The organism is Stenotrophomonas sp. STEN031 (genome assembly GCF_056759975.1).
In genome coordinates this window covers 1-57671 of sequence record NZ_JBRREA010000023.1, presented here as the reverse complement: position 1 = coordinate 57671, position 57671 = coordinate 1, and the positions used below count along the sequence as shown (strand labels likewise).

Here is a 57671-nt window from a genome sequence, read left to right as displayed (position 1 = left end):
CCGCGGGTCGGTCACCCATTGCAGCGGCGATGAAGGAGCGGCGGCGGTGACCACCAAGGTATCGAGGGTTCGGGTCGGATCATGCTCGGCGGCGCCTGCGAGATCAGCAAACAGCACCATGCAGACACAGACGGACAGGCACGCGGGAGTACCCGGCGTGCGGGAAAGGAATTTCATTTGGTTCTCCAATACGACACAGCCACGTACTACCCATCGGCAGCGCGCGGCAAACAGGAAAGGTGGCGTTATCTGGAGAGTGCCGGCGGACCGCGGGGCGGATGCGCAGGCCAGCGCAGGCTGGCGGCGCGGAGCGTCCTGCGGGGAGATTGGGGCACAAGCCGATACAGCAACGGCGCCAGTATCAGGATTACCGCAAGCCATGGCAGCAGGCGCGAGGCCATGGTGCAGTAGTCGCAGGCTTCGCCGTGGGCCGCGTGTGGATCGACGGGTGCCGGTATCGGCTTTTTCGGTTCTGCTGCCGCTCGTGCGGGCGCCTCATGCGACATGGGGGCCATGCCGTGATGCCCCGCGTGCGGGTCGACAGGCATCGGCATCACGACGTCATGCGCCGCATGATGCATGGCCGCCATCGGCAGCTGCTGCGATTGCAGCCAGCGGCTGACCACCGGCGCCACCGCCATCAACAAGGCAGCGGCAAATGCCAGCAGGAGCACAAAGGATTGGAAACGAACCGAGCGCATGACCCACGCATTTTATCGACCCGGCAAATACCGGAGTTGCCGCGCAAGGTGCGACCGTTTGCCGCACATCGCATTCACAGGCGTGACCGTAGTGCCGAGCCATGCTCGGCAGGGGTTTTCCCGGCAATGCATCACCCACGCAGCTTTTGTAGGAGCGGCGTAAGCCGCGAAGCTGACTTCAATGAAATCGCCACATCATCTGCAACCCGTCTGACCACCAGCTTCACGGCTTACGCCGCTCCTGCAAGACTGGTCACGCTCCACGGGTAAAGCCTCAACGGAGTCTGGCCGACTGCAGGCCTTCAGCGAAATCGCGCACAGCCCGCGCCGCCGCCGAAGGACATGCCTGCAGAAGGAGATGGGGCCCCCCAATATCCCTGACCGTCGCATGCTTGATCGCCGACAGAATGAGTTCAGCGGCGCCAGGCATGATCAAGCGATCACCTGTTGCCCGCAGATACAGCACAGGCAGGGTGACGCGTTCCAGCAATGTCGATACATCCGCCTGCATTGCCAGCGCCGCACGTTGCCGCAACACAGCTGGATGCACTTCAAGCAGGGCCCGTTCGAGCGCAACATTCAATGCCGGGGTTGCCCAGCGGCCCAGCAACCACCAGGACAGCAAGGTCGGCGGCAACGCGCGAACCGGCGCAAAACGCGTCAGCGGTGCCAACGGCGATACCAATGGCAGCGGCGTACGCGCGAAGGTTGTGGACAGCACCAGGCCAACAAGATTGGCCGGTGGGTCAGCTGCGATCGACAACGCGATCGGGCCGGAAAAGGATTCGCCCAGCAGCACGAAAGGAACATCGCCGGGCAACGCAGCCCTGGCCAGCAGTTCCAGCGCCGCATAGTCCAACGCCTTGTGCGGCGGGTAATGCAGCACGGTCACCGGCCCGAACACGTCACCCAGGCAGGCGACAAACCGCGCATGCAGTGTCGCCGTGCCATCAAGGCCGGGCAGGATCACCAACGCGGTCATCCCACCCATCCAATCTAGACCGTGATCGTCTGCGTCAACGATTCCCAGGTTGGCGGCACCGGCCAATCGGCCTGCTGGTTGCCATCCAGCACGCGGCGCAGATCACGTTTGTCGATCTGCGGTGCCAGCACATGCACCAGCTCCAGGGCGTAATCGCGCAATACGCGATCACGCGGCAGTACCGCCCAGGCGATGCATTCGGGGATCGATGCCGGCGCCGGCCAGGCACGCAGGTCGGTGTCGTTGGCGCTTACCGCCATTTCCGCCAGCAGGCCCACGCCCAGCCCGGTGCGCACATAGGTCTTGATCAGGTCCGCGTCGAGTGCGGTCAAGGTCAGGTCCGGTTCCAGGTCCAGCGCGGCAAACGCACGCCGCAACGAAGAACTGGTTCGCGTGGAGGATTCATAGCTGATCAGCGGATGACTGGCCAACGCGGCCATGTCGGGCGCTGCCCCGGCACGGTCCAGCGGATGCCCCTTGGGCACCAGTACCAAGCGGCGCCAGCGGTACAACGGCACGGCGATACCGGTGCTCGGTTCACCACCTGCAGTACTGATGATGGCGATATCCGCATCACCCTGGCTGAGCAGATCCAGCGCATCACTTTCCGCAGCCTGTTGCAGGTGCACGCTCACTTGCGGATACGCCAGCTTGATGCGCGCCACCGCCGGCGGCAGTACGAAGCGCGCCTGCGTGTGGGTGGTGGTCAGGATCAGCTGGCCATGGCTTTCGCGGCGCTGGTTGGCAGCATAGGTACGAATGTTGTTGGCTTCGGCCAACACACTGCGGGCACGATTGATTACTTCTTCGCCTGCAGGCGTTACCGATTCAAGACTTCTTCCCTTTCTGACGAACAACAGAAAACCCAACTCGTCTTCAAGCTGTTTGAGCTGTTTCGACAACCCCGGCTGGGTGGCATGCACCCGTGTCGCGGCGAGCGTGATGTTCAGCTCGGCATCGGCAATAGCAACGAGGTAACGCAGTTGGGTAAGTGTCATCGCAGTGTTGGAAAGAGATCTTCAGTAAGGAACTGTGAAGAATGTAGGCCAAAACGCTCGCGATACTTATAACCTAAAGTTATCTGAGGTGGGCCGCTTTTCATTTCCGGCCCTGCAGGGCCGGCGCTACGGTCACGGTCCCTACTCCTACTACCTCCGTCACCGCCTTGGACAGCCCCTTGTTCCCCCTGTTTGCCGACCTCAAGGGTCGGGCCGTACTGGTCGTTGGCGGGGGTGCGGTGGCCGAGCGTAAAACCGAGGCCCTGCTGCGCGCGGGCGCCCTGCCCCGACTCGGTGCCCCGGCCTTGAGCCCGGTACTGCAGCAGTTGGCCGATGCCGGGCGCATCCAGTGGTTGAACGGCGATTTCGAACCTGCATGGCTTGATCAGGCCATCTGGCTGGTGATCGCTGCCACCAACAACATCCACATCAACCGCGCCGTCGCCGAAGCTGCCGAGGCACGCCGGTTGTTCGTCAACGTGGTCGATGACGCGGCCCTGTCCGGCTTCCATGTACCGGCCGTGGTCGAACGCGGGCCGCTGCAGATCGCCATCTCCAGTGGCGGTGGCGCGCCGATGGTGGCGCGTCATGTGCGCCGCCAGATCGAGGAACTGTTTGACCAGGCCTGGGGACAGTTGGCACAGCTGGTCAGCCGCAAGCGCGGGCTGATACGCGAGCGCTTCCCCGAGCTGGCCGCGCGCCGCCGTTTCTTCGACAGGCTGATCGAAGGCCCGTTGCTTGGCCTGCTGCGCGCACGCCAATCCATCGCTGCCGAAACCCAGCTGCTGCTGGACATGGGCGCCGAAGCCCCGGTCCATGCCGGCTCGGTGGTACTGGTGGGAGCCGGTTCTGGCGACCCCGGCCTGCTTACCCTGAACGCCCTGCGCGCACTCAACCAGGCCGATGTGATCCTGCACGATCGCCTGGTCAGCGCCGAGGTATTGCAGTTGGCCCGCCGCGATGCCGACTTCATCGAGGTCGGCAAATCCGCACAGGGTCACAGCACCGCGCAGGAGCATATCCATGCGTTGATGCTGGAACACGCCCGCGCCGGCAAGCGCGTGGTACGGCTCAAGGGCGGCGATGCCTTCGTGTTCGGCCGCGGCGGGGAGGAGCTGCAGTTCCTGCGCGCCCATGGCATCGCCTTTGAGGTCGTTCCAGGAATCACCGCAGCGCTGGCCTGCGCCGCCTATGCCGGTATTCCGCTGACCCACCGTGACCATGCCCAGCAACTGCGGCTGGTGACGGCCCACTGCAAGGATTCGCTGGATACGCTGGACTGGCCCGCGCTGGCACAGCCGCGGCAGACCCTGGTGTTCTATATGGGGGTCGCCGCGCTGGCACAGATCCGCAGCCACCTGCTCGGCGCCGGGCTGGCGGCCAGCACCCCATTCGCCCTGATCGAAAACGGCTCGCGCGCCAACCAGCGCGTGGTCAGCGGGCAGCTGCGCCAGCTCCCCGATGCAGCCACCCAGCACCAAGTGCAATCACCGGCGTTGCTGATCCTGGGTGACGTAGCCGCGCTGGCCGACGAACTGCACTGGTTCGGCGCTGCGCCACTGCACGCAACGCCTACTGTTTCCTCACTTTCCGCAAAGACGGCGCAGCCCACACTGGCCGACGCCGCCTGACCACCTCCCCGGAGATTTCAATGGCCCTGTACAACAGCATCCTGGACACCATCGGCAATACCCCGGTGGTCAAGCTCAACCGCCTGGCCCCGGCCGGCGTGGACATCTACGTCAAGGTCGAGTCGTTCAACCCTGGTGGTTCGGTCAAGGACCGCCTGGCGCTTGCCATCATCCTCGACGCCGAAAAGAAGGGCCTGCTCAAGCCCGGCGACACCATTGTCGAGGCCACTTCCGGCAATACCGGCGTGGCGCTGGCGATGGTGGCTGCTGCACGCGGCTACAAGTTCGTCGCCACGATGGTGGAAACCTTCTCCATCGAACGCCGCAAACTGATGCGCGCCTATGGTGCCAAGGTGATCCTGACCCCGGCCGCAGAACGCGGCTCCGGCATGGTGCGCAAGGCCAAGGAGCTGGCGCAGCAGCACGGCTGGTTCCTGGCCAGCCAGTTTGCCAACCCGGCCAACCCCGCCTATCACCGCCAGACCACCGCCGCCGAAATCCTGCGCGACTTCGCCGGCAAGCGGCTGGACTACTTCGTCAGCGGCTGGGGCACCGGCGGCACCCTCACCGGCGTCGGCGAGGTGCTCAAGCTGGCCCGCCCGGACACCCGCATCATCGCCACCGAACCGGCCGGTGCCGCCCTGCTGGCGGGCAAGGAATTCAGCCCGCACAAGATCCAGGGCTGGACCCCGGACTTCGTGCCAGAAGTACTCAACCGCGAGGTCTACGACCAGCTGCTGTCGGTCCAGGACGAACGCGCGATTGAAACCTCGCGCCGGCTGGCCGCCGAGGAGGGTATCTTCGTCGGCATCTCCGCCGGCGCCACCGTCGCCAGCGCGCTGGATGTGGCCGCCAAGGCCGAGGCCGGCGCGGTGATCCTGGCGATGCTGCCGGATACCGGCGAGCGCTACTTCTCCACCCCGTTGTTCGCCGATATCAACGAGGGATCGGACGACGACTGGCTGGCCGGCCTGCCGTAACCGCGGTTACTTAACCCGTCAGCAACGCGAAGGCCGCCTATGCGGCCTTCGTGCTTTTCTGTGTCCGCGAATCGCGCCGGATGAGACGGCAAGAGCGCAGACTGCAGCTGTGTCCGGCGCGGCGGTAGCCATCACATTTTTCTCATACATCGCAATGGAAGATCACGGCCATGAACATTGAAGTCTGGCAGGGCGACATTACCGAACTGGCGGTTGACGTCATCGTCAACGCAGCCAATGAAACCCTGCTTGGCGGCGGCGGCGTGGACGGTGCAATCCATCGGGCCGCAGGCCCCGGCCTGCTGCGCGAATGCGAGCAGCTACCCGAGCTGCGTGCAGGCGTGCGCTGCCCCACGGGGGAGGTGCGTGCAACGGCCGGGTACAACCTGCCTGCCCGGCACGTATTCCATACCGTCGGCCCGGTGTGGCGCGATGGCCGCCATGATGAAGCGGCGTTATTGGCCAACTGCTATTGGCAATCGCTGCGACTGGCCGAGCAGATGGGGCTGGAATCGATCGCGTTCCCGGCAATCAGTTGCGGTGTGTACGGCTACCCGCTGCACCAGGCGGCGGTCATTGCCGCCACCGAGACCATGACCTGGCAAAAGAGCCACACGCGGCCTTCGCGGATCGTGCTGGTGGCCTACAACGCAGCGGCGTTCAAGATCTATCAGCAGGCCTTGGCCAGTGCTGCGCCGACGCAGGAGCAGGCGGGCTCTGTACTGGCGTCGTTTGCGGGTGGGTTTGCGCCTGCGCATTGAGGTTTTGGCTGCTCAACGGCCAAGCAAAAGCAAAAACTACCCCTCCCCAGCCCTCCCCTTCGCCTGCGGCAAAGGGAGGGGGCAAAAGCGGCTACCTGCGATCTGCCCGACCTGCACAAACGGCCCCCCCCCTTTGCCGCCGGCGAAGGGGAGGGCTGGGGAGGGGTAGCTCTTGGCAGCGGGCCCATCACCCCAACTCACCACCCACCCCATAAACCCAGGCATCGAAGAACCCCTGCAGTGAGCGCCCGGCAGCACGCTCCATCGCCTGCTGGAAATCCGCCGTCACCACCGAGCGCCCATCATTGGCCTGCGTGTATTCGCGCAGTCCGCGCCAGAACAGCTCCTCGCCCAATTCCATGCGCAAACGGTGCAGCACATACGCACCCTTCCTGTAGACCACCGCACGATCATCGGCGCTGGGTTTGTTCCAATCCGGATACACCAACGGCCGATCAGCGCCCTTCTCACGCAGCGCCAACACCCGTTGCTCCCAGCCCTGCACCATCGCCTGATAGGCGGCTTCGCCCTGCGCCTGCTGTAACCACGCAGCCGTCATGAAGTTGGCGAAACCTTCGTTGAGCCAGAAATGCTCCCAGCTCGCACAGGTCACGCGTACGCCCCACCATTGATGCGCGGCTTCGTGGGCCATCAAGCCGGTCTGGGTGGGATCATCCAGCACGCTTTTGCCATAGGCCTCCGACATCACCGACAGACCAGCCATTTCCTGGCCGATGGTGTTGGCGACCAGCGCCTGCCGATAGTCGCCTTCATAGGCCAGGCCCGCGCGTGCAGCGAAGAAGTCGAGCATGTCGTTGGTGGCGGCGAACAGCTGCTGCAGTTCGGCCTCGGAACGGTCCTTCGAATAGAACTGCAGGCGCCCCTGCTGTGCGTGCTGGTAGGGGCCGGCAACAAAGCCATAGACAAACGCGGGCGTTGGTTTGCGCAGCTGCCAACGGTGTTCGATGCGACCATCACCAAGCAGGCGCGATGGCAGCTCATCGCCAACCGCCGTCGCATGCAGGTTGCGAGGAAGCCGTAGTGCCAACTGCAACGTAGCGCGCTCATCCGGCGCGTCCACCGACGGCATCCATTGGCTGGTGGAGAATATCGTGTAGACCTCGTTGCGCTCGGCGGCGAACTCCAGGCCAAAACGCGGTTTTCCGCGGAAATGCACACGTACGCTGCCTTGCTGGCCCGCGGTCAACGTCGCTGCAAGGCTGATGGTCAGCGTTCCATCGGCCTGCTGGAAGCTGAGCGGCTTGTCATTCTGTGTGACCAAATCGACGATCAGCCCACCACTGTCCAGGACCAACTGATGCAGTGGGGCGGTGGCGTCGAAGCGCACCAGGGTTTCACCCTGCAGCTGACCGGCTGCGATATCCAGATCCAGGCTGGTTGTATAGTGCTGGATATCGAAATCACGTGGCTCCGCAGCGAAGGCGGATGCGGTCAGGGCCGATGCCAACAATCCCAGCGCGATTCTGCGGTGCATCGGATCATCCCTGAGGAAAAAACCGATTGTAGGGCTGTACTGAGGGAATTGTGGGAGCGGCATAAGCGGCGAAGCTGGCAAGGCAACAGCCGCCAAGATGTTTGCAATTGCGGCCATCGCGGCAGTTTGTTATGCATCAGCTTCGCGGCTTATGCCGCTCCCACAAAAAAACAAAAACAGAGCAAAACAAAACGCCGGCTTCTGGCCGGCGTTCTGTTCAACTCACGCAGCTTGGCTTATCAGCCTTCCCACTTGCCCTGTGCAGCCAGGCCGTTTTCCTTGGCACGCTCGAACACGGTCTTCTGTGCGGCAGCGTAGTTGCCCTTCATGTCCTTTGCCCACAGCTTCAGTGCAGCCTGCTGCATGGCGCGGCCGTAGGAGAAGCTCAGCGGCCACGGCAAGGTGCCGACCTGGTTCATGGCATTGAGGTGAGCGGTGGACTGCTCGTCGCTCTGGCCACCGGACAGGAACACCACGCCCGGCAGGATCGCCGGCACGGTCGACTTCAGGCACATCACGGTGGACTCGGCCACTTCCTCGACATCCACCTGCTCGTCGCAGGTCTTGCCCGGGATGACCATCGAGGCCTTCAGGATGGTGCCTTCCAGCACCACGTTTTGCTGGTACAGGGCGTCGAACAGCGAACGCAGGGTGGCTTCGGTGACTTCGTAGCAGGTCTCGATGTCGTGGTCGCCGTCCATGATCACTTCCGGCTCGACCATCGGCACCAGGCCGCATTCCTGGCACAGCGCCGCATAGCGGGCCAGCGCATGGGCGTTGGACTCGATGCAGGTGCCCGACGGCATGCTTTCACCGATATTGATCACCGCACGCCACTTGGCAAAACGCGCGCCCAGCTTGTAGTACTCCTGCAGGCGCTCGCGCAGGCCGTCCAGGCCTTCGGTCACCAGCTCACCGGGGCAGCCGGCCAGCGGGTGCGCACCCTTGTCGACCTTGATGCCCGGGATCATGCCGTTGTCGGCCATGTACTTGGCGAACGGCACGCCGTCCTTGGTCGACTGGCGGATGGTTTCGTCGTACAGGATGGCGCCGGAGATGTGCTCGTTGAGCTTCGGCGTGGTCAGCAGCAGTTCGCGGTAGGCACGACGGTTTTCTTCCGTGTTCTCGATGCCGACGCTTGCGAAGCGCTTGGCAATCGTACCGGTGGATTCGTCAATGGCGATGATGCCCTTGCCCGGGGCAACCATGGCCTGGGCGGTTTCAGCCAGCAGTTCGATGCTCATGAGGTTCCTGTGACAGCGTGCGGGAAAACCCGGATTATAGCCCGGCACGCTCACCGGCTGGCTGCCCGCAAGGTCTGGAACCGGTTTCAGCTTGTCATGTCAGGACAAAACCTGTCCGCTCCGATCAACTTGTGACCGGAGCGGTGGCGTGTTGCTGGCCTCGCTTACAGGTCGCCCAGACCGCTGGCGCGGCCGTCGTTACCCACTTCCAGCAGGCGCAAGGTGTTGGTGGCGCCATGGGTTTCCATGTGCTCGCCACTGGTGAACACCACGCGATCACCCGCCTGCAGCAGGTTGGACTCGACCAGCAGGCGGATGCTGCCGCGCGCGGCTTCGCGCGGGGTGAAGCCACGGCTGTCGAAGTTGATCGGGAACACGTCACGCATCAACGCCATCTGCCGGCGCGCACCGTCATGGCGGGTAACCGCGTAGATCGGCGACTTGGCGCGGAAGCGCGACAGGTAACGCGCGGTACCACCGGATTCGGTCATCGCCACGATGGCGCGCACGCCCACGTGCTGGGACAGGAACATGGTGGCCATGGCGATCGCCTGGTCGGCGCGTTCCAGGTTGCGCGGCGAGGCATTGAAGTCGGTCTCGGTCTGGAACTGGCGCTCTGCACCCAGGCAGATGCGGGCCATCGCCTCGACCGCCTTGACCGGGTAGGCACCGGCCGCGGTTTCGGCCGACAGCATCACCGCGTCGGTGCCGTCGATGACCGAGTTGGCCACGTCCAGCACTTCGGCGCGGGTCGGGATCGGGCTTTCGACCATCGACTGCAGCATCTGCGTGGCAGTGATGACCACCTTGTTCTGCGCCAGCGAGGCCTTGATGATCTTCTTCTGCAGGCCCGGCAGCTCGGCGTCGCCGATCTCCACGCCCAGGTCACCGCGCGCCACCATCACCACATCGCTGGCGTCGACGATCTCTTCCAGGTTCTCGATGGCTTCGGTGCGCTCGATCTTGGACACCAGCGCCGCGTCGCAGCCGTGCTGCTGGGCGATGGCACGGGCATCGTTCATGTCCTGCGCGTTGCGGCAGAACGAGACGGCGATGAAGTCCACGCCGATCTTGGCAACGATGCCGATCAGTTCCTTGTCGCGCTCGGTGAGTGCGCCCAGCGACAGACCACCGCCCTGCTTGTTCAGGCCCTTGCGGTCGGACAGCACGCCGTCGTTGAGCACGGTGTTGATGATGCGCTCGCCCTGCACTTCCACCACCTGCAGCTGCATCAGGCCGTCGTCGAGCAACAGCACGTCACCCGGGCCCACGTCCTGCGGCAGGCCGAGGTAGCTCACGCCCACCTGGCTGGCGTCGCCGGCCGGCGCATTGGCGCTGGCGATCAGATCAAAGCGGTCACCGGCCTTGAGCATGACCTTGCCTTCGGCAAAGCGCTCGATGCGGATCTTCGGGCCCGGCAGGTCGGCCAGGATGCCCACTTCCACGCCCACGCGCTGGGCAGCGGCACGCACATCGGCAGCACGCTTGGCCTGACCGGACGGATCACCGTGGGAGAAGTTCAGGCGCACCACGTTGACGCCGGCGCGGAACAGATCGTCCAGCACACCCGGCGCGTCAGTTGCCGGCCCGAGGGTGGCGAGGATCTTGGTGCGGCGCTGACGTTCAATCATTGTGCGTGGTCTCCCTGGTAGACCGCCGAAAGTAGCACATCCATTGCATGACAACGATGTCGCATACGATTTCATACGACACTTTCTGCACTGTCCCAAAGACAGGCCAGACAGGCTGTCTGGACATACCGTACGGTATGACAACGCGAGACCTATCACTGGCTTGCATAGGTCAATAAGCGCTGGGCATAGCTCAGCACGTGAAGGTTGCTGTTGCGTGTTGGCCCGAGGGCAAGTCGTGCTGCTTTGCAGCAGAAAACATTGGCAGCAGAGACATGCCGAGGACATCGGATGACAAGCGGGCGCGCGACTGCTGCGAAAGGGGCTTCCCCCTGAAACCTCCCAGATCGTCATTCCCGCGCAGGCGGGAATCGCTCTTGGCTCTTGGCTCTTGGCTCTTGGCTCTTGGCTCTTGGCTCTTGGCTCTTGGCTCTTGGCTCTTGGCTCTCGCCACACACAACAACATCCAAAGCAAAGTCAAAAGCCAAGAGCGATTCCCGCCTGCGCGGGAATGACGGATCAATTTTTCTGTGCAGTGAAAGCATGGAGGCTCCGGTTACCAAAGCCTCAAAACACCCGCCCCAACAATCAACCGCGCAATACCGCTGCCAACTCATCGGGCGTAGCCACCACCGCTCCAGCCCCGGCAGCCTGCAATTCCTCACGACCACCAAAGCCCCACAGCACACCCACATTGCGCATGCCGTGGTGACGCGCACCTTCGATATCCATGCGCCGGTCGCCGATCATCCAGCACGCTGCCGGCTGCAGTTGCAGGCGCTGCAGGGCCTCGGCGATCAGTTCCGGTTTGTGGCTGCGCGAGCCGTCCGGAGTGGCGCCGATGATGTCCTCGAAACAGCTGCCGAACGGCAGGTGCTCGACGATGCGGCGGGCATGCGGCTCATTCTTGGCGGTGACCACCGCCAGCCGATGGCCGGCCGCATGCAGGCCCTGCACGACCTCGCCGATACCGGCGTAGATCGCATGCTCCTGCCAGCCCAGCACGTCAAAGCGCTCGCGGTACAGCTCAACGGCCCGCTCCACCCGTTCGGCGTCGCCGAATACCGGGGTGAAGCTGGTACGCAGCGCAGGGCCGATCCACTTGCGCAGTTCGGCGTCAGCCGGCACCGGCTGGTCCATCTTCTCCAGCGCATAGGCCACGCAGCGGGTGATGCCGACGGCCGAATCAATCAGCGTGCCGTCGAGATCGAAGAAGAACACATCGCGGCTCACGCGCCGCGGGCCTCCAGCGCTGCCACCGCCGGCAAGGTCTTGCCCTCCAGGAACTCCAGGAACGCGCCACCACCGGTGGAGATATAGCTCACTTCCTTGGCGATGCCGTACTTGTCCACAGCTGCCAGGGTGTCACCACCGCCGGCAATCGAGAACGCCTTGGAGCTGGCGATGGCCTTGGCCAGCGCTTCAGTACCCTTGCCGAAGGCGTCGAACTCGAACACGCCAACCGGGCCGTTCCAGACCACGGTGCCGGCCTTGGCGATCAGCTCGGCGTACTGTGCGGCGGTCTGCGGGCCGATATCCAGGATCATGTCGTCGGCACCCACGGCGTCCACGGCCTTGATCGTGGCCGGGGCGTCAGCGGCAAATGCCGGCGCCACCACCACGTCGGTCGGCAGCGGGATTTCGGCGCCGCGGGCCTTGGCATCGGCATCGATCTTGCGCGCGGTGTCGAGCAGATCGTTCTCGACCAGCGACTTGCCCACGCCATGGCCTTCGGCCGCGATGAAGGTGTTGGCGATGCCGCCACCGACGATCAGCTGATCCACCTTGCCGACCAGGCTGGACAGCAGCTCCAGCTTGGTCGAGACCTTGGAGCCGGCCACGATCGCCAGCAACGGGCGCGCCGGCTTGGCCAGCGCCTTGTCCAGCGCGTCCAGCTCGGCCATCAGCAGCGGACCGCCGGCCGCGACCGGGGCGAAACGGATCACGCCATGGGTCGAGGCCTGGGCGCGGTGGGCGGTACCAAAGGCATCCATCACGAACACATCGCACAGCGCGGCGTACTTCTGCGACAGCGCCTCATCGTCCTTGCCCTCGCCCACGTTCATGCGGCAGTTTTCCAGCAGCACGATCTGGCCCGGGGCCACGTCCACGCCGTCCACCCAGTCCTTGACCAGCGGCACGTCCACGCCCAGCAGCTCGGACAGGCGCTTGGCCACCGGCGCCAGCGAATCGGCTTCACTCCACACGCCTTCCTTGGGACGGCCCAGGTGCGAGGTCACCAGTACAGCGGCGCCCTTCTCCAGTGCCAGCTTCAGGGTCGGCAGCGAGGCGGTGATGCGCTGCTCGGAGGTGATCCGGCCGTTCTCGTCGATCGGCACGTTCAGATCCTGGCGGATCAGTACGCGCTTGCCGGAAAGGTCGAGGTCGGTCATGCGAACGATGGACATGGCAGGATCAGCTCCGCAGAGTGTGGGGAAACCGCAATTCTCGCCCGCCCTGCCTGCAGGGGCAAACCCAAGGTGCACCGGATGTCGCCACGCCTGCCGCAACCCGAGCTGTCCAGCCCCCGCCTGCGCCTGCGCGAGGTCCGGGATGGCGACACTGCAGCGCTGTTCGCCATCCATAGCGATGCCCGGGTGATGCGCTACTGGAGCTACCCGGCCTGGACCGAACTGGCACAGGCCGAGCAGAAGATCGCCGACATCCAACGCCAGCGCCGAGAGGAGGACATCCTGATATGGGCGATCGCGGATGCCACCAGTGATCTTTTGATCGGCAGTAGCGCGGTGTTCTACCTGAACCTGGAACAAGGCCGCGCCGAGATCGGCTACAGCCTGCATCCCGACTGGCAGGGCCGCGGCCTGGCCAGCGAAGCGCTGCAACTCGTGTTGGGCTACGCGTTCGACAACTTGGGGCTACGCCGCATCGAGGCCGACATCGACCCACGCAACCTGCCCTCCTGTCGCCTCGTCGAAAGACTCGGTTTCGTCCGCGAAGGCCTGCTCCGCGAACGCTGGCACGTAAACGGCGAAATCTGCGACAGCGCCATCTACGGCCTGCTGAGCAAGGATTTCCGGCTATAGAGCCGTGTCGCCTGCCCGTAAACTTGATCCAGGCATTCTTAGAGGCCTCCGGGCAAACTAGCCCCAAGGAAACCACTGATGCGCAAGAGCAAATTCACCGAGAGTCAACCGTTGCGACGTTGAAACAGGTTGAGGCTGGAAGGCAGGTCAAGGATGTCTGCCGTGAGCTTGGCAGTTCCGATGCGACTTACTACGTCTGGAAGTCCAAGCACGGCGGTATGGAAGCTTCGGACGTGCAGCGGTTGCGGGACGTTGGAGCCGAACACGCAAAGCTCAAGCGGATGTACGCCGAACTGGCGATGGAAAATCATGCGTTGAAGGATCCGATTGCAAAAAATGTATGGTCCGCCCCCGGTCTGCAAGGACCGTAGCTGAATGACCCGAACCGTTTGCACAAATGTATCCGGCCTCTTGCAAGTCGGCAGCTTTTGGCCACCAGGCCATGATGAGGTTCGCACGCGCCGTTTCCATCAAGCTTTCTCGGGCTGATAGCCCGCTTTTTTCGTCGGATTTACGGCACGTCGATCGACGGTGGTGTCATCTCCCTACGGGCATCGCAAACGCAGTGAAGGTAAATTGGGAAATTAGGGTGGGGTTTGTCAGGCAGCGAATCGAGGGTCCTGTCGTTGATAGGTGGCTCCGGGTTTGGTCAGAACAACCCAGGCCATTCGCGCAATCTTGTTAGCGAGTGCGACCGTGAGTTTGTTGACGTGGACCCGCCCAGCCAAGGCGTCGAGCCAAGTGCCCCACCGATGGCGGCTACGGTCGGTATGCATAACGCAAGAACGTGCGCCATGAATCAACAGTCGCCGGATATACGCATTGCCTCGCTTGCTGATGCCGAGCAATTTGGATTTCCCACCAGTGGAATATTGAGCGGGGACCAGCCCGAGCCATGCGGATAGATCTCGTCCTCGCTTGAATTGATGCGCATCACCAGTAGCGGCTAGAAGCGCGGTTGCCGCCAAAGGACCGAAGCCCGGTATCGTCATCAGCCTTCGCGCAGTGTCATCCCTATCGGCGAACGCTTCAATCTCCTGATTGAACTGTTCGATGTGATCTTCTAGCTCCGACAGAAGGGTGCGCAAACACGCCAGCAATTGTCTGAATGCTGGAGTTAAGTCGTTCTCGGCATCTCCAAGTGCATCGGCCAAGTCCAACTTGAAAGCACCAATGCCGGTGCGACAAGCGATACCGTATTCAAGCAGGAAGCCGCGCATCTGATTTACCAGAGCGGTACGCTGAGAGACTAGCCCGTCACGCGCACGGTGAAGTGCCTGTAGATCGACCTGGTCGGGGCGCTTCATCGCGACAAAACGCATGCTGGGCCGCGAAGCTGCCTCCGCAATGGCTTCGGCATCGACCGTGTCGTTCTTGTTGGACTTGACGTAAGGTTTGACGAATTGAGCTGGCACTATCTTACTGGAGTGACCGTAACGGGCAAGCTTGCGTGCCAACCACTGCGAGCCCGGGCAAGCTTCCATAGCGACTGTCGCAACCGGGACATTGGAGAAGAACTGCAACAGCGCGCTGCGGCGGAATTTAGTGCGTAGTACCAGATGGCCGGCGATGTCCAAACCGGCGACATGAAACAGACTTTTGCCGATATCGATGCCATACAACACGGCAGTTTTGGCTTGGGTGGAATGTCGCATGGTCGATCCTCCGGTGGGTGACGTGGCGAGTATCTCGCAGGAGAGGAGGGGGGCGGACCATCTCATTAGCTTTAGACCCGGCGCACTAGCGCCCGCTCTTGGCCTGGCTGCAGGACCGCCATGGCTGGAGCGAACGCCGGGCCTGTGCGGCGATTGGGATGCCTCGGTCAACGGCACGCTACCGCCATCGGCCGGATCGGGACGAAGAGGTGATCGCGCTCCTGGCCGAGCTCTCTGAGCGTTTTCCGGAGCGCGGCTTCGGCAAGCTGTTTCAACTGATTCGTCGCCGCGGTTTGGTTTGGAATCACAAGCGTGTCTGGCGTGTGTACTGTCTGATGAAGCTCAATCAGCGTCGGCGAGGGAAGAAGCGTCTTCCGAACCGGCACCCGATGCCATTGGTGGCCGGCGAGCAGATCAACGGCAGCTGGTCGATCGACTTCATGTCCGACGCGCTTTGGGATGGGCGAAGGTTCCGGACGTTCAACGTGATCGACGATTTCAGCCGCGAGGCCCTGGCCATCGAAGTTGATCTGAATTTGCCGGCTACACGGGTCATTCGCACTTTGGAACGAATTGCAGCGTGGCGCGGCTATCCCGCAAAGCTTCGCCTGGACAACGGCCCCGAGTTCATCGCCTTAGCGTTGGCGGAATGGGCCGAGCGCAAGAACATCGCGCTGGATTTCATCGAGCCAGGACGGCCAATGCAGAACGGCTTTATCGAACGCTTCAATGGCAGCTTCCGACGTGGCGTGCTGGATATGCACGTCTTCCGCAATCTTGGAGAAGTACGCGAACAAGCAGAGCAGTGGTTGGCCGATTACAACACCGAGATACCTCACGACAGCCTCGGCGGGCTGACGCCCGCCGAATTCCGCCAGTACTGTGAACCGGAAACGCCTAATTTAGCTTGGCATTGAAATACAGGAAGTCGACAGAGGGAATTGCCCAAACACGGATGGGTTGTGGCTACCAACGCATTCAAATCCCGCTGCGTCGCGAAGGCTGCCCAATCAATCGCAAGCGCGGGCATCGGCTGTACAAGCTGGCAGGGCTGAACCTGCGCTCACCGCGCCGACTTCGGGCCGTCGCGAACCGCTTGGATCGACAACCACTCACTGCGCCTTAACAGAGCTGGAGCATGAACTTCGTCAACGATAGCCTCTTCGATGGGCGCCGCTTTCGCTCGCTGACCGCGGCCAACAACTTCAGTCGCGAATGCTTGGCCATTGTCTTGGGGCAAAGCCTGCGCGGCGCAGATGTTGTCAAAACGTTTGAAGGAACGCGCTTCACCGCGTCGTATTCAGACCGATAATGAGCCTGATTTCATAAATATCGTGCTGGTAGAAGGGCTTACGATCACGGTGTTGCGATCGAATTTTTCGCCCCCCTGGCAAACCAACCGATAACGCCTTCGTCGAATCCTTCAATGGGTCATTCCGCGGCGAATGTCTGAACGTGCGCTGGGTCCTATCCCTTGGCGACGCCCGCCAGAAGATAGAAAACTCGAGAACCTACTACAATCAATTTAGTGCGCATTCGCCCTTGGGAGATGCCGCGCCAGCCCAGTTCGCCGTGGCATTTCGGGCAACCCTAAATACGCTGAATTCTCTGCCGTTGGGCAGCTCAAGAGGTGGCAGGCCGTCAAGAACCGGAAACCTCTAAATCGGCCTGGCATTGAAGCACAGGGAGTCAACAGTAGTTAGAGCAAGCAATGCCGCGCTTGAACATTCCAACGGGTTGACCGCTGATCCGATGTGGTGCTAGGTTCCGCCTATCGATCTAATTTCGCTTTCTGCGAATAAGATCGTCGATATCGCTACAGTTTTCCGCCAAGGAGTTGGTTGTGAACGACTTGTATCGTAAGGAAGCGGTTGCGAAATTAGGTTCAAGCTGGCTGGGATCTCCGTCAGTTGCTCAGCCACTGTCTAGCTGGATCTATGCGATCGTGTTCGCCTTGATAGCGATATCAATCGTTGCCTTCTTGTGTCTAGGGTCCTACACGCGGCGTCATACCGTCTCCGGGGTGCTTGCACCGATAAATGGCCTCTCATCAGCATCTAGTCCTGTAGCGGGAAATATAGAAAAGCTAGAAGTTCGAGAAGGTGAGTACGTTAAAGCCGGACAAAGGGTCGCGCTAATCAGGCCGATCGCCCAAGTGTCCGCGAAGCACGGAGATATACAGACACAACTTTCTCAACTATATGATGAGAAAATTGATCTTCTTGCAAAAGAAGTTCAAGAAAAAAAAAGCCTGCTAGAGGCTCAAGCTAGTGCGGCAGGGTCGCGCCTTGAATCTATAAACAGCGAGCTTGTCAATCTGCAAAATGAGCGCTCAATTCGTGATGATCAATACAAGATTGCACTGGGAGCGTTGCAAAGGATAAAAACCCTGGATGGTACTGGCTACATTTCCGACATCCAGCTTCAGCAGTATCAGAACACTGCTCTAGAGTACCAGAGAAGCCTACATGAATTAGACCGTCAGATAATAATTTCTAAGCGAGCAGCACGCGACACCCAACAAGATGCGCTTGAGATTTCAAATAAAATAACTTCTGAGGAGACGAGTTACCAACGAAGCTTGGCAGATTTGAATGAACAAGTAGCCGCGAATGAAGTGAAGGCCCTAATCGCCATCCTTTCACCTGTTGACGGAGTGGTCGCCTCAACGTCAACGGGCAAAAATCAATCCATAGAACCAAACATTCCTCTAGTAAATATTATACCAGGCACCGGAGAGCTCGAAGCTAGGCTCCTGGTTCCTAGTAGCGCAATAGGTTTTATCAAAGAAAATGACGAAGTCAGAATTAGATACCACTCTTTCCCCTATCAAACCTATGGGGTCGAGCGCGGAGTGATCTCCAGCTTGACAAGGACATCTGTTTCGCCTGAAGAGATAAAGGAAATAAACGACGGAAACTTGGCAACTTCCGCAATGTACATAGCTTTTGTTCGACTAGAAAAACAAAGCATCCTGACAAGAAATTCGCGAATAACGCTGAAATCCGGAATGGCATTGAATGCCGATATTGTCGGGGAAAGAAGAACTCTACTTGAATGGACCCTTGCGCCGCTTTCTAAGCTAGTAAAAAATTAGCCCTCGATTTCACTGGAGTAATGCGCATGGAGCACATTAATTGAAGGTCATATACCAATCAGAGCGATCCGAGTGTGGATTGGCATGCATTGCTATGATCGCATGGGAGCTTGGTCTAAAAATAAGTTTGAATGAGCTTCGCCGCCGATTCGGATCCTCACAGAATGGATCAAGACTCGTAGATCTGGTGGATATATGCAACGCGCTCGAAATGGACGCCCGCGGATTGAAGGTTGATGTAAGCGAGCTCGGCACCCTGAAGTTGCCGTGCGTAATACATTGGGAATTCAATCACTTTGTGGTCCTAGAAAAACTTAATAGAAACAAGGCGGTAATTATTGACCCCGCAATAGGTCAAAGGGCTATATCTGCCGCTGAACTATCAAGGGGCTTTACTGGCGTCGCACTGGAAGTAACGCCCACCACTTCATTTATCAAGCACCGTGGCGACTCTAGTGGCGTGGTCTTAGCTCTAGTTAAGTCAACTAAAGGCCTGGCAAACGCTGCACTGCAGATACTATTGTTATCCATCGCCCTCCAGGTGCTTGTTTTAGTTGCACCTTTTTTTCTTCAGTGGACTGTTGATCAAGTCTTGGTCTCCTATGATTTATCTCTTTTAGTGATTCTTGCCATTGGATTCGGCATCCTGGCCCTAGTCCAGTCCGCGCTTAGCTGGTTTAGAGGATGGTCCATCACCTTGATTTCGGCACAGATTAGCCGCCAATGGATGCAAGGTGTTTTCTCGCACCTCTTGCGCCTTCCGGCCGACTTCTTTCAAAGGCGGCACCTTGGAGACATCACTTCAAGGGCCGAATCCGTCAATGTAATTCAACGGGCCATCACAGTTAGTTTTGTTGAGGCCTTGATTGACGGCGCTATGGCCGCAATAACTTTGGCAATGATGGTGATCTATAGTTGGAAGCTAGTAGCAATTACACTAGCAGCCCTATTTATATATATAACCATAAGATTTTTTTCATATTCTCGACTAAGGACTGCTACGAATAGAAAGCTAGTCTGCGCCGCCGATCAGCAAACATACTTTCTCGAATCTCTCAGAGGCATCCAGACTATCAAGCTCGGCGGTCAAGAAAATTCGAGGAACTCCATTTTCTCCAACTTGCTAAGCGAAACAACGAATGAGGACGTGAAAATTTCGCGCATTGGTTTGTTTGTAAATACCTGCAATCAAGTGACGTTCGGAGCCGAGAGAGTGCTAATAGTTGTAGGCGCTGCAACCATGGTCATTGGCGGGAGTTTCTCCGCAGGCATGCTGATGGCCTATCTTGCCTACAAGGAGATTTTTTCGCTGCGGGCGAGTGGACTTGTCGACAAGTGGTTTGAATTCAAGGTTCTTGCTTTGCACGGGGATAGGCTATCAGATCTAGTCCACACGGATACGGAGAGCGCCTGCGGGAGAAGAATAAAGCTAAATTCTCCGCCCGCAGTAGAATTTAGGAATGTTTCATTTCGCTATTCCAACAATGATCCATGGATACTAAGAAAGTGCAGCTTTATTATTCATAGCGGCGAATCTGTGGCTATCACCGGAAGCTCTGGATCGGGAAAGTCTACGGCAATCAAGTTGCTCGCCGGGTTGCTCGACCCAGTCGAGGGGGAGATTCTGATCGACGGGAATAATATTGCCATCGCGGGAAAAGGAGCTTTCGCCGGCTCGGCCAGCTATGTTATGCAAGATGACCAACTGTTTTCTGGCTCAATATTCGAAAACATTTCTTTCTTCAACCCAGACGCTCTGCCCGAGCAAGTAGAGCGCGCGGCCCTCCTGGCACAAATACATAATGACATTGAATCCATGCCAATGAGCTATCAAACGCGAATTGGGGATATGGGAAGTTCTCTATCTGGAGGACAGAAGCAAAGAATACTAATGGCGCGATCGTTGTTCTCTCAACCAAAATTGATTGTTCTAGACGAAGCGACAAGCCATTTAGACGCGGAAAATGAATTCAACATCAATGAAGCAATAAAGCAGATGCCGATCACCAGAGTAATAGTCGCTCATCGCGCTGAAACTATTCTTTCTGCCGAGAGGGTTATTCATCTAAGTGGGGGCAGCATCTCGGCAACCAAGGTTGAGCCTGTCCAAAACCTTTCTGAAACAATGATATCAAACTAATTCCGGGAGGGAATCTTGAATAAAGACATTTTGATATGGACTGTCCCGGGTGACATTCATGCTAGAGCCGTTGAATGGGCGCTTTTACATAAGGGGGCCAATCCTCTTGTTTGGATATCATCAGACTTCCCAACATTGTCGACCATGGGGGTGTCCGCCCAAGGCGGATCAAGCAAACTGAGGATCTCGCAAGATTCTATTTCGACAGATTTGCAACCAATGCGATCATTATGGCGAAGACGCGATGGACTTCCCGTTTTTGACACAGAACTGGATGCGGCGGACGTGATACCAGCGCAGGTTGAGTCGAAGCAATTCATCGATGGATTCAACCTTCTTCTCGACGAGAAGTTTCAGCTGTGTGCGAATTCGTATATTTCCACCTGTCGTGCAAGAAACAAGATTGTCCAACTGGATGTCGCGGCAAGGTCGGGAATAAATATTCCCGACACATTGATTACAAATGATCACCATGACTTGCTCGATTTTGCTGACAGTGGCCGCAGGAGTGTGATTGTAAAATCATTCACCAGTCCATCGTGGATTAATAACAATGATTGCCACTACGTGTACGCCCGATCAATGGATACCTCTTTACTCGGCGACCCCCGTTCTGTGGCGGCTGTCCCCGCTATATATCAGGAGCGCATCGAAAAAGACTATGAAGTAAGAGCATTCTTCATGGGTGAGCACTACATCGCTGCAAAAATAATGTCTCAAGCTAGCGATCTTTCGAAAGATGACTGGCGTCGCATTAGGACCCAAAATCTTAAAGTAGAAGCCCACCGTATTCCAGAAGACGTGGTGGATAAATGCATCCTAATCATGAGATCCCTCGGAATAGTGTGTGGCTCATTCGATTTTGCCGTTGACAGAAAAGGAGAGTATGTTTTTTTCGAAGTCAACGAACAAGGTCAATTCTTGTGGCTCGAGGAAAGGCTTCCAGAGCTAAGAACGCTAGATGCGTTCTCTGATTTTTTGATTGAGGCTTCCCCAACATTCAGGCCAAGAAGAAAAAGTGCAGGCGAAGGCGTCAAATTTTCTGATTTTGTTGTTTCCGGCGCGTGGAAACGAATGTATATGGCCGAACAGAGTACTTGTGTAACTTACTATCATCGGCCACCAATTTTAGAGGAAGGGAGTTTCGATGATTTTGCTAGAGCAATGCGCGGTGAAGGTCGCTCATAAGGCATTAGCGGTTTTTTTTGCATCCATGTTTCTAGCTATCGGTTGCGAACCGAGTCCGCGCGCGGCGGGAGTCTGTGGGAATTACAGCCAGGCGGAAAATTCGCTCATCGCTTTCGGGGATTTTGAAGCTATTGTTTACGGCGAAACTCATGGAAATGAGCAGAGCCCGAAAGTTTTTTTGAACTCAGTCTGCTCGCTGATTGAAGATGATGCAATCCTTCTCGTCGGATTGGAACTACCTCAGTCGGCGATTGACTCGGTGAGAGAAGCTCAACGCTCGGGTGATGACGAATTGATATTCTCCAACGCGTTCTGGAAGAATGCTCGAGATGGAAGATCAAGTGCGGCAAACCTCTCTCTTGTCAAAAGTATTTTGAATCTTGAACAAGAGGGGGCCGTTCATCTTTCCGGCTTCGATGAACGAATTACTGGCAGAGAAAATTTTTCGTCTACATCTTTCGCAAAATTAATTAAAGATGAGGCGGATATCAGAAAAAAAGCACGTGTAGCTGGCTGGATTATCCTTACAGGAAAGGGGCATTCTAGATATTTCGATAGCGAAATGAGTTTATCTAAAGAACTCGTAAGCAATCAAAGAAAGACGCTTGTTGTTGATATCGATTTTTCCGCGGGTGACTCATGGGCCTGCGTCGGGGGGGAATGCAAGGCCCACAAATTTGAAGCTGAGGGTTGCAATAGGCTTACGGACGCTCCCACCCACTTTGAAGATATCGATGGAATTGAATTTCGTTCAATCTGTATAAGCAACGCTACCTCGTCCCCTCCAGCTTTTGACACTCTATAGAATCTCGGGAGACCCGAGTATCCGAAGCTACCCGGCTGGTAGCACTCAGCAAATGGAGTTTGAGATGAAGAAGACGATTCGTATTGCAGTTCGCAACAACGCAACCGTCCTAAGTCGTGATGAGATCGCTCGGGTTACCGGCGGCTGCGGTGGCAGGCCCGGCGAGCCAAATTCGGACTCAATGGGGATAGGGACTTCAAACCATATGCAATGCGATCCGCCAACGGACTGCTGGGTAACCGGCGGTGACTTTGTCCGCAGCGACGACTAATGCTCAATCTGCTCCAGCCCTTTGGGCTGGAGCAGATTTTCATGTCGACTCCCCGTAATTCAATACCAGGCTAAATTAGAGGTTTCCGGTTCGTGGTACTGACGAAATTCGGCGGGTGTCAGCCCGCCGAGGCTGTCGTGAGGTATCTCGGTGTTGTAATCGGCCAACCACTGCTCTGCCTGTTCGCGTACTTCTCCGAGATTGCGGAAGACGTGCATATCCAGAACACCACGTCGGAAGCTGCCATTGAAGCGTTCGATGAAGCCGTTCTGCATCGGTCGTCCTGGCTCGATGAAGTCCAGCGCGATGCGCCTGCGCTCGGCCCATTCCGCCAGCGCCAAGGCGATGAATTCGGGACCGTTGTCCAGGCGAAGCTTTGCGGGATAGCCGCGCCACGCCGCAATTCGTTCCAAAGTGCGGATGACCCGTGTAGCCGGTAAATTGAGATCAACTTCGATGGCCAAAGCCTCGCGGCTGAAATCGTCGATTACGTTGAATGTCCGGAACCGTCGCCCATCCCAAAGTGCGTCGGACATGAAGTCAATCGACCAGCTGCCGTTGATCGGCTCACCGGCCACCAACGGCATCGGATGTCGGGTTGGAATACGCTTCTTTCCTCGTCGACGCTGATTGAGCTTCATAAGGCAGTACACACGCCAGACACGCTTGTGATTCCATACCAAACCGCGGCGACGAATCAGTTGAAACAGCTTGCCGAAGCCGCGCTCCGGAAAACGCCCAGAGAGCTCAGCCAATAACGCGATCACCTCTTCGTCCCGATCCGGCCGATGGCGGTAGCGTGCCGTTGACCGAGGCATCCCAATCGCCGCACAGGCCCGGCGTTCGCTCCAGCCGTGGCGGTCCTGCAGCCAGGCCAAGAGCGGGCGCTTGTGGCCCGGGTCTAAAGTTTTTTTGCAATCAAGTCTTTCAACGCATGATTCTCCATCGCCAGCTCGGCATACATCCGCTTGAGCTTGGCGTGCTCGGCTTCAACGTCGCGGAGCCGCTGCACGTCAGAAGCTTCCATGCCACCGTACTTGGACTTCCAGACATAGTAGGTCGCTTCAGAAATGCCAAGCTCACGGCAGACATCCTTGACCTGCCTTCCAGCCTCAACCTGCTTCAACGTCGTAACGATCTGACTCTCAGTGAATTTGCTCTTGTGCATCGGCTGTCTCCTTGGGGCTAGTTTGCCCGGAGACCTCTAAGAATGCCTGGATCAAGTTTACGGGAAGGGGACACAGGCACTTGAGCAGGGCCTGTTCATAACCGCCACTGGCCTCGAAGACGATGCGCTGACACGGCATCTGCTGCAGCCAAACCACCAGCTCGGCCAAGCCGACTGCTGAATTGGCAAAAATTCTGCCTTGCTCCTGCGGCAGAACATGGACCACCAACTCCAACTTGGCGACATCGATACCCACATAGCTGCTCATCATCGGCTCCTGTTGTAGGCTGACAATGAGGGCGCTCCCCCGATCCCATGCTTGTACAGTTCGGACTCGTATCCGATCAGCTGTTCGTGCGGCGCCCCAACTCCTACACGTGCTTGCACGCACCGCGTCGTAACGGGCTGCCGCACTCCGCTCTCAACCGCAATTTACTCATCTGGCAGACACAAGCGACGTCAGCCACGAAGCAGATAAACCAATAGAGCAAAAGCCCCCCTCCCCGGCCCTCCCCTTCGCTGTGCGAAAGGGAGAGAGTCAGGTCGGTCGGGCGTACCGGGAAAGCCTCTGCCGAGCATGGCTCGGCACTACCTCAGGTCTCTTTCTTTTCTGCGCGGCTGCTGCGAATCAGGCTGAACGCAAAGCCCGCGACCGCCAACGCACCCAGTACCAATACCACCCACAGCACGATGTTCTTCCAATCACGCGGTGCCTCGGCCCGCTGATAGGCAGCATCACCGGCACGCTGCACTCCGACCCCCAGCGTCGCTGCGGCAGGCTGCCATTGCGCGCCGTTGTGTGCGCGCAAGGCCGCCAACATAGGGTCCAACGCTGCCTGCGCCTTGCCTTCATCCGCGCTGCCTGCAACCAGCAGGTAAGGCGCACGCCCCTGTGCAAGAAACACCACGCTGCCGGGGCGATAGCCCAGACGCAACGCTGGCGCGGCAGCAGGTACCGCTCCAGGCTCGGCCTGCAGACGCCACTGCCGGTCATCAACGATGCCCGAGGTCTCCAACGGCGGCGAGCGCTGTTGCTTGCCAGCCTGACTCAGGTTCCACGCGTTCCAGCCACTGGTCAGCGTTTGCCAGACCGGTTCACCGTTGTCAGCGCGCGTGCGGTCTTCATCGCGACTGGATACCGTCCAGCTCACCGCGCTGTTCGGCGGCATCACCACATCCAGGCGCTGCACCGGGAATCGACCCTGCAGGCGGTACAGATATCCATCTTTGCTATTGCCACCGGCAGCCGCCTGCAATTCCTGCCACTGCCAGTCGCCGACCTCGACCGCATCGGCGAATTCACCCCGCAGACCCTGCAGCTGCGGCGCGCCGCTGCGCTGCAGAGGTACCAGACGCAGATAGCGGAGGCCCGATTCAACCTTGATGCTGTTGCTGCGCAGCTCGCTTCCCTGGTTGCGCAATTGCACCAGCCGCACCTGCGGATCCAGCACCTGCCAGCCGCGCAGGTCATCGCTGCCTTCGAGGCGATAGCCCAGATCCAGCGTCGCTGTGGTGTCACTCCAATCCACCAGCAGTTTGTGCAGCTTGCCTGCCTCGCCACCAAGATCGATCAGCCATACCGGATCAGCGCTACCAGCCACAGGCGCCGCGCCCACGGAATTGCGGATCGATACCACTTTGCCAGCGGTATCGCGTTCCACCACGACGCTCAGGTCGTCATCGCCGCCGACGCTGGCCGCAGGCAATGCAAACCATTGCAACGGGGCGATACGCACTGCGCCGCCGAGTGGCACTGCGGCGGCGTACACCACACTGGCCACCGGCTTGCCATCGGCATCGATCACCCGCACATCGCGCAGGTCGCGCCAGTGCACAGCCGAATACACGGATGCATCCAACGGCACCCGGTAGGCGCCAGCATCCGGCTGCGACAGCTGCAGCGGCCATTGCCGGGCAAAGTCATCGGCTGCGACAGCACTGAAAGGCAGCAACGCCAGTACCAGCAGGCGCTTGATCATACGGTTGTTTCCTCATTGTTTGTTTCAGCACCTGAGCGTCGTGGCGGCGCTGGCGCCAGCCAGCCAACCAGAGTGCACAGCAGACCGTAGGCGATGAAGGCACCGATACCCAGCAGATCGCCGAGATTGCTGCGATCGATCAGCAGCAGCTTTGCCAGCACCACACTCATCAGGATCGCACCAGCCAACCACAGCCCCCATTGGCCGCGCCGCGAGCCGCTGATCCAGCCAATCACACCCAGCAGGCTCCAGACCACGGTCAGGCTGGTCTGCGCCAATTTGGTGCCAAGCAGACTGTCACTCCACGGCACATCACCCCAGTGATGCACGGCGCGCAGCGTCATCACCGTCACCAGCACCAGCGCGGCGACTGCCGTGCCCACCAATTGCATCGGCAATACCGACCCGCTGCCGTTCTGCCGCAGGCGCATCGCCAGCAGCACAAGCACCGCGATCTCGGCCAGTTCCAGCGGGTTGAGTACGACAATCCAAGGCAGCGGCGCAGCCGAACCGGCACTGGCCAACGAACCCATCCACCACAGGCCCAGCGCAGCAAACACCGCCACCTGCAAGGCCGCACGATAGCGATCGAAGGCCGCACCCAGCGGCTGCGACAACCACGTCCAGCGATACATCGACAGCACGGCCAACAACAGCCAGGGCAGCGCCAGCAACATGCCTACCCAGCCTTCGGCCAGCGTGAATCGTTCGCCGATATGCCAGGCCAGCAGCGACAGTACCGTCGGCCACAGCAGCCACCAGGCCAGCTGCGCCAACCCAGCGACCACCCCACTGCCAGCGCGCAGGCACATCAGGCTGCGCACACCCAGCGCCGCGAATACCGCCCATGCCGCCGCGCCATAGCCGGCAAACGGCTGGCCGTATTCGGACACCTGCAGGAAGGCCACCGGGAAGGCCAGCAGCAGCGCCGCCAGCGTGGTCAAGGAAAGCGCCAACGCCGGTGCACGTCGTTGCACTTCCGCCGCCAGCCAACCGGTCACGCCGAGCAGCAGCAACACCGCATGCAGGCGACTGTCGACCTCGACAAAATCGCCGATCTCCAGGATCACATTGCCCAACCACCAGGCCAACGCCCACAGGTAGGCAACGGTTGCGACCTGCAGATTGCCTGCACTTCGGTACCACCATGCCGTGGCGAAGCCGGCGACGGCGATCAGCAAGGCGCCCATGAAGGCGGCGTTGGCGATGGCAATCGTCGCGCCGAGATGACTGCCCGACACGCCAATCGCCAGGGCCGCGGCTGCAGCCAGTTGCAGACCAATACCGGTCCAACGGGCCAGTCGACGGTCCTGGGTCAAGCCCAGCCAGACCAGCCCCGCGCCTTCCAACGCGAATACCGATGCAGTTGCCTTGGCCGACAAGGCCAAAGGCACCGCCAAGGTGGCGAATCCGACCGCGAGAATGGCGTAGCCGCGCGCCAGTACATTCATGCGCTCGTTGTTGATCAAGGCGCGTGCCAATACTGCGTACAACGCCGCCACACCCAACGCACAGAACGCCAGGGGCATGCGATCACCGTGCAGCAACGCCGCCTGCAACGAGAATGCGACCAGCGGCGTACCAAACAGCAGGCAGCCATCGATACGCGCACTGCCGGCGCTACTGGCCTTGCGGGCATACAGCAATGGCAGCAACAGATAGAACACGAAGAACAGCACCAGGAACGGCTCGGTGCTGTTGAAATTGGCCGGGGTGTACTTCAACACGCCCCAGGCCGTGCCAATGCCCCAGGTGAAGACAAACCCCAGCAGGTTGAGGATGCGCCATGGCCGCACCCAGGCGATGGCGAAGATGCCGGCGTTGAGCAGTGCGTAGTATGAGAACAGGGCGACATGATTGCCGCTGCCATCCGACAACCAGATCGGCGCCATGAAACCGGCCAGAACGCCGAGGATGGCCAGCGTCCTGCTCTCCTGCAGCACCGCCATCACCGACAGTCCGGCAATCAGCACCACGCTCAATGCAAATGCAGCGCCAGTTCCGATCATCCCGTAGTTCTTGCAGGCGGAAAACACCACCAGCAACAGGATGCCGATCATGCCGCCCTGCATCGCCAGGGCGAAGGTGCGGTGGCTCTCGCGCTTGCGCCAGGCGAACACCAGACCCGCCAAGGCTGCGGCACTGATGCCCGCCAAACGCAGGCTCGGCGGCACCACGAACCACCCTTGGTCGCTTGCATACTTCAGCAAGGCGGCGACGCCCGCCAGCAGCACCAGCATGCCGACCTTGACCGGCACGTTGCCGCTGGTCAGCCATTGCTTGGCGTAGGCAAGCGCACGCTCGATGAAGTTGGGTTCGGATGGTTCCACCGGCTCGGCAGCCGTCCAAGTTCGCTCCGGCGACGGCTCGCGACGCGGCGGAAGCGGACGATGCGGCTCGGCGGCCAGTGGATCGAGCGGATCTGGCCTGGGCGGCAGCGGCGGTGGCGCTGGCGAGGCAGCAACCGGCTCGGCTGCATGCGATGGAGATGCAACCGCCACCGGTTCGACAGCGGAGTGATCTGAATCGACCTCAGGCTCGGGCTCCGCCCAGGCGTAGGGCCATATCGCTTCGGCGCGCTGCCTGCGCGGTGCGGCTTCGGTCTCGCCAGCATCCAGTCGCTCTTCCAGCGCTGCCACGCGGCGCTTGAGCGAGGACACCGATACCAGGGCAGCCACCAGCAACACCGGCATCGCCAGTGCGGCCAGTACCAGCAGCACTATCAACAACACCCAACCCTCGTCCATTGATCATCCTTGTGCACCTGAACGTGCAGCATCACCTTATCGGGGCCACCTGAAAACGCAAGATGCGCCCAGTCAGCTTCCGCCCCCACGGTGACACAATGTCGTCGGCCGAGGCATGCAAGCCACATCGCGCCCCACTAGCCCGCCCTTTTTTGTAGGAGCGGCGTCGGCCGCGAAGCCGTCACATCATCAAATGGCAGAGATGCCATGGGCTTCAGTACCTTCAGCTTCGCGGCTGACGCCGCTCCTACAGGGCGCAGCCCGCAGCGGGTGCCGTGCGTGCGCGATGCCGGCACCTGCGTGATCCCTAGGGGGGCGCTTCTTCCGCATCACGCTGGCGGTCGTCGAACTCCGAGCGCGCCTTATCCATCTGTGGCTGATGCGCCCACGCCCACTGCAAAAGGGCATCGACTGGTTGCAGCAGGGATTTCCCCAGTTCAGTCAACGCATAGTCAACCTGTGGCGGCACCGTCGGATAAACACGCCGGCTGACCAGCCCATCCCGCTCCAGGCCACGCAGCGTGCGCGCCAACATGCGCGGCGATACACCGTTCAGTTCACGCCGCAGTTGATTGAAGCGGCGCGCTTGCCCGCGCAGTGCGATCACCGCCAACAGACTCCACTTTTCGCCGACGCGGTCGAGCAGCAGCCGCATCTGCTGGCAATACGCGGCGTCTTCACCCGCTGCTGGTCCAGTATCACCGGTGTGACTTGCTGCCATCGACGTGCCTCCTTGTGGCCTGGAACCGCGCACCCATCAATAGAGCATGTCGACGCGGGTGGGCGCCAGCCTATTGCCACGTCCCACTTTCGCCAAGGAGTCAACGATGTCCAACCTGATTCTCCGCAATGAGCCGCTGGGCCGTCCGTGGCCAGGCACCGATCCGTTCCTGTTCTGCGCCCATCACCTGGATCAGTATCCGCAGGCCACCGCCGAACAGGGCGTGGATATGCGTCAGCTGGGTGGGCGTGAACTTGGCCACGACTTCAGTGGCAAGGACGGCTTCAGCATGTACCACGGCGTCACCGTGCCGGGCTTCCCCGCCCACCCGCACCGCGGCTTTGAAACCATCACCATCGTGCCGCAGGGGCTGGTGGACCACGCCGACTCGCTGGGCGCCACCGCGCGCTACGGCGACGGCGACGTGCAGTGGCTTACTGCCGGTGGCGGCACCCAGCATTCGGAAATGTTCCCGCTGCGTTCACGCGAACATGGCAATCCGCTGGACCTGTACCAGATCTGGCTGAACCTGCCGCCGCAGAGCAAGATGGCCGAGCCGGAGTTCGTGATGCTGTGGAACGAGAACATTCCCAGATACCGCATCGACGGCGTCGAGGTAAAAGTGATTGCCGGGCGCTATGACCCGCAGGAGCCGGGCCATGCCGAACTGTTGCCGCTGGCACCTGGGCGCAGTTCCTGGGCGGCCAATCCGCAGGCCGATGTCGCGGTCTGGCAGATCACCCTGCAACCCGGTGCCTCGGTAACCCTGCCACCAGCAAACGAGCAAGGCGCGCGCCGGACGCTGTACTTCCATGAAGGCAAGCAGCTGCAGGTGGCAGGGGATGCGATCAGCGGCCCGCGCTTGCTGGAAGTGGTTGCCGGCAGCACGTTGCCGCTGCACAACAGCGGCGATGACGTGGTGCAGATCCTGCTGCTGCAGGGCGTACCGATCGGTGCGCCGGTGGTGGCCTATGGCCCGTTCGTGATGAATACCGCCGAGGAGATCGAGCAGGCGCGGCGGGATTACGGGCGTACCCAGTTCGGTGGCTGGCCGTGGTCGAGCCATGGGCCGGTGCATCCGGCTGGTCAAGGGCGGTTTGCCAAGCATCCGGGCAAGGATGCGATTGAGTTGCCGCCGGTGAAGTAAGGCCGAGCAGCGATTGTGCGGTCTGCAACGCCATGTAGCCCGGGTAAGCGCAGCGCACCCGGGGCATCCTCCCGTGCAGATCATTGCCGCAGGCTTTTCAACCCTCTCCAGTCCCGGGTGCGCTGCGCTTACCCGGGCTACGGAGCTACGGATCTGGAGCGCAGGCCAGCGCCAGAGCAAAGCACCCCTCCCAACCCTCCCCTTCACCTTTGGTGAAAGGGAGGGCTTGAGCCAGAGCAAGCGCAACAGCATCCCGTGCCCTTCGCCTTCGGCGTAAGGGAGGGCTCAGACGCAGAACGGGCGCCTTTCGGCGCCCGTTCTGTTTGCAGCTATTGCGTGGATCAGGCGGCGACGACGCGCACCATCTCCAGGCACTTGTTGGAATAGCCCCACTCGTTGTCGTACCAGCTGACCAACTTGACGAAGGTGCCGTCCAGGGCGATACCGGCTTCGGCGTCGAACACGGAGGTGTGGGTCTCGCCACGGAAGTCGGTGGCAACCACCTTGTCTTCGGTGTAACCGAGGATACCCTTCAGCGCGCCTTCGCTCTGTGCCTTCACTTCGGCGCAGATTTCAGCGTAGGTGGCTTCCTTCTCCAGCTCGACGGTCAGGTCAACCACCGACACGTCCGAGGTCGGCACGCGGAAGCTCATGCCGGTCAGCTTCTTGTTCAGTTCCGGGATCACCACGCCGACGGCCTTGGCCGCACCGGTGGAGGACGGAATGATGTTTTCCAGGATGCCGCGGCCGCCGCGCCAATCCTTGTTGGACGGGCCGTCAACGGTCTTCTGGGTAGCGGTGGCAGCGTGCACGGTGGTCATCAGGCCGCGCTTGATGCCCCACTTGTCGTTGATGACCTTGGCCAGCGGGGCCAGGCAGTTGGTGGTGCACGAGGCGTTGGAGACGATGCTCTGGCCAGCGTAGGTCTTGTGGTTCACGCCGAACACGAACATCGGCGTGTCGTCCTTGGACGGGGCCGACAGGATCACCTTCTTGGCGCCGGCGTCCAGGTGCTTCTGCGCGGTTTCCTTGGTCAGGAACAGGCCGGTGGATTCAATCACCACGTCCACGCCCACTTCGTCCCACTTCAGGTTGGCCGGATCGCGCTCCTGGGTGAGGCGGATCTTCTTGCCGTTGACCAGCAGGTCGCTGCCCGACACTTCCACGTCGGCCTTGAAACGGCCATGCACGGAGTCGTACTTGAGCATGTAGGCCAGGTAATCCGGCTCCAGCAGATCATTGATGGCCACGATCTCGATGTCGTTGCCGAAGTTCAACACTGCCGAACGCAGCACATTGCGTCCGATGCGACCGAAACCGTTGATGCCGACCTTGATTGCCATGTTCACAAGCTCCTGCAGCCGCAAAACCGTTGCGGCGGGGGTGGAAAGGGGACGCCATTCTAGCAGGACAGTTGCCCACCCCGTGGCCGTCCGCCGAACCTCCCCAGCTGAGCGCCAGCTGAGCGCAAACACCTGTTTGATCAGGATCAAAGCGGTACCCGGGCGCGGACCGGACACTGGTGCCACCTCCACCAAGCAACGGAATTACACATGCGCAAGACCTCCGCCCTGCTGCTCTCCGCCATGGCCGCCGCCGTGTCCCTGGCTGCCGCCGCCCCCGCCATGGCCCAGTCCAAGGGCGATTGGACCCTGGGCGTCGGCGTCCACGCGGTTGACCCGAAGTCCGATGCGGGCGATCTGAATGGCGCCGCGCTGGGTCTGGGCAAGCTGCCCACCAAGGTCGACAGCGACGTCAAGCCGACCATCACCTTTGAATACTTCGTCGCTGACAACGTCGGCATCGAGGTCCTGGGCGCACTGCCGTTCAAGCACGACGTCAGCATCGACGGCGTCGGCAAGGTTGGCGAAACCAAGCAGCTGCCGCCGGTGGTCTCGCTGCAGTACCACTTCGCCAACAGCAGCAAGGTCACCCCGTTCGTCGGCCTGGGCGTGAACTACACCAAGTTCTTCAGCACCGACAGCAAGGGCGCGCTGGCCGGCACCAAGCTGAAGCTGGAAGACTCGTGGGGCCTGGCTGCCCACGCCGGCCTGGACTTCGCCGTCAGCGACAAGGGCGCACTGCGCGTTGACATGCGCTGGGCCGACATCGACACCAAGGTGAAGGTCAACGGCAACAAGCTGGGCACCGCCAAGATCGATCCGCTGGTGTATGGCGTGGCGTACGTCTTCAAGTTCTGAGTCTGGCCATTGTCGATGGGTAGCTGAGCATTACCCTCCCCCAACGAGCACGTCCCCGGCCACCGCCGGGGGCGTGTTTCGCCATCTGGCGCACGCAGCGGCGGGCACTGCAGCCGTTAGAATGGCGGCATGAACAAGCTCCACCGTCTACTGATGCCAGCCTTGGGCATCGCCACCACCGTCATCGCAACCCTCCCCGGCCAGGCATTGGCGTGGGGCGCGCAGGGCCACCGCCTGGTCGCGCGCATTGCCGAAATCCGCCTGGATCCGCAGGCCAGGGTCGAAATTGATCGCCTGCTGGCCAGTGAGCCGGGTGCGACCCTCAGCAATATCGCCCCATGGGCCGACCAGCTGCGTGCCAACGACCCCGACCTCGGCAAGAAGTCGGCGGGTTGGCACTACGTGAACATGGCAGAAGAAGACTGCATCTTCTCTCCGCCCACCCACTGCCGCAATGACGACTGTGTGGTGGGGGCCCTGAAGCAACAGAGCGCGCTGCTGGCCAATCGCCAACTCAATGATCGCGAACGCCTGCAGGCGCTCAAATTCGTCGTGCACCTGGTCGGCGATCTGCATCAGCCGCTGCACGCCGGTTATGGCCACGATCGCGGCGGCAATACCTATCAGCTGCAGTTCAACGGCCGCGGTACCAACCTGCACTCGGTCTGGGACAGTGGCATGTTCTACACGCTGCAGCTCAACGATGATCAATTCCTGCAGCGGCTGTTGGCGTTACCGGCACCGGCCGCCCGGCGCGCGCCGGATCTGCAGCGCGACCCCGCGCTGTGGGCCGAACAGACCTGCCGCATCGCCACACGCAAAGGCCTGTATCCAAGCGGCCACAAGATCGACGAGCGCTATACCGCTGTGTGGGAGCCGGTTGCCGAGGCCCAACTCCGCCTGGGAGGTGAGCAACTGGCCGCGCTGCTGAACCAGTTGCTCGATACTCCTTGAGAGAAACACGCCTGCACCGAAGCAAGCCTGTACTCAGTGCAGGCCGTCCTGCCGCCGGACCTGCGGCCTGCCCTCCACCACTTCAAAGGTGAAGGCATAAGCCAGGGTTACCGGCACCGCCTCGATGCGTGAGGCACTGCTGCAGTCCCCGTTCGACGGCGCCCGTACACCGGCAGCGTAATGACAAACCGCAGCCGGCTCGAACAACCACCCGGATGTGGCGGCCAGCGCCGCCTGCAGCAGGCCTGCGTTGGCCGCATCACTTCCCGCACCGCAGGCCGAATGCGCCAGCAGCGGCGCACTGCGTTCCACCCGCCCCTGCGCATCGAGGATGACATTCACGCATACCGTAGTGGCATCCAGTGAACGCTTGGCGTACTCCGACGGCAGCACGGGATCATCGGCAGTCACTGCAACCGGCATGCGGAAGCTTTCCGTGGCGGCCAACTGATAGGGCTGTATTTCGCCTGCACCGCCGGACGACTCGGGCGTCAGCATCTGCCGGTGCTGGTTGAGGTTGAAACTGCTGCTCGCCTGCTCTTTCGCTGGCCGCGTCGTACAAGCTGCAAGCATCAGCACCACCAGCATCACCGCATGCCCGCGCACCTCAGCTCCTGCTCTGGGTTTCGGTGTAGTGCATTTCTTCTTCGTCCATATCAAACGAGATCGGCACCCGGATGGTGCCGGCGACCGGCTTGCCATCCTTCATCGCCGGCGTGAAACGCCACTGCCTTGCAGCAGCAATCGACACTTCCTCGAACACCCCCTTGGGATGCGCCTCGGCAACGACCACGTCGGTCGCCCGGCCTTCGGCATCCACCGCGATACGCAGCACCACCTTGCCACTGGTGCCATTGTCGATCGCAGCACGCGGATAGCTGGGCGGCGGCATCCGTCCGGCATTCGGCAAACCGACCTGCTCGGCCTTGCCGGAAGCTGCCGATGCGATGGCCGGGTCTCCTGCTGCCAACGCAACCGATCGCAGCTCCAGCACCCAGGTCGAGCGCCCGTCGGCGGTGGACACTTCGATGCCCGCAGCCACATCGGGCTTGATCAGCAAGGTCGGCGACGAGATCAGATCCCCATTCGCCTTCAGCGTGCCTTTCAGCGTGAGCATCCCGTCAGCTGCGGGCTGCAGGGTGAACTCCGCTGCCCACTGCACACCCTTGTCCGAGCTGGCGCTGAAGGAGAACGGCGTGCCTGCTGACTGCTGCAGCTCGAAGCGCTGCTTGGTGCCTTCCAGTGTCGCCTCCACGAAGGTGGCATACACCGTGCCCTTGCCGGTCGTCGTCGAGGTCGATGAAGAAGACGATGTGGACGTCGACGAAGATGTGGACACCACCTTGCCCGGCTGCGCAGCCCAGGCGGTATAGCCGAAAGCGGACGACAAGCCCAACGACAACATCAACATGGCACACCACTGCTTCCTGCCCGGTACGGGACGCTTCAACATGGCAATACGCTCCTTCAATGGATGATGGTTCTGCCAGTGACACCCCACCGGCAACGGGGACGCGGCCAACCCGGTTTTGAGCATGGCCTCGCCATAACTGCGGCGTGCGCCCGACACCCGGGCAATCACACGTTCATCGCAGGACAATTCCTGGTCTTCGCGGCAGCAACGCAGGGCGAACAACAACAGCGGGTTGAACCAGTACAGGCACTGCAACAACGCCAGCAGTGCATTGATCGCGATATCACCGCGTTGCAGATGCACGCGCTCATGCAGCAACACCAACTGCTGCTCGATCGGCAGATAGCGTTGTTCGAAGCCAGCCGGCAGCACGATCCGCGGCCGCAACAAGCCCATCGCCGCAGGCAAGCCCACAACGGCCTGTGCCTGCCACAGGCCATCATCGCGTTGGCTGAGCCGCCCCAACCCCTGCTGGAATTTCCGCTGCTGGCGATACAGGCGCAACGCCATCAGCAACCCCCCGGCGAGCCACGCACAGCACAGCCACAGTGGCCAATGCGCTATCACGGCGGGACCCGCAACCACCGCCTGCCCAACCTGCACAGCTACCTCACTGACCCGCATCGGCACGGGCGCCACCCGCGGTGCCGGCAACAGCACCGCCAGCAGCATCGCCGGCAGCAGCAACCACAGCAGATAGGCTGCACTTGCCCCAAGCCAGTGCCGCAGCGGCCGGCGCAGGATCAGTGCCAGCGCAACCGCCGCACTGCTGGCCAAGGTGGTATTCAGCAGCAGCGCCAAGATCTCAGTGCTGGTCATCGTCGAGCCCCTCCAGCAGTTTGCGCAGCTCGGCCACGTCCTCGCGGCTGAGCCGCTGGTGCTGGCTGAAATGGGCGACCAGCGGCGCAACACGGCCATCAAAAAGGCGCTCGATCAGGCTGCTGCTCTCCTCCAGCAACCAGGCATCGCGCTGCACCAGCGGCGTGTACAGAAAACGCCGTCCTTCCTTGGTTGCACTGATGGCCGCCTTGTTGAGCAGGCGGTTGAGCAGGGTCTTGACCGTGGCCTCGGCCCAGTCATTGCCGCCGGGCAGTCGCGCGATGACCTCGTCGGCAGACAGCGGGTGCTGCCCCCAGAGGACTTCCATGACAACGGCCTCGGCCTCGCTGATACGGATCATCGTTTACGCCTGTAATTTTTTACGATTACACGAGTAAACAAAAGCCTTGTCAAGTCCTCACTAAGTGATTCAGGGGGGACATGCTGTAATGCCGGCACCCCCGCAGATACCGGACACCATGCCCCATCACGTGACCGACCTCGACGCCGCCGTGGACTGGCTGCTGAGCAACATCCAAGGCCCACTGCGCATCGGCGCCCCACTGGCGCTGGGCAAACCGCACCGTTTGCTCAATGCCCTGTACGCGCGTCTCGAACACGACCCGGCGCGGCCGCTGCAGTTGTATACCGCGCTGTCACTGAACCCGCCGCAGGCCAAAGGCGATGGTTTGGAAGCGCGCTTCATGCGCCCGTTCGTCGAGCGCCACTTCGGCGCAGACTTCCCGCGCCTTGCCTACTCCGATGCCATCGCCCGCGATGCGTTGCCTGCACATGTGCAGGTGGAAGAGTTCTACATGCAATCCGGCGCGCTGCTGCGGTCGACGCAGGCACAGCGCTACTACACCAGCCTCAACTACACGCATGCCGCCGATGCGGTAGCGCAGCGCGCGCCAAATGCCATCGTGCAGAAAGTGGCCTACCGCGAAGGCAGCCATCAGCTGTCGTTGTCGTGCAACAACGACATCACCCAGGACACCTTGGATGCCATCGCCAAGCGCGGCCTGCCCAAGCCCTTGTTGATTGCCGAGATTGATCCGCAACTGCCCTGGCTGGGCGGCACCGCCGCCGTTGATCCGGACTTCTTCGATCTGGTTATCACCCCACCCGGTCCCTACCCCCGGCTGTTTGGCCTGCCGCGGCAGCCGGTCAGCGATGCCGACTACGCCATCGGCCTGTACGCCAGCACCCTGGTGCGCGATGGCGGCACCTTGCAGATCGGCATCGGCACGCTGGCCGACGCGCTCAGCCATGCGCTGGTGTTGCGGCACACCGACAACGCACGCTACCGGCAGATCCTGCACGCGCTGGATCCGCAGATCGCCGAGCACCCGCTGGTGCATGAAGCAGGTGGGCTGGGGCCGTTCGAAATCGGCCTGTACGGCTGCAGCGAGATGCTCAACGAAGGCTTCCGCAAGCTGGTGCAGACCGGCGTTATCTGGCGCAAGGTGCATGACGATCTTGGCCTGATGCAGCGTTTGGCCGACGGCACTGCCAGCAATGGTGACCGCGGCCGACTTGCACGCGAAGGCGAGTACCTGCACGGTGCTTTCTATCTGGGCTCAACCGAGTTCTACGAGTGGCTGCGCAATCTCCCCGATGCCGAACGCGCCGCCATCGGCATGCGCCGCATCAGTGAGATCAACCAGCTCTACGGCGGCAACGAGGCATTGGAACGCCTTCAACGCCGCGATGCACGCTTCTTCAACTCCTGCATGATCGCCAGCGCGCTTGGCGCAGCGGCATCGGATGCGCTGGAAGATGGCCGTGTGGTCTCCGGCGTCGGCGGCCAGTACAACTTCGTGGCGATGGCGCATGCACTGCCCGATGCACGCAGCGTGCTGATGTTCCGTGCGACGCGTGAGGATGGCGGCAAGCCGCAATCCAATGTGCGCTGGAACTACGGGCACACCACGATCCCCCGCCATCTGCGCGATGTCTTCGTCAACGAGTACGGCATCGCCGACCTGCGCAACCTGACCGACGAAGATTGCGTGGCCGCGATGAGCAGCATCACCGATGCGGCATTCCAGTCGGAGCTGTTGGATCAGGCCAAGGCCTCGAAGAAACTCGCCGCCAACTTCAGCGCGCCAACACAGTGGCAACAGAACCGCGCCGAGGTGCTGCGCGCGAAACTTGCCCCATTCCGTGCCGATGGCAGTCTGCCGGACTATCCGCTGGGCAGTGACTTTGATGCCGTTGAACAGGATCTGGTACGCGCCTTGGGCTGGCTGAAATCAGCGACTGCGACGCCGATGGGCAAGCTGCGTACCATCGTCGCAGCCTTGCGCCAACCGCCAGCCGAGAACGATGCGATGTACATGCAGCGGATGGGACTGGAGCGACCGGCCAATTTTGGCGAGCGGCTCAATGCTGGGCTGTTGCGGGTTGGTCTGGCGCGGAGTGCCGGGAAAGCTTGATGGTGTGCATCGCAATCTGATCGCGCACAGAGAAGGCTGATTTTGTGGGAGCGGTGTAAGCCGCGAAGCTGAGAACCCCCGACTATCGACAGCTTTACCTGTTGCCAGCTTCGCGGCTGACGCCGCTCCTACATTGGTCGGAATGCCGGGAAAGCCCTTGCCGAGCATGGCTCGGCACTACCTGCCCCCTCCCTTTCGCGCAGCGAAGGGGAGGGTTGGGGAGGGGTTGGCCCTTCGCTGGGAAAGCTCCTGCCGAGCATGGCTCGGCACTACAGATCTGCCCCCTCCCTTTCGCGCAGCGAAGGGGAGGGTTGGGGAGGGGTGGCTTTTTGCTGGGAAAGCCCCTGCCGAGCATGGCTCGGCACTACAGTTGGGGCTGAGCCAAAACAAAGGCCGGGTTTCCCCGGCCTTTGTTCAAGACGCTCGACGGAAGGCTATCAGCCTGCGACCTGCGCCTTGGCAGCTGCCACAACCGCTTCGGTGGTGATGCCGAAGTGCTTGTACAGCTTGTCGGCCGGGGCCGATGCGCCGAAGGTGTCCAGACCAACAACCGCGCCGTCCAGGCCCACGTACTGGCGCCAGAAACCGGTGACGCCGGCTTCGACGGCAACGCGCTTGCGCACGGCATTTGGCAGCACGGATTCGCGGTAAGCGGCGTCCTGACGATCGAACACGTCGGTGCACGGCATCGACACCACGCGGGTCTTGATGCCGGCAGCGTCCAGCTCGGCCTTGGCCGCCACGGCCAGACCCACTTCCGAACCGGTGCCGATCAGGATCACGTCCGGGGTACCGGCTGCGTCAGCCAACACGTAGCCACCGCGTTCGATCTGCTGCACCTGCTCGGCCGTACGCGGCTGCGGGGCCAGGTTCTGGCGGCTGAAGATCAGGCAGCTCGGGCCATCCTTGCGAACGATGGCCGCCTTCCAGCTGACCGCCGATTCGGCCGCATCGCAGGGGCGCCACACATCGTTGTTGGGGATGTAGCGCAGCGAGGACACGTGCTCCACCGGCTGGTGGGTCGGGCCGTCTTCGCCCAGGCCGATCGAGTCATGGGTGAACACGTGGATGACGTGCGCCGGGATCAGCGCGCTCATGCGCAGCGCGTTGCGGGCGTAGTCGCTGAACACCAGGAAGGTGGCGTCGAACGGAAGGAAGCCGCCGTGCAGGGCCAGGCCGTTGGCAATCGCGCTCATGCCGAACTCACGCACGCCGTAGTGCACGTAGTTGGCGTGCGGGTCTTCGCCGACCACGGTCTGCGCACCCTTCCACAGGGTCAGGTTGGAACCGGCCAGGTCAGCCGAGCCGCCGATGATTTCCGGCAGCAGCGGTGCGAAGGCCTGGATGGCGTTCTGCGAGGCCTTGCGCGAGGCGATGTTCGGCGCTTCGGCCTGCACCTGGGCGATGTAGGCATCGGCCTGGGCAATGAAGTCAGCCGGCAGTTCGCCGTGCGAACGGCGGGTCAGTTCGTCGGCGTCGGCCGGGAACTGTGCAGCGTACTTGTCGAACAGCTGCTCCCACTCGGCCTGACGCAGGGTGCCGGTGCCGCCAGCGCGCCAGCCAGCGTAGATTTCTTCCGGAATCTCGAACGGCCCGTACGGCCAGTTCAGCGCCTTGCGGGTGGCTTCCAGCTCGTCCTTGCCCAGCGGTGCGCCGTGGCTGGATTCCTGGCCGGCCTTGTTCGGCGAACCAAAACCAATGGTGGTCTTGCAGCAGATCAGGGTCGGCTTGTCGAACTGCGACAGCGCCTGCTCGATGCCGGCCTTGATGCTTTCCGGATCGTGGCCGTCGACGCCGCGCACCACGTTCCAGCCGTAGGACTCGAAGCGTGCCGGGGTGTCGTCGGTGAACCAGCCTTCCACTTCACCGTCGATGGAGATGTTGTTGTCGTCCCAGAAGCAGACCAGCTTGTTCAGGCCCCAGGTACCGGCCAGCGAGGCGGCTTCGTGCGAGATGCCTTCCATCAGGCAGCCGTCGCCCATGAACACCCAGGTGCGGTGATCGACGACTTCGAATTCCGGGCGGTTGTAGCGCTGCGACAGCAGCTTTTCAGCCAGCGCGAAGCCCACGGCATTGGCCAGGCCCTGACCCAGCGGGCCGGTGGTGGTTTCCACGCCCGGGGTTTCATGACGCTCCGGGTGGCCGGCAGTGCGGCTGCCCAGCTGGCGGAAAGCCTTCAGTTCTTCGATCGGCAGGTCGTAGCCGCTCAGGTGCAGCAGCGCGTAGTGCAGCATCGAGCCGTGACCGTTGGACAGCACGAAGCGGTCGCGGTTGAACCACTTCGGGTTGTTCGGGTTGTGACGGAGATAGTCGTTCCAGAGCACTTCGGCGATATCGGCCATGCCCATCGGCATGCCGGGATGACCGGACTTGGCGGCTTCTACCGCATCAGCGGCAAGGAAACGGATGGCGTTCGCCAACTGGCGGCGGGTGGGCTGCGTCATGGGTCGTCAGAATCAGGAGGCTCCCGCGGAACTGCGGGCGGCCTATTGTCCCACAAGCTACCGCCGGGATCAGTCCGTAAAAGCTGACGGTAGTTCGTCTTGGTTTCGCCTGACAGGAACATGCCCAAGCAGAACGGCCACCCTGAACAGGGTGGCCGTCGTTACCGTAAACCCGCCGGAATTCACCCCTGCGGGTGATGCCGACCGATGCTGTCGTCACTCTCACCGCGCGCCACCAGGGTGGTCAGGGCCAGGTCACCGGTCACGTTCAACGCGGTACGGCACATGTCCAGGAAGTGGTTGACGCCCAGGATCAGGCCGATACCGGCAGGATTGACGCCGACCATGGCACAGATCAGTGCCACCACCGGCAGCGAACCCGACGGCACACCGGCCGTGCCGATACCACCGAGGATGCAGACCACCATCACCATGAACTGCTGGCCCATGCTCAGGTCCACGCCGAAGAACTGCGCCAGGAAGATCACCGTCACACCCTCGAACAGCGCGGTGCCATTCTGGTTGGCGGTAGCACCCACGGTCAGCACGAAGCGCGAAACCTTGTGCGGGAAGCCCATCTGGTCGGCCACGCGCAGCGCGGTCGGCAGGGTCGCATTGGACGACGCGGTGGAGAACGCCATCACTGTGGCCTCCTGCGTCTCACGGAAGAACCTGATCGGCGAGCGCCCGGCCAGCTTCACTGCGATGCCATAGCTGACGAACATGTGGGTGGCCAACGCCAGCACCACCACCCCTACATAGGCACCCAGCTTGATCAACAGATCAAAGCCAAAAATGGCGGCCAGGTTGAACATGAAGCAGGCCACCGCGTAAGGCGCCAGGCGGATGACCAGATTGATCAGGGTCATCGAGATTTCAAACAGGCCTTCAATGCCCTTGCGCAGCGTGGCCACCTTTTCAGCCGGCGACAACACCATGCCGATGCCCAGCATCAGCGCGAAGAACATCAGCGACAGGATCTTGCCGTTGTCCGAGGCCGCATCGAGCACATTGTTGGGCACGATCGACAGCAGCATGTCCAGGCCCTTGGGCTGCGAGCCCGCGCCCGCCACGATCGCCTGGCTGCGTTCGGCATTCTCGGCCAGCAGCTTGGCGGCAACAGCTGGATCAACACCGGCACCGGGCTGGAATAGATTGACCAGCAGCAAGCCGATCAATACCGCCACACCGGACAGCACGATGGTGTAGGCCAGCGATTTCCAGCCAATACGTCCCAGTGAGCGGATATCGCCCATCTCCGACACGCCCATCACCAGCGCCGAAAAAATCAGCGGCACGATCAGCATGAAGATCAGGCTCAGGAACAGCCCCGAGACCGGCGTGGTCAGATAGGTGGTGACCTCATGCACCCAAGACGCGTCAGGGCTGACCAGATGCACGATCAGGCCCAACAACAGACCTAAGCCGAAGCCGATCCCTATCTTCCAGTGGAACGGCAATTTGGCGGTGGTCTTGGCTGCATTGGCCATAAGCGGGTTTCCCTCCAGAGATTCGTTCAGCTTAACAGACGGTGTACAACCGCCCTTTTCAGCTTTGTCCCGGATAGAGAGGGTCCAATGGCGACTTTTCCACCACTGCGGTTTTCCGCCATCGCGGACCGGCCTTGAATACCTCGCGCAACTGCGCGCGCGCCGCGCTCACGTCGCCCTCGCCGCCCCAGCGGGCGCGCTGCATGCGCTGCAGCGCATCGCGTTGTGCCGGGTCATCCAGTTTCTGCAATACCGCGTCGAGCCCGTCCACACCACCCATCACGGCAAGGATGTGTGCCACCTCGTCCAGGCTGCCCGCATCCAGGGCGCGGCGCAGGTCTGCCGTGCCGTAGCGCGAACCAGCGCTGGCAGATTGCGCTGCAGGCCCATCGCGGGCCACCGCCGGAGCATGGCGGCGCGACAGCCCCCAGATCAGCGTGGCCAGCCACAACAAGGCGAAACCGGCCGCCAGCGCGGGCCACAGCCAATTGCTTGCGGCGTCCGGCGACGCCGCCAGGGCGTTACCTGCAGCCACCGCGGCAGACCCGGCAGCTGCCGGCTGCACCAGCGGTGGCGCGACCATGCCGGTAGTGCTCCCTTGGGCTACCTGCAATGACAGCGCCGGCAGCGAGGTGGTGCGCGCCTGGCCCGCCGCAACGTCCCACCATTGCATCTGGATGCCGGGCACGGCCAATGCGCCGGTCTGCTGCGGCACGATCGAATAGCGCCGGGTCAACTTCAACTGCGGGCTGGAACCCTCGAACGTTTCATCGTACTGCGGTGGCTCGGCGAACACCTGTGCACTGTCGCCCAGCGATGGCACCGGCAGCTCCGGGAACTGTGCCTTGGTGGCGCCGCTGGCGATTGCCTCCACTTCGATCGCAATCGCCTCGCCGGTACGCCCGCTATTGGGCGCGGCGGTATAGCGCAGCTGCAGGTTCTTCAGCGGCAACCACGGTTGTGGCGCATCGGCAGGTGTCGCCCGTACCTGCAGGGTCTGGTCAGGACCGCGGGCACTGAGCTGGCCGTTGTCGCGGCCAAAGAAGTCATCGAAGAATCCGCCCGCGCCCTGCCCGCTGAAGCGCGCACCAGCCAACTGCAGCGGGCCGCTGCGCTCGGGAATCAGCAGGAAGCGACGCTCGACCACGTTGTAGCGGCGCCCGCCGACCTCCCGCACGGAGGTACGGTCATCGCCAACGCGCTGCAGCGATGCTGCCGCCGGTGTATCCAGCACCAGTTCGCCGGAGGCCAACTGGGTGGCGAAGTACAACCTCACCACCACACCCACGCTCTGCTGCACGTAGGGCTGTTTGTCGTCCACCTCGGTTTCGATGAAGGCCAGTGCGTTGCCGTCACGGCTGGCGATCGGCGCCTCGTCCACCTTCACCAGCAAGGGCGTGGTACTCCCGCCACCGACGCGCAGCGCAGGAATGTCCAGCATGCCGGCGCGCCGCGGTGTCAGCACAACCGTGTACTGGGCGAAGTTGCGGGAGGCGCCACCGCCCAGCTGCAACTGACGGCTGCTGCTCTGCGCACCAAGCACGAAATCGACCTCGAGCGGCGCGTACTCGGGGCTGCCCGATTGATCGGTCTCGATGGTCAGCGTGATCGACTCACCCTGCTTGATGCTGTCCCGATCCAACCAGGCGCGCGTCTGTGCCTGCAGCAGGCCACTAAAGACCAACAGGCCCAGCAACAGCCATAGCTGCAACTGCAGGACCTTGCCTGCGTGATTCTTGCTCATCGCTTTTCCCGCATCCGACGCTCGTACTCGAGCTGGAATTTTGCTTTCAACAAATCACCCGGCTCGTCCGTCACGCGCTGCATCCAGGCTTCCACCGCTTGTTGCTGTTCACGCTGCGCAGGTGTCATCGCCGCCCGCGCGGCGGACTGCTGCCCGCCCTCATCCGCCTGCTGTTGGCGCATGGCCTCGGCCATGCGCTGACGCTGGGCCTGGTCAGCCTGCTCCTGCTTTCCCGCATCTTCCGTCTGCGGCGGCTGCGGTTCGCCCCGCCCGGAGGACGATGCGTCGGAGCTGGGGGGAGACTGCGCAGCCGGTGGCTGCGACTGCTGCGATTGGCCGGATTGCTGCCCCTGTTGTCCCTGCGGCTGCCCCTGCTGCTGCCCCTGCGGTTGTCCCTGCTGGTTCTGTTGCGAATCCTGCTGTGACTTCTGCTGCCCGCTCTGATCCTTGCCCTGCTGCGGCTTGGACGGGTTCTGCTGGCTACCCTGCTGCCCCTGCGGCGATTTGCGCTTGCGTGCGGCGTCCACCGCAGCGCGGTTCGCCACCGCATCCGGCATGCCCGGATGCGCCTTCAGGGCACGGTCGTAGGCGGCAATCGCCTCGTCATACTTGCCCTGACGGGCAAGCGCGTTACCCAGGTTGTACCACCCCTGGTCATTGTCGATGCCCTCGAATTTTCTCTGCGCGGTAGCGAAATCACCCAGTCTGTATGCCTCGACGCCTTCGCCCAGGCGCTGATGCTGGCGCTGATCGGCACGCTGCCACCAACCGCCCTGCTCCGCTGCATGGGCAGGCTGCAGGACCGGCAACAACAGGCATAGCGCCAATACCGGCATGACCCGGCGCGGGCGACGGAACGCAAACAACGCCAGCAGCAACAGCGGCGGCAACAACCAGTAGCCTTCATCCTGCCATTGCTTGCCCGCACTGGCCTGCTGCGCACGATCCTGCGCACCGGCCTGTGGCTCCAGCACCCCCAGGGCCTGCAGATCTGCCGAGGTAGTGGCGATGCGTTGATAGCCACCACCGCCGGCTGCAGCCAAACCTCGCAGTGAGGTTTCGTCCAGGTGCGCCTGTTCGATCGCCCCACGCGGATCGCGATAGGACGCACCTTGCAGGCTGCCCAGGCCGATCACTGAAACACGATAGCCCGCCACGCGCAGCTTGGCCGCTTCGGCCAGTGCCGCGGCGTCGGCATGATCACTCAACAACAGTATCTCGCCATTGCGGGCCCCGGACTGCTTCAGCAGATCACCTGCCCAGAGCAGTGCCTTGTCCGCGCGCTGACCATCCACCGGCATCACTTCCGGTGCCAGCGCATCAAGAAACAGCGCGACGTTGGCGGCATCATCGGTCAGCGGCGCAACCGTGAATGGCTCCCAGGCGAAGGCAATCAAGGCTACCTCGCCGCCCTTGCGCTCGCGCAGCAGGGTGGCCAGCTTCGCGCGTGCCTGCAGCAGGCGCGACGGCGGCAGGTCGGTGGCGCGAATGCTGCTGGACAAGTCCAGTACGATCACCAGCGGCGTCTTCGACTCCCACAACGGCTGATCCAGTTGACGCCAACTTGGCCCTGCAAGCGCAAGCACCGCCAGCACCAGGCCGAGCGCCAGCCCTGCACTGCCCCACCAGCCACGCTTGCCGCCTTTACTCAACAGCTGCGCCAATAGATGCGGGTCCACTGCTTCGTGCCAACGGGCACTGCGCTGACGGCGCCACCAACTGCCGAGCAGCGCAGCCGGCACCAGCAAGAGCGCCCACAGCCACTCCGGACGCAGGAAATGCAGATTCTGCCAATCAATCATTGCCGCAGCCCCCGCCAGGCCAATGCCGTCATGCCCAGCAGCAGCGATAACGCCAACGGCCACGGATAGCGTTCGATCCGCAGCCGCACCGCGGGACCGGCGTCCTTCACCGGTTCCAATCGATCCAGCTCGGCATAGATGTTGACCAGTTCATCCGTATCGCGGGCGCGGAAGAAGCGGCCACCGGTTTCATCAGCCACCTTGGTCAAGGTAGCCTCGTCCACCTGATCATCGGCCCCGGGCAACTGCACACCGAACAAGGACATGCCGCCACTGCCACCAAAGGCGATGGTGTAGACCCGCACGCCTTCGGCCTTGGCCAGTTCTGCCGCCTTCAACGGTTCCAGCACGCCGGCGGTGTTCACACCATCGGTGAGCACGATCAGCACCCGCTGTCCCTGAGGCTGCTCGCGCAGACGCTTCACCGACAAGGCGATGGCGTCACCCAATGCCGTCTCACGTCCGGCCAGCCCGACCACGCTGTCGCGCAGTTGGTCACGCACGGTGGCGCGGTCGGCCGTCAACGGGGTCAAGGCATAGGCACGCTGGCCGAACACCAGCAAGCCAATGCGATCCCCTTCGCGGCGCTCGAGGAAATCCGCCAGCACTGCCTTGGCAGCGGTCAGGCGGTCCACCACCTGACCGCCCAATTGCATGTCCGGCTCACTCATGCTGCCGGACAAGTCCACCGCCAGCATCATCTGCCGCGCCTGCCGTGGCGGCTCGATCGGTTCACCCAACTGCTGTGGACGCGCCAACGCGGTACACAGGCATAACCATGCCAGCGACAACAACAAGGTCTGCAGCACCGCACCAGCCCGCGACGGCGCCTGTTCCTGCAGCCGCTCCGGCTCGTAGGGCACGCGCAGCGCGGCGCCATATTGTTCGCGTAGCGGCCACAAAAGCATCAACAGTGGCAACGGCAGCGCCAGCCATGCCCACGGCCAGGCAAAGCTCGGCCACAGGTTCGACCAGTTGGCGAAGATGTCCTGCATCAACGTCGCCCTGCCATCAGTTCCAGGAAACGCGTGCGCGCCAGCTGGCAGGCACGATCCACCTGCTCGCCCTCAAGCTGAGGACGGAACCCGCCATCCAGCAGCAATCGGCCTTCGCCGCCGCTGAAATCCGTTCGTTTGCCGCCATCAAGAAAACGCAACCACGCATCGCCCTGCAACTGCACTGCCCGCGGATCGATCCGCCGCGCCGCGCGGCGCAGCAGCTCGGAGGCCGCAGCCAATCGTGCAGGCCCCTGCGGCACCACCTGTAGCTGCCGGTCGAACAGGTTCGTCCAACGCTGCAGGCGCCGGCGGCGGAAGAAATAGAGGGTCAATCCAATCAATGCGAGCACCACGACCGCACCGATCAGCAGCCACCAGCCCGGCGCCAGCGGCCACCAGCCCGGTGCTGCAGGCAGGTGCACATCCCGCAGTGGCAGTTGTGCGGCCATCAGCCCACGCTCCGGTTCGGTGTCGCGCCCAACCAGGCATCACTGGCATCGTCGGTGACCAATGTGCTGACGCGGATGCGTCGCCCCGGCAACTGTCGGCACAGTGCCTCGACCGGCCCGACCAGCGCTTCGTGCCAGGCCTCGCGTACGTTGCTTGCGGTCAGATCCAGCTGCAGACGGCCAGCCCGTGTCTGCAATGGCAGAACACATCGCGGAGGCGATATCTCAAGAGGATCCAGCAGCAACACCAGTTCCACCTCCACATGCATTGCCAACGATGACCAGGTGGCGGCTGCCACGGCTTGTGCACTGACCGGATCGGCCAGCACCACCGCACGTGCACCCGGGTGCAACACCCGGGCGGCCTGTTCCAACGCCAGTTGCAGGCCACCATCATCAGTCGGTCGCTCGCCGTACCAACGCACAAGGGCGTCCAGGCTCCGCAACACCCCGCGAGTTCCGCCAGCCGGGGGGACCAATGCCTGCTGCGCGGAACCACGCAGCGCCGCTATCCGATCGCCGTCACGCAGTGCCGACCACGCCGCAACCGCACCAGCGCGGGCCGCCTGCACCGACTTGAAGCGCACCCGCGTACCGAAATAAAGCGCCGGTGCAGTGTCCGCAATCAACAAGGTGACCCGCTCGCGCTCGGTCTGGAAGGTCTTGGTATGCGTGGCATCGGTACGTGCGGTCAGTTTCCAGTCGATGTGCCGCGCATCGTCACCCGCTACGTACTCACGCGACTCGGCGTACTCCATGCCACGACCACGCAGCATCGAGGCGGCGCGGCCGCTTACCGCGTAATGGCCGCGCCGGGCCTTGCGGCCGCCGTTGGCGGAACCGCGCAAGGCGATCAGCTCGGCCAACTGTGGTCGGATGCCATCGGCGGCGGCCACGACCTGCGGTGCTTGCCTGGTTACCGGCACATTCATTGCCGGTCCACCTGCAAACGTGGCCCTTCAACCGTTCCGGTGCCGCCGCCCGTCATCACACCCGGCCTCAAGGCAGGGGCACGCAGTCGAGCAGGGCAGCCACCAGACGCTCGCCGTCCCAACCCTCGGCGGCAGCCTCGTAGCTGGGCAATACACGATGGCGCAGCACATCGGCGGCAACACCGCGTACGTCATCGGGTGTCACATAGTCGCGATTGGCCAGCCAGGCACGCGCACGCGCGCAGCGCTCCAGTGCAATCGAACCGCGCGGGCTCGCGCCCCAGGCAATACGCTTGGCCAGCTTGGCGTCGTAAGCACTGGCGTCGCGCGAGGCCAGCACCAGCGCCACCAGGTAGCGTTCCAGCTGCGGCGCCATATGCAGTTCCAACACCTCGCGCCGCGCCTGTTCGACCTTCTGCAGCGATATCTTCTCGACAGCTGCCTGCTGCGGCCGCATCGCCCGCAAGGCGCGCTCGCGTGCAAGCCGCAGGATCTCGGTCTCGGCGCTGGCATCGGGGTAACCGATGCGCACATGCATCAGGAAACGGTCCAACTGGGCTTCGGGCAGTGGGAAAGTGCCTTCCTGCTCGATCGGATTCTGCGTGGCCATCACCAGGAACACCTCCGGCAATGGGTAGGTATTTCGACCGACCGTCACCTGCCGCTCGCCCATTGCCTCCAGCAGCGCCGACTGCACCTTCGCCGGGGCACGATTGATTTCGTCCGCCAACAGGATCGGATGGAAAATCGGCCCGGCCTGGAATTCGAAACGTCCTTCCTGTGAACGCCAGATATCGGTGCCGGTGAGGTCGGCAGGCAGCAGGTCCGGGGTGAACTGGATGCGCGCGAAACTGGCATCGATACGCGACGCCAGGGCACGGATGGCGGTGGTCTTGGCCAGCCCGGGGGCCCCCTCCACCAACAAGTGGCCATCCGCCAACAGCGCGGTCAGCAGCCGGTCGACCAGCAAGGACTGGCCGACGATTTCGCTGGCCAGCGCATCGCGCAAGGCGGTGAATTCCTGATGCAGGTCGCCGTCACGGACCGGCGCATCGGTTTGGGTGGGCAATTGAGGGGGCAGGTTCATAGGCGCAGTTTGACTGATCTGCGATGAAATGGTTCCAAACAGATCGCCGCAAACGAAAAAGGGCCGCGTCCGCGGCCCTTTTTCTCATCCACAACAGGCGCTTACTGGGCAGCCTTGGCGACGCGCAGGATCTTCGGAGTCACGAAGACCAGCAGCTCGGCCTTGTCCTTGCTGCGACCACGCTTCTTGAACAGATTGCCAAGGAAGGGGACGTCGCCGAGGAACGGGACCTTGCTGATGCTCTCACGGTCACTGAATTCGTACACGCCACCGATGACCACCGTCTGGCCGTCATCCACCAGTACGGCGGTGTTGATCTCGCGACGATTGATGACCGGGACAACGCCGAAGTTGGTAATGGTCAGGTATTCGTCGACCTCGTCCTTCTTGACGTTCATGTTGAGGAAGACGCGATTGTCCTGGGTGATGGTCGGAGTGACCTTCAGTTCCAGCAACACTTCCTTGAACTGCACGTTCGGCGTTGCTGCAGCGCCACCAACGCCACCGGTAATGGTTACATAGCCGATTTCCTTACCCTGCTTGATCACACCTTCCCGCTGGTTGGCGGTGACGATGCGAGGGTTGGAAATGACCTCGCCGCGGCCTTCTTCCTGCAGGGCCGACAACTCAAGATCCAGGTTGAAGTTCGCACCCAGCAAGGTATAGGCAAGGCTCGGCCCCAAACCATTGGCCGAAGTAAACGTGCCTGCCGGCAGATTGACGTTGAGTCCGCGATTGGCGCTACCGCCGCCATTAGTGGTATTGCCAATCGTCGCCTGGTTGTCGCCCTCGTTATAAGTGCGCTTGCCGCCAATGCCAAACTTGGCACCCAGGTCTCTTGCAAAGGTGTCGTTGGCGATGACAATACGACCCTCTATGAGCACCTGGTCGACCGGGCGATCGATCACACCGATCAGCTCACGCATCTGCGCGACCTTCTTCGGAATGTCACTGATCATCAGGGTATTGGTGCGCTCATCGGCGACCAGACGACCGCGTGGCGAAAGGAAGCCATTTTCATTCTGTCCACTACTATCACCGCCACCAGAGCCACCAATACCCTTGGCCTCGGTCAGGGCTTTGAAAATGGTGGTCGCGCTGTGGTAGTTGATCTGCACGTAGTCGGTGATCAGGTCCGAGCGGTTCTCGATCGCGATACGCGCGTCTTCCTTGTCCTGCTCGAACTTGGCCAGCTCCGGCTGCGGCGCAACCCAGATCACGCCACCCTCGCGGCGCTTGTCCAGGCCCTTGGCACGCAAGACGATGTCCAGTGCCTGATCCCACGGCACGTTGACCAGGCGCAGGGTCACATTGCCCTGCACCGTGTCCGAAGCCACTACGTTCAGGTTGGACTCTTCGGCGATCAACTGCAGCACGGTGCGCACCGGCACGTCCTGGAAGTTGAAGGTCACCGGACGACCACTGTAACCACGTGCAGCAACGGTAGCCGCTGCCTGCGCAACCGTCTTGGAGGTCACCGCGCCGGTAGCCACCTCGGCCTGCCGCGGGGTGATCTCGACGACGTACTCATTGCCGGTCTGGTATGCCAGCGAGTCAAATGCACCGTTGGTGCTGAGCACCAGCTGCGAACCCTGCCCGGACGGCTTGGCGTCGATGCGCTGTACCGGCGTGGCAAAGTCCACGACGTTGAGCGGACGTTGCAGCTCGGCCGGCAACACGGCGTTGCCAACGTCGATCACGACGTTGTTGCCCTGGTTGCGCAGATCCGGGCTGGCGCCCTGGCCGTCAAACTGCAGGATCAGACGTCCCGCGCCATCATCGGCACGCTTGAAGTCGATCTTGGTTACGGAAACCGCCTTCACCGCCTGCTGGGTGGCCGCGGCTGCGCCGCCGACACCGTTGGCAGGCTGTGCTGCGAATGAAGAGCCGCACACCGCTGCCAACGCCACTCCCAGGGCGCAGACGCGGACCAGTGCATGGCGCCGGATGGGACGCAGGCTCAGGGCTTTGGTAAAAGTCATCGTGCTATCCCCTAATCAATCAACGATCGTCCAGTGCAAGCGAGGCTGGGCGTTCCAGCCAGCCACCTGCACCGTCCGGCACCAGTTCAATCAACTCGATCCCGTCCTCGCGCACCCCCGTTACACGGCCATCGCTCTGGCCCATGTACACCCCGGGACGTACACGGTAGGTGACCTTGTCCGGCCCCATCACCAGTGCCACGGCACCTCCGCCACTGCCGATGGTACCGACCATGTCCAGGCTGTCGAGCGGGAACGCTTCAAGCGGTTCCTTGCGACGGTTCGGATCCGGCCGCAGCTGGCTGTTGCCGTCATCGGACACCCAGGCATCACTGAACGGATCGCGCAGCCCCTGGGCCGAGTATTCAAACGTTTCGAACTGCTGCATCACCGGCAGCGACTCCAGCGGCTCGGCCGGGCGTGCACGCACGTCGGCTATCCATTTCTCAAGATTGGGCGCATCGCCCGGTGTGCTGGTGATGCTGCGGGCGCAACCGCCCAGCAACACCATGCACACCATGCCCAGCGCCAAGGAAGAAGTCTTGCGCATGATCAGGCCCCTCCCTTCTTCTTGGCATCGGCGGCAGCTGCTTTTTCCTGCTCGGCCAACTCGGCGTCATCCAGATAACGGTAGGTCTTGACCGTACCGGAAAGCTCCAGCGCCCCTCCCGGGGTAATGACGCCCTGCCCGCCCTTGGGCTTCAGGTTGATGTCGTGCATGGTCAGGATGACCACGCGCGGCAGCGAGGCGACACCACTGACGAAGGCACCGAACTGGTGATAACTGCCAACAAGGCGCAGCGCGATCGGCTTCTCAGCATAGAACTCTTTCAAGGTCTCGTCGCCGGGCTTGAACAACTCGTTGTTCAAACCGCTGGACAACGCGGTCTGCGACACATCGATGATCAGGTCCGGCATTTCGGTCTTGCTCGGCAACTGTCGCAGCATCTGCTGCAACACCTGCTCCATCTGCGCCAGCTGCAGCTTCAAGGGCTCCAGGTTGACCGCACGCTTCTGCTCATCCACGAAGTCATCGCGCAGCGTGGCCTCCTTGTTCACCAGGCCTTCGAGCTCTTCGCGCTGGCCGCGAACGACCAGCAGATACGAAAGAACGATGATGAGCAGCGATAGCAATACGCAGAACACGATCTTCGCGTTGCGTGGCCACGCGCCGATATTGTTGAAGTCCAGCTCTTTGGCGTTGAATTTCTTGCTCACGAACGAGCCTCCTTCTGCGCCGGCACCGCCGGCGCTGCCTCAGCCTTGGGCTGCTCTGCGCCACCGGCAGGGGCTACAGGAGCGGCAGCAGGTGTTGTTGTTGCCGGCGCAGCGGGTGCCGCCGCGCCTGCTGCAGCCGGCGCCGCCGCAGGGGCTGCAGCTGCAGTGGAAGCAGCATCGGTGACAACAATTTCACCGCCTTCGGCTTGCCCATCGCCTGGCGTGGGCAGCTTCACCTTGAGGGTGAACACATACGGCAGGGACTTGATGTCGACGACGCTGCCGCCCTTGTCCTGCGGATCCTGTGCCCGTGCCTCGATGATCGACAACTCGGGACTGGTCATCCAACCCGAGGTCTCGAGGTTGCGCATATAGGTACTGACGCGCGCGTTGGACTGCGTGCGACCTTCAAGCGTCAGCGTATCGCCTTCCTGCTTGAGTGCCGTCAGCACCACGCCATCGGGAATGGTACGCACCAGCGAATCGAACAGGTGCACCATCTGCGAGCGCTTGCCCTGCAGTTCCTCGATCACCTTCTTGCGATCAAGCAGGCGCCTCTTCTGCACGTCGAGGCGGTCGATTTCCTTGTTCTGTTCCTTGACCTTGGCGATCTCCGCTTCAAGGTAGGCATTGCGGTCGTTCTGCCCGCTGATCTGCTGGCTGAAATAGAACCACAGCAAGCCCGACAGCACCACACCACTGAGCGCAGCAAAGCCCAGCATCCCGTAGAACTCACGCTGGCGCTGTTTGCGGCGCTCCTCGCGCCACGGCAATAGGTTGATCCGTGCCATCAGTCAAACCCCCTCATGGCCAGACCCGTCGCGATCATCAGCGCCGGTGCATCCTGGTTCAGCGCATGCGCCTGGACTTTCGGCCCCAGCGTCATCTGCGCCAACGGATTGGCCACCGACGTCGCCACGCCCAGCTGCTCTTCCACCATCGTCGGCAGGCCGACCAGCGCAGCACAACCGCCGGCCAGCACGATGTGGTCGACGCGATTGAATTCGCTACCGGCGTAGAAGAACTGCAACAGGCGGCTGATCTGCTGCACCGTCGCTTCCTTGAATGGCTCCAGCACCTCGACATCGTAGCTTTCAGGCAGGCCGCCCTGGCGCTTGGCCAGACCGGCTTCCTCGTAGCTCAGACCGTAGCGACGCATCACCTCGTCGGTGAGCTGCTTGCCACCGAACACCTGTTCACGGCTGTACAGGCTGCGACCACCGCGCAATACGTTGAGGGTGGTCATGGTTGCACCGATATCGACCAGCGCCACCACGCCATCGCTGGGTACAGCCAGCTCGCTGGCGACCAGCGCGAACGCGTTCTCGATAGCGAACGCCTCCACATCCATCACCTTGGCGGTCAGTCCACCCAGTTCAAGTGCGGACTGGCGCAGCTCGACGTTCTCCGAACGCGATGCGGCCAACAGGACCTGCACCATTTCCGGATTGTTCGGCACGGGACCCAGCACTTCGAAATCGAGATTCACTTCGTCGATCGGGTACGGGATGTAGTTCACCGCTTCCAGTTCGACCTGTGCCTCCAGATCGTTCTCGTCCAGGTCCGCCGGCATCGGGATCACCTTGGTGATCACCGCAGAGCCAGCAACAGCGGCGGCCGCCCCCTTGGCCTTGCTGCCTGAACGCGCAACAGCCCGCCGAATCGCTTCGCCGACTGCTTCGACTTCGACAATGTTTTTCTCCACCACCGCATTCGGCGGAAGAGGTTCCACGGCGTAGTGTTCCACGCGGAAACGGTTACCGCTGCGGGAAAGCTGCAATAGCTTTACCGCAGTCGAACTGATGTCGACACCAATGATTGGTGCCTGACTCTTTGGGATAAGCCCCACGGATTCTCCCCTGCCGACGGGCACTTGGACGCAAGTCTTGCGTCGGCGCATTAATAACGTTTTTACAGCAAATGGCAACCACCGGGAATGCGAGACGCGATCTGCATCACGCCGCCCAGCTGTATCTCATTTGCTCTCCCCAGGACGCGGCCCCAGCCGCTCCCCTGCGTAATCTATACTCTGCGGCTACAAAAACCGCAATCGGGACTTCTGGATGCCACGTTTTCGTCGCTGGCTGCGCTGGCTGCTGGCCCTCTTCGTCGCCTTCTCTCTGGTCGGCGCAATCGCCATTGGCTCGCTCTATTACGTTGTCTCATCCAAGCTCCCGGACGTGCAGGCGCTGCGCAATGTCGAATTGCAGGAGCCGATGTATGTCTATGATAACGAAGGGAAATTGATGGCGGTATTCGGCGAGACCCGCCGCTACCCGGTACAGATGAAGGACGTTCCGGAGCGCCTGAAGCAGGCTTTCCTGGCCACCGAGGACGCCCGTTTCTACCAACACGACGGCATCGACTACAAGGGTATTGCCCGCGCCGTATGGCTGATCGCCCGCACCGGCTCCAAGGACGGCGTGCCCGGCGGATCGACCATCACCCAGCAGGTTGCGCGGCAATTCTTCCTCAGCAGCGAGGTCAGCTACACCCGCAAGTTCGCCGAAATCCTGCTTGCCCGCAAAATCGAGAGCGAGTTGAGCAAGGACGAGATCTTCGAGCTGTACCTCAACAAGAGCTTCTTCGGTAATCGCGCTTACGGTATCGGTGCCGCTGCCGAGTACTACTACGGCAAGAAACTGGCCGAGCTCGACCTGGACGAAATGGCCTCGCTGGCTGGCATTCCCAAGTTCCCTTCCAGCGGCAACCCGCTGAGCAACCCCGAGCGCGCACGCCAGCGCCGCGACAACTACGTGCTGCAGCGCATGGCCGACCTCGGCTACGTCAGCCAGGCCGAGGCCGATGCGGCCAAGGCGGTGGCCATGCACGCCAGCCCGCATGAGCCGCCGGTGCAGGTCTACGCACCCTATGTGGCCGAGCTGGTACGCCAGGAAATGATCGCCAAGTACGGCGGCGACGTGCTCAATAAGGGCTACCACGTCACCACCACCATCAATGGCCGACTGCAGGAAGCGGCCAACACCGCGGTGCGCGATGGCCTGCTGACCTATGACCACCGCCATGGCTGGCATGGGGTGGAACAGCATTTCGACGTTGCCGCCGATGCCGACAACACTGCCCTGGCCCGCCACATCGCGGGCATCCCGGCGCAGTCGGGCCTGCAGCCAGCGGTGGTTTCGGCCACCCACGCCGACGGCGGCATCACCGTGGTGCTGGCGGACCGCAGCGAGCTGGTGCTGCCGGTGGCGTCCAGTCGCTGGACCAATCGCAGCCCTGCCAAACTGGTCACCCGCGGCGACATGATCCGCGTGCGCGCCGGTGCGAAGGAAGGCGAATGGCTGATCGACCAGATTCCGCGTGGGCAAAGCGCGCTGGTCTCGGTCGACGCCGACAGCGGTGCACTGCGTGCGCTGGTTGGCGGCTTCAGCTTTGCCGGCAACAAATTCAACCGTGCCACCCAGGCACGCCGCCAGCCGGGCTCCAGCTTCAAGCCCTTCATCTATGCCGCCGCCTTCGACAAGGGCTTCAACCCGGCCTCGATCGTGCTGGATGCGCCCGTGGTGTTCCGCGACCGTCGCGGCAAGACCTGGCAGCCGCAGAACGATGGTGGCGGCTTCCGTGGCCCGATGCGCCTGCGCGAAGCGCTGGTGCAGTCGCGCAACCTAGTCTCGGTGCGCCTGCTGGACAGCATGGGCGTGGACTATGCGCGCAAATACATCAGCGAATTCGGCTTCCAGGAGGCCGAGCTGCCGCCCAACCTGTCGATGTCGCTGGGCACCGCCTCGCTGACCCCGCTGTCGGTGGCGCGCGGCTATGCCGTGTTCGCCAACGGCGGCTCGCGCGTGGACACCTGGATCGTCGATGAGATCAAGGACCGCGACGGCACCGTGATCTTCAAGGAAAACCCGGCCATGGCCTGCCGCGGCTGCGGCGGCATCTCCGCCACGGGCGCAGCACCGGCCAGCCAGGTGGTGGATGGCTTCAACTTCGGCGCCGAGACGGCACCCGCTCCGGTGGCTGCCAAGCCGGCGGAGGCCAAGCCCGAAACCGTCGAGCCGGCCAAGCCGGTCAATCCGGACGCCCGCACCGCGCCACGCGCCATCGACGAACGCACCGCCTACCAGCTGGTGTCGATGATGCGCGACGTGGTCCAACGCGGTACCGGCACCGCGGCCAAGGTATTGGGTCGCGAGGACGTCGGCGGCAAGACCGGCTCCACCAATGACCACCGCGATGCCTGGTTCTCCGGCTTCGGCGGCCCGCTGGCAACGACGGTATGGGTCGGTCGCGACGATTTCCGTTCGCTGGGCTACCGCGAGTACGGCGGCAAGGCGGCCCTGCCGATCTGGATCGACTACATGCGCGAGGCGCTGAAGGACGTCCCGATCGCCAGGAACGACCCGCCCTCGGGCATGGTCCAGGCCACCCTCAACGGCGCCACCGAATGGGTCAAGACCGAAGACCTGGACCGCGTGCAGGATTTCGACTTCGGCCAGCAGGATCATGCTACCGACGACGCTGCGTTCGACATCTTCTGATCGTTCGCGCAGGCGGCGGGACGCAAGCCCCGCCGCCTGCCTACAATCGGGCCAGCGACCACCAGGTAGAGCCCGATGCCGTCTTCACCACCGCCCTCACTCCAGCGCAACAGCCGCGAGCGCCAGTTGATCGCGCAGGAAGCCGCACGCCTGGTTGCCGAAAGCGGCATCCACGATCTTGAGCACGCACGCCGCAAGGCCGCCAGCAAGCTTGGTATCACCAGCGAGGCCCTGTGGCCGCGGCTCAACGAGATCGAGCAAGCGCTGCGCGAACACCAGTTGCTGTTTGCCGCTTCCAGCCAACCCGGCGCACTGCGCCTGCACCGCGAATCGGCGCTGCAGGCAATGCAGTTTCTACAAGCCTTCCAGCCGCGCCTGACCGGCGCGGTACTGAGCGGCCTCGCCGACAGCAACAGCCCCGTCATCCTGCACCTGCACTGTGACGATGCCGATGCGGTGCAGCGTTTCCTGCATGAGCAGCGCATTCCTGCCGAATCGCGCGCCTGGCCATTGCGACTTGCCGGCCATCCGTCGAAACAGCATTTCCCCGGCTGCGAATTCGCCGCCGACGGCATCGCCTTCGAACTGGTGGTACTGCCCGAGGATGCGCTGCGGCAACCACCGGTGTCGGCGGAAGACGGCAAACCCCTGCCGCGCGCGACATTGGCGCAGCTGAGGCAATTGCTGGCACTGGAAGCATAGGACGACGGTAGTGCCGGGCCCCGGGTGGGCCCCCAGTTTCAAGGCAGCCGACCCCGCCCCCGCCCGCGCAGCGCAAGCCCGCCACGATAAGGGTTTTTGTGCGGCGGGCC

At 62.0% G+C, this 57671-nt stretch carries 49 protein-coding genes and 2 pseudogenes (1 of these 51 running past the window's edge); 19 read left to right on the top strand and 32 right to left on the bottom strand.

The window, feature by feature from the left end:
- The 4 genes from ACVOLQ_RS12225 to ACVOLQ_RS12210 all read right to left on the bottom strand — a co-directional run.
- Positions 1-177: the 5' portion of a TonB-dependent copper receptor gene (locus tag ACVOLQ_RS12225; protein ID WP_481528182.1), read on the bottom strand. 1884 nt of this gene lie to the left of the window's left edge; only the first 177 of its 2061 coding nucleotides appear in the window; it begins with the start codon at positions 175-177; its stop codon lies off the left edge, out of view.
- A gap of 68 nt (positions 178-245) precedes the next feature.
- The gene (locus tag ACVOLQ_RS12220) at positions 246-701 is read right to left on the bottom strand and encodes a hypothetical protein (RefSeq protein ID WP_481528181.1); all 456 of its coding nucleotides are present in this window, start codon (positions 699-701) and stop codon (positions 246-248) included.
- 274 nt (positions 702-975) lie between these two features.
- Positions 976-1683 (bottom strand): alpha/beta fold hydrolase, encoded by a 708-nt coding sequence (locus ACVOLQ_RS12215; RefSeq protein WP_481528180.1) that lies wholly within the window; start codon positions 1681-1683, stop codon positions 976-978.
- Between the two features lie 14 nt (positions 1684-1697).
- A complete protein-coding gene (locus ACVOLQ_RS12210; protein ID WP_481528179.1) occupies positions 1698-2681 on the bottom strand; it encodes a LysR family transcriptional regulator in 984 nt (327 codons plus the stop codon).
- A 179-nt stretch (positions 2682-2860) separates the two neighbouring features.
- Between ACVOLQ_RS12210 and cysG the strand changes: the two genes are divergently transcribed.
- From cysG to ACVOLQ_RS12195, 3 genes are all read left to right on the top strand, one after another.
- On the top strand, positions 2861-4312 hold the full coding sequence (gene cysG / locus ACVOLQ_RS12205) for a siroheme synthase CysG (protein WP_481528178.1): 1452 nt from the start codon (positions 2861-2863) through the stop codon (positions 4310-4312).
- A 20-nt stretch (positions 4313-4332) separates the two neighbouring features.
- A complete protein-coding gene (cysK, locus tag ACVOLQ_RS12200; protein WP_313173958.1) occupies positions 4333-5292 on the top strand; it encodes a cysteine synthase A in 960 nt (319 codons plus the stop codon).
- A 170-nt stretch (positions 5293-5462) separates the two neighbouring features.
- A complete protein-coding gene (locus ACVOLQ_RS12195; RefSeq protein WP_313173957.1) occupies positions 5463-6053 on the top strand; it encodes an O-acetyl-ADP-ribose deacetylase in 591 nt (196 codons plus the stop codon).
- 187 nt (positions 6054-6240) lie between these two features.
- Here the strand turns inward: ACVOLQ_RS12195 and ACVOLQ_RS12190 are convergent, their stop codons facing one another.
- From ACVOLQ_RS12190 to ACVOLQ_RS12170, 5 genes are all read right to left on the bottom strand, one after another.
- Positions 6241-7548, bottom strand: coding sequence for a M1 family metallopeptidase (locus tag ACVOLQ_RS12190; RefSeq protein ID WP_481528177.1), 1308 nt, complete (start codon positions 7546-7548; stop codon positions 6241-6243).
- Between the two features lie 239 nt (positions 7549-7787).
- Complete coding sequence (locus tag ACVOLQ_RS12185) at positions 7788-8792, bottom strand: class I fructose-bisphosphate aldolase (RefSeq protein WP_282271310.1); 1005 nt, start codon at positions 8790-8792, stop codon at positions 7788-7790.
- A 164-nt stretch (positions 8793-8956) separates the two neighbouring features.
- Positions 8957-10423, bottom strand: coding sequence for a pyruvate kinase (pyk, locus tag ACVOLQ_RS12180; protein WP_313173955.1), 1467 nt, complete (start codon positions 10421-10423; stop codon positions 8957-8959).
- A 588-nt stretch (positions 10424-11011) separates the two neighbouring features.
- Positions 11012-11656: an HAD-IA family hydrolase gene (locus tag ACVOLQ_RS12175; protein WP_481528176.1), complete on the bottom strand. Its 645-nt coding sequence runs from the start codon at positions 11654-11656 to the stop codon at positions 11012-11014.
- The gene (locus tag ACVOLQ_RS12170; protein ID WP_313173953.1) at positions 11653-12831 is read right to left on the bottom strand and encodes a phosphoglycerate kinase; all 1179 of its coding nucleotides are present in this window, start codon (positions 12829-12831) and stop codon (positions 11653-11655) included. Before ACVOLQ_RS12170 ends, ACVOLQ_RS12175 begins: the two co-directional genes overlap by 4 nt.
- Before the next feature lie 81 nt (positions 12832-12912).
- Between ACVOLQ_RS12170 and ACVOLQ_RS12165 the strand changes: the two genes are divergently transcribed.
- Positions 12913-13467 carry a GNAT family N-acetyltransferase gene (locus tag ACVOLQ_RS12165; RefSeq protein ID WP_481528175.1) on the top strand — a complete coding sequence of 185 codons (555 nt, stop codon included), beginning with the start codon at positions 12913-12915 and terminating at the stop codon, positions 13465-13467.
- A 78-nt stretch (positions 13468-13545) separates the two neighbouring features.
- Positions 13546-13802: pseudogene (locus ACVOLQ_RS12160) on the top strand (transposase); the annotation flags it as partial.
- A 264-nt stretch (positions 13803-14066) separates the two neighbouring features.
- Here ACVOLQ_RS12160 and ACVOLQ_RS12155 read toward each other — a convergent pair.
- On the bottom strand, positions 14067-15122 hold the full coding sequence (locus ACVOLQ_RS12155) for an IS110 family RNA-guided transposase (protein WP_481528174.1): 1056 nt from the start codon (positions 15120-15122) through the stop codon (positions 14067-14069).
- 71 nt (positions 15123-15193) lie between these two features.
- On the opposite strand from ACVOLQ_RS12155, the pseudogene ACVOLQ_RS12150 reads away from it, so the two are divergent.
- The 8 genes and pseudogenes from ACVOLQ_RS12150 to ACVOLQ_RS12115 form a co-directional block, all read left to right on the top strand.
- Positions 15194-16039: pseudogene (locus tag ACVOLQ_RS12150) on the top strand (IS3 family transposase); the annotation flags it as partial.
- A gap of 221 nt (positions 16040-16260) precedes the next feature.
- A complete protein-coding gene (locus tag ACVOLQ_RS12145; RefSeq protein ID WP_481528173.1) occupies positions 16261-16434 on the top strand; it encodes a hypothetical protein in 174 nt (57 codons plus the stop codon).
- Positions 16435-16496: 62 nt separating this feature from the next.
- Positions 16497-16784 carry an integrase core domain-containing protein gene (locus ACVOLQ_RS12140; RefSeq protein WP_481528189.1) on the top strand — a complete coding sequence of 96 codons (288 nt, stop codon included), beginning with the start codon at positions 16497-16499 and terminating at the stop codon, positions 16782-16784.
- A gap of 181 nt (positions 16785-16965) precedes the next feature.
- On the top strand, positions 16966-18219 hold the full coding sequence (locus ACVOLQ_RS12135) for a hypothetical protein (protein ID WP_481528172.1): 1254 nt from the start codon (positions 16966-16968) through the stop codon (positions 18217-18219).
- A 40-nt stretch (positions 18220-18259) separates the two neighbouring features.
- On the top strand, positions 18260-20359 hold the full coding sequence (locus ACVOLQ_RS12130; protein WP_481528171.1) for a peptidase domain-containing ABC transporter: 2100 nt from the start codon (positions 18260-18262) through the stop codon (positions 20357-20359).
- A 15-nt stretch (positions 20360-20374) separates the two neighbouring features.
- The gene (locus ACVOLQ_RS12125) at positions 20375-21547 is read left to right on the top strand and encodes an MvdC/MvdD family ATP grasp protein (protein ID WP_481528170.1); all 1173 of its coding nucleotides are present in this window, start codon (positions 20375-20377) and stop codon (positions 21545-21547) included.
- Positions 21507-22352: a hypothetical protein gene (locus ACVOLQ_RS12120; RefSeq protein ID WP_481528169.1), complete on the top strand. Its 846-nt coding sequence runs from the start codon at positions 21507-21509 to the stop codon at positions 22350-22352. Before ACVOLQ_RS12125 ends, ACVOLQ_RS12120 begins: the two co-directional genes overlap by 41 nt.
- A gap of 64 nt (positions 22353-22416) precedes the next feature.
- Positions 22417-22623 (top strand): hypothetical protein, encoded by a 207-nt coding sequence (locus tag ACVOLQ_RS12115; RefSeq protein ID WP_481528168.1) that lies wholly within the window; start codon positions 22417-22419, stop codon positions 22621-22623.
- Between the two features lie 59 nt (positions 22624-22682).
- Here the strand turns inward: ACVOLQ_RS12115 and ACVOLQ_RS12110 are convergent.
- From ACVOLQ_RS12110 to ACVOLQ_RS12090, 5 genes are all read right to left on the bottom strand, one after another.
- Positions 22683-23791 (bottom strand): IS3 family transposase gene (locus ACVOLQ_RS12110; RefSeq protein WP_481528167.1). Its coding sequence is split into 2 segments (ribosomal slippage): positions 22683-23539 and positions 23539-23791, totalling 1110 coding nucleotides; the frame shifts between segments, so codons are not numbered across the junction.
- On the bottom strand, positions 23769-24059 hold the full coding sequence (locus tag ACVOLQ_RS12105) for a hypothetical protein (protein WP_481528166.1): 291 nt from the start codon (positions 24057-24059) through the stop codon (positions 23769-23771). Before ACVOLQ_RS12105 ends, ACVOLQ_RS12110 begins: the two co-directional genes overlap by 23 nt.
- Positions 24060-24384: 325 nt before the next feature.
- On the bottom strand, positions 24385-25770 hold the full coding sequence (locus tag ACVOLQ_RS12100; RefSeq protein WP_481528165.1) for a DUF3999 domain-containing protein: 1386 nt from the start codon (positions 25768-25770) through the stop codon (positions 24385-24387).
- A complete protein-coding gene (locus tag ACVOLQ_RS12095; protein ID WP_481528164.1) occupies positions 25767-28517 on the bottom strand; it encodes a DUF2339 domain-containing protein in 2751 nt (916 codons plus the stop codon). The genes ACVOLQ_RS12100 and ACVOLQ_RS12095 overlap by 4 nt, the downstream gene beginning before the upstream one ends.
- Before the next feature lie 307 nt (positions 28518-28824).
- On the bottom strand, positions 28825-29238 hold the full coding sequence (locus ACVOLQ_RS12090; protein ID WP_481528163.1) for a winged helix-turn-helix transcriptional regulator: 414 nt from the start codon (positions 29236-29238) through the stop codon (positions 28825-28827).
- Positions 29239-29344: 106 nt separating this feature from the next.
- Between ACVOLQ_RS12090 and ACVOLQ_RS12085 the strand changes: the two genes are divergently transcribed.
- Entirely contained in the window at positions 29345-30385 is a 1041-nt protein-coding gene (locus ACVOLQ_RS12085; protein WP_481528162.1) for a pirin family protein, read from the top strand.
- A 341-nt stretch (positions 30386-30726) separates the two neighbouring features.
- On the opposite strand, the gene gap is transcribed toward ACVOLQ_RS12085, so the two are convergent.
- Positions 30727-31728 carry a type I glyceraldehyde-3-phosphate dehydrogenase gene (gene gap / locus ACVOLQ_RS12080; protein WP_282268943.1) on the bottom strand — a complete coding sequence of 334 codons (1002 nt, stop codon included), beginning with the start codon at positions 31726-31728 and terminating at the stop codon, positions 30727-30729.
- 210 nt (positions 31729-31938) lie between these two features.
- Here gap and ACVOLQ_RS12075 point away from each other — a divergent pair, with 210 nt between their 5' ends.
- A complete protein-coding gene (locus ACVOLQ_RS12075) occupies positions 31939-32586 on the top strand; it encodes an OmpW/AlkL family protein (protein ID WP_313494371.1) in 648 nt (215 codons plus the stop codon).
- A gap of 129 nt (positions 32587-32715) precedes the next feature.
- On the top strand, positions 32716-33540 hold the full coding sequence (locus ACVOLQ_RS12070; RefSeq protein ID WP_481528161.1) for a S1/P1 nuclease: 825 nt from the start codon (positions 32716-32718) through the stop codon (positions 33538-33540).
- A gap of 33 nt (positions 33541-33573) precedes the next feature.
- Here ACVOLQ_RS12070 and ACVOLQ_RS12065 read toward each other — a convergent pair whose 3' ends face one another.
- From ACVOLQ_RS12065 to ACVOLQ_RS12055, 3 genes are read right to left on the bottom strand one after another with little or no spacing between them, the layout of a single operon-like run.
- Entirely contained in the window at positions 33574-34146 is a 573-nt protein-coding gene (locus ACVOLQ_RS12065) for a hypothetical protein (protein ID WP_481528160.1), read from the bottom strand.
- Between the two features lies 1 nt (position 34147).
- Positions 34148-35773, bottom strand: a complete 1626-nt coding sequence (locus ACVOLQ_RS12060; protein WP_481528159.1) for a TonB family protein — start codon at positions 35771-35773, stop codon at positions 34148-34150.
- On the bottom strand, positions 35760-36134 hold the full coding sequence (locus ACVOLQ_RS12055; protein ID WP_313173942.1) for a BlaI/MecI/CopY family transcriptional regulator: 375 nt from the start codon (positions 36132-36134) through the stop codon (positions 35760-35762). Before ACVOLQ_RS12055 ends, ACVOLQ_RS12060 begins: the two co-directional genes overlap by 14 nt.
- A gap of 118 nt (positions 36135-36252) precedes the next feature.
- On the opposite strand from ACVOLQ_RS12055, the gene ACVOLQ_RS12050 reads away from it, so the two are divergent.
- Positions 36253-38211: an acetyl-CoA hydrolase/transferase C-terminal domain-containing protein gene (locus ACVOLQ_RS12050; RefSeq protein WP_481528188.1), complete on the top strand. Its 1959-nt coding sequence runs from the start codon at positions 36253-36255 to the stop codon at positions 38209-38211.
- Positions 38212-38648: 437 nt separating this feature from the next.
- On the opposite strand, the gene tkt is transcribed toward ACVOLQ_RS12050, so the two are convergent.
- The 13 genes from tkt to ACVOLQ_RS11985 all read right to left on the bottom strand — a co-directional run bounded on the left by tkt (position 38649) and on the right by ACVOLQ_RS11985 (position 54206).
- Complete coding sequence (gene tkt, locus ACVOLQ_RS12045) at positions 38649-40655, bottom strand: transketolase (protein WP_313173941.1); 2007 nt, start codon at positions 40653-40655, stop codon at positions 38649-38651.
- Positions 40656-40837: 182 nt separating this feature from the next.
- A complete protein-coding gene (locus ACVOLQ_RS12040; protein WP_481528158.1) occupies positions 40838-42145 on the bottom strand; it encodes a dicarboxylate/amino acid:cation symporter in 1308 nt (435 codons plus the stop codon).
- Between the two features lie 58 nt (positions 42146-42203).
- Positions 42204-43889, bottom strand: coding sequence for a BatD family protein (locus tag ACVOLQ_RS12035; RefSeq protein ID WP_481528157.1), 1686 nt, complete (start codon positions 43887-43889; stop codon positions 42204-42206).
- Positions 43886-45709, bottom strand: coding sequence for a VWA domain-containing protein (locus ACVOLQ_RS12030; RefSeq protein WP_481528187.1), 1824 nt, complete (start codon positions 45707-45709; stop codon positions 43886-43888). The genes ACVOLQ_RS12035 and ACVOLQ_RS12030 overlap by 4 nt, the downstream gene beginning before the upstream one ends.
- Entirely contained in the window at positions 45688-46686 is a 999-nt protein-coding gene (locus ACVOLQ_RS12025) for a vWA domain-containing protein (RefSeq protein WP_481528156.1), read from the bottom strand. The genes ACVOLQ_RS12030 and ACVOLQ_RS12025 overlap by 22 nt, the downstream gene beginning before the upstream one ends.
- On the bottom strand, positions 46686-47138 hold the full coding sequence (locus ACVOLQ_RS12020) for a DUF4381 domain-containing protein (RefSeq protein ID WP_481528155.1): 453 nt from the start codon (positions 47136-47138) through the stop codon (positions 46686-46688). The genes ACVOLQ_RS12025 and ACVOLQ_RS12020 overlap by 1 nt, the downstream gene beginning before the upstream one ends.
- Positions 47138-48070 (bottom strand): DUF58 domain-containing protein, encoded by a 933-nt coding sequence (locus tag ACVOLQ_RS12015; RefSeq protein WP_481528154.1) that lies wholly within the window; start codon positions 48068-48070, stop codon positions 47138-47140. The genes ACVOLQ_RS12020 and ACVOLQ_RS12015 overlap by 1 nt, the downstream gene beginning before the upstream one ends.
- 67 nt (positions 48071-48137) lie before the next feature.
- A complete protein-coding gene (locus tag ACVOLQ_RS12010) occupies positions 48138-49157 on the bottom strand; it encodes an AAA family ATPase (protein WP_481528153.1) in 1020 nt (339 codons plus the stop codon).
- 101 nt (positions 49158-49258) lie between these two features.
- Complete coding sequence (locus tag ACVOLQ_RS12005; protein WP_481528152.1) at positions 49259-51139, bottom strand: type IV pilus secretin PilQ; 1881 nt, start codon at positions 51137-51139, stop codon at positions 49259-49261.
- A gap of 19 nt (positions 51140-51158) precedes the next feature.
- Positions 51159-51659 (bottom strand): pilus assembly protein PilP, encoded by a 501-nt coding sequence (locus tag ACVOLQ_RS12000; protein WP_313173975.1) that lies wholly within the window; start codon positions 51657-51659, stop codon positions 51159-51161.
- 32 nt (positions 51660-51691) lie between these two features.
- Entirely contained in the window at positions 51692-52357 is a 666-nt protein-coding gene (locus tag ACVOLQ_RS11995) for a type IV pilus inner membrane component PilO (protein WP_481528151.1), read from the bottom strand.
- Positions 52354-53148 (bottom strand): PilN domain-containing protein, encoded by a 795-nt coding sequence (locus tag ACVOLQ_RS11990; RefSeq protein WP_481528150.1) that lies wholly within the window; start codon positions 53146-53148, stop codon positions 52354-52356. The genes ACVOLQ_RS11995 and ACVOLQ_RS11990 overlap by 4 nt, the downstream gene beginning before the upstream one ends.
- Entirely contained in the window at positions 53148-54206 is a 1059-nt protein-coding gene (locus ACVOLQ_RS11985; RefSeq protein WP_343239511.1) for a pilus assembly protein PilM, read from the bottom strand. The genes ACVOLQ_RS11990 and ACVOLQ_RS11985 overlap by 1 nt, the downstream gene beginning before the upstream one ends.
- Positions 54207-54420: 214 nt before the next feature.
- Between ACVOLQ_RS11985 and ACVOLQ_RS11980 the strand changes: the two genes are divergently transcribed.
- Entirely contained in the window at positions 54421-56859 is a 2439-nt protein-coding gene (locus ACVOLQ_RS11980) for a penicillin-binding protein 1A (protein ID WP_313173930.1), read from the top strand.
- A 75-nt stretch (positions 56860-56934) separates the two neighbouring features.
- On the top strand, positions 56935-57561 hold the full coding sequence (locus ACVOLQ_RS11975; RefSeq protein ID WP_481528149.1) for a hypothetical protein: 627 nt from the start codon (positions 56935-56937) through the stop codon (positions 57559-57561).
- Positions 57562-57671 lie beyond the last annotated feature (110 nt).

Coding starts and splice junctions, on each gene's coding strand:
- ACVOLQ_RS12050 (WP_481528188.1), top strand. CDS start 36,253: ATGCCCCATCACGTGACCGACCTCGACGCCGCCGTGGACTGGCTGCTG.
- ACVOLQ_RS12165 (WP_481528175.1), top strand. CDS start 12,913: ATGTCGCCACGCCTGCCGCAACCCGAGCTGTCCAGCCCCCGCCTGCGC.
- ACVOLQ_RS12210 (WP_481528179.1), bottom strand. CDS start 2,681: ATGACACTTACCCAACTGCGTTACCTCGTTGCTATTGCCGATGCCGAG.
- ACVOLQ_RS12170 (WP_313173953.1), bottom strand. CDS start 12,831: ATGTCCATCGTTCGCATGACCGACCTCGACCTTTCCGGCAAGCGCGTA.
- ACVOLQ_RS12005 (WP_481528152.1), bottom strand. CDS start 51,139: ATGACTTTTACCAAAGCCCTGAGCCTGCGTCCCATCCGGCGCCATGCA.
- ACVOLQ_RS12115 (WP_481528168.1), top strand. CDS start 22,417: ATGAAGAAGACGATTCGTATTGCAGTTCGCAACAACGCAACCGTCCTA.
- gap (WP_282268943.1), bottom strand. CDS start 31,728: ATGGCAATCAAGGTCGGCATCAACGGTTTCGGTCGCATCGGACGCAAT.
- ACVOLQ_RS12220 (WP_481528181.1), bottom strand. CDS start 701: ATGCGCTCGGTTCGTTTCCAATCCTTTGTGCTCCTGCTGGCATTTGCC.
- ACVOLQ_RS12100 (WP_481528165.1), bottom strand. CDS start 25,770: ATGATCAAGCGCCTGCTGGTACTGGCGTTGCTGCCTTTCAGTGCTGTC.
- ACVOLQ_RS12070 (WP_481528161.1), top strand. CDS start 32,716: ATGAACAAGCTCCACCGTCTACTGATGCCAGCCTTGGGCATCGCCACC.
- ACVOLQ_RS11980 (WP_313173930.1), top strand. CDS start 54,421: ATGCCACGTTTTCGTCGCTGGCTGCGCTGGCTGCTGGCCCTCTTCGTC.
- ACVOLQ_RS11975 (WP_481528149.1), top strand. CDS start 56,935: ATGCCGTCTTCACCACCGCCCTCACTCCAGCGCAACAGCCGCGAGCGC.
- ACVOLQ_RS12000 (WP_313173975.1), bottom strand. CDS start 51,659: ATGGTGTGCATGGTGTTGCTGGGCGGTTGCGCCCGCAGCATCACCAGC.
- ACVOLQ_RS12190 (WP_481528177.1), bottom strand. CDS start 7,548: ATGCACCGCAGAATCGCGCTGGGATTGTTGGCATCGGCCCTGACCGCA.
- ACVOLQ_RS12105 (WP_481528166.1), bottom strand. CDS start 24,059: ATGAGCAGCTATGTGGGTATCGATGTCGCCAAGTTGGAGTTGGTGGTC.
- tkt (WP_313173941.1), bottom strand. CDS start 40,655: ATGACGCAGCCCACCCGCCGCCAGTTGGCGAACGCCATCCGTTTCCTT.
- ACVOLQ_RS12055 (WP_313173942.1), bottom strand. CDS start 36,134: ATGATCCGTATCAGCGAGGCCGAGGCCGTTGTCATGGAAGTCCTCTGG.
- ACVOLQ_RS12195 (WP_313173957.1), top strand. CDS start 5,463: ATGAACATTGAAGTCTGGCAGGGCGACATTACCGAACTGGCGGTTGAC.
- ACVOLQ_RS12185 (WP_282271310.1), bottom strand. CDS start 8,792: ATGAGCATCGAACTGCTGGCTGAAACCGCCCAGGCCATGGTTGCCCCG.
- ACVOLQ_RS12015 (WP_481528154.1), bottom strand. CDS start 48,070: ATGAATGTGCCGGTAACCAGGCAAGCACCGCAGGTCGTGGCCGCCGCC.
- pyk (WP_313173955.1), bottom strand. CDS start 10,423: ATGATTGAACGTCAGCGCCGCACCAAGATCCTCGCCACCCTCGGGCCG.
- ACVOLQ_RS12010 (WP_481528153.1), bottom strand. CDS start 49,157: ATGAACCTGCCCCCTCAATTGCCCACCCAAACCGATGCGCCGGTCCGT.
- ACVOLQ_RS12075 (WP_313494371.1), top strand. CDS start 31,939: ATGCGCAAGACCTCCGCCCTGCTGCTCTCCGCCATGGCCGCCGCCGTG.
- ACVOLQ_RS12090 (WP_481528163.1), bottom strand. CDS start 29,238: ATGGCAGCAAGTCACACCGGTGATACTGGACCAGCAGCGGGTGAAGAC.
- ACVOLQ_RS12085 (WP_481528162.1), top strand. CDS start 29,345: ATGTCCAACCTGATTCTCCGCAATGAGCCGCTGGGCCGTCCGTGGCCA.
- ACVOLQ_RS12040 (WP_481528158.1), bottom strand. CDS start 42,145: ATGGCCAATGCAGCCAAGACCACCGCCAAATTGCCGTTCCACTGGAAG.
- ACVOLQ_RS12060 (WP_481528159.1), bottom strand. CDS start 35,773: ATGACCAGCACTGAGATCTTGGCGCTGCTGCTGAATACCACCTTGGCC.
- ACVOLQ_RS12120 (WP_481528169.1), top strand. CDS start 21,507: ATGATTTTGCTAGAGCAATGCGCGGTGAAGGTCGCTCATAAGGCATTA.
- ACVOLQ_RS12095 (WP_481528164.1), bottom strand. CDS start 28,517: ATGGACGAGGGTTGGGTGTTGTTGATAGTGCTGCTGGTACTGGCCGCA.
- ACVOLQ_RS12035 (WP_481528157.1), bottom strand. CDS start 43,889: ATGAGCAAGAATCACGCAGGCAAGGTCCTGCAGTTGCAGCTATGGCTG.
- ACVOLQ_RS11990 (WP_481528150.1), bottom strand. CDS start 53,148: ATGGCACGGATCAACCTATTGCCGTGGCGCGAGGAGCGCCGCAAACAG.
- ACVOLQ_RS12020 (WP_481528155.1), bottom strand. CDS start 47,138: ATGGCCGCACAACTGCCACTGCGGGATGTGCACCTGCCTGCAGCACCG.
- ACVOLQ_RS12145 (WP_481528173.1), top strand. CDS start 16,261: ATGAACTTCGTCAACGATAGCCTCTTCGATGGGCGCCGCTTTCGCTCG.
- ACVOLQ_RS12215 (WP_481528180.1), bottom strand. CDS start 1,683: ATGACCGCGTTGGTGATCCTGCCCGGCCTTGATGGCACGGCGACACTG.
- cysK (WP_313173958.1), top strand. CDS start 4,333: ATGGCCCTGTACAACAGCATCCTGGACACCATCGGCAATACCCCGGTG.
- ACVOLQ_RS12025 (WP_481528156.1), bottom strand. CDS start 46,686: ATGCAGGACATCTTCGCCAACTGGTCGAACCTGTGGCCGAGCTTTGCC.
- ACVOLQ_RS12155 (WP_481528174.1), bottom strand. CDS start 15,122: ATGCGACATTCCACCCAAGCCAAAACTGCCGTGTTGTATGGCATCGAT.